Raw genomic sequence first — 47,764 nt, 5'->3', positions numbered from 1 at the left:
ATTTTGTTTGCCGTTTCCTAACGGCGACTTTTCTAATATACCACGTTAGAAAAATTATGTCAACAACTTTCTTCAAATCTTTTTCGCTGTTTCCATTTAATCCGTTGCAGCTGTTTTGGCAACGAATATAAATGTATCATGTTTGAGTTTTAAATGCAAGGACATTTTTTTAAAAAATACCTAGAAACTTTTCCTTCCTATATATATTACCTAAGAAACAAATACAAAATAAAATACCCAGCTTACTATGAAAGTAAACTGGATATTCCTTTTATATTTATTTCGTACGCATTTGCGGGAATAACAAGACATCACGAATGGATGGTGCATTGGTCAGTAACATTACTAAACGGTCTATTCCTATTCCTAATCCTCCGGTAGGTGGTAAGCCATATTCTAATGCCTCAATAAAATCTTCATCCATTAAGTGGGCTTCATCGTTTCCTGCATCTCTTTCAGCAACTTGGTCTTCGAAACGTTTGCGTTGTTCCATTGGATCGTTCAATTCACTAAAGGCATTTGCATGTTCACGACCAACAATGAATAGCTCAAAGCGATCTGTGAAACGAGGATCCTCTTTATTTGTTTTTGCTAACGGTGACACTTCTACTGGGTGACCGTAGATAAATGTAGGTTGAATGAGTGTATCTTCTACTTTTTGCTCGAAGAATTCATTTAAAATGTGTCCGAATGTCATATTTTCTGTAATCTTTACATTATGTTCTTTCGCCAACTTACGCGCCTCGTCATCTGACAGTTGCTCACGGAAGTCAACCCCGGTTGCTTCTTTCACCGCATCCGCCATATGGAGTCTCTTCCATTCCGGCTTCAGTTCGATTGTGTAATCTCCATATGTGATTTCGGTAGAGCCGAGCACTTCAAGTGCAATATGAGCAATCATGCTTTCTGTAAGTCGCATAATATCTTCATAGTCTGCATATGCTTCATATAGTTCAATCATCGTAAATTCAGGGTTATGACGGGTAGATACTCCTTCATTACGGAAGACTCGCCCGATTTCATATACTTTCTCCATTCCACCAACGACGAGTCGTTTTAAATGTAACTCGATAGCAATTCGCATGTAAAGTTCAATGTCGAGTGCATTATGATGAGTGATAAATGGACGTGCCGCCGCTCCACCAGGGATACTATGCATCATTGGCGTTTCCACCTCAAGAAATCCTTGGCCATTTAGATATTGTCTCATCGCTTGAATGATTTTACTGCGTAGAATGAAAGTTTCGCGACTTTCAAGATTCGTGATTAAATCTAGGTAACGCTGACGATAACGTTGTTCCACATCTTTTAGCCCATGGTACTTCTCAGGTAGGGGACGTAAAGCTTTCGTCATTAATTGAAGTTCTTCCGCTTGAACAGAAAGTTCTCCGGTATTTGTTTTAAACATTTTACCGGATACCCCAATGATATCTCCAAGATCCAGTGTTTTAAACATTTCATAAACATCATCACCAACCTCGTCTTTACGTACGTAGATTTGGATTTGACCGCTCATATCTTGAATATGCGTGAAGCTCGCTTTCCCTTTGCCGCGTTTTGTCATAATCCGACCTGCGACGACTGCTGGTATAGCTTTTTCCTCTAGCTCTGCTTTAGAAAAAACATCATATTTTTCAATTAAATCCGCTGCTAAATCGGTTCTTTCAAACTTATCACCGAACGGATCAATGCCCCGGTCTTGTAAATCTTTCAACTTATCTCTCCGCACCTGCATTTGTTCTGTAAGTTCTTCTGACACCATCAATCACTCCTGTCTTTGATATATGTAAACAATCAATTATCCTAGAATTTTATTTAAGCGTACCATAACGAAGAAAAACCTACCAGTAAACACCGGCAGAGCCCTTCTTTGAACTAGATCTTCTTTACCGTCTCCAGCTCTTTCTGCGGAAGTTCCGCTAGCTGTTCCCGAACAGTATTACCTGTATCCGGCAAGATAACATCACCTGCAATTTCTGCAAGGGGAACGAGCACAAAGGCACGCTCGGACATGCGCGGATGCGGCAATGTTAAACGGTCTACTGTACTATTTTCTTGATTATAGAGCAAAATGTCAAGGTCTATTGTTCGGGGACCGAAACGGATATCCCGAGTCCGGCCTAGCTTTTCCTCTATTCCTTGTGTCGTATCCAATAACTCAATCGGTTCAAGCAAGGTTTGGATTTCTATTACCATATTTAAAAAATCAGCTTGGTCTAAATAACCGACCGGTTCGGTTTCATAAATCGAGGAACGCTGTTGAATAGCGATTGATTCATGTGCTTCTAGTAAGTTTAAAGCTTCACTCAAATAGAAATCCCGCGGCTCGATATTTGTTCCAAGTGCGATATATACTTTATTCATTATTTTTTCTCCCTATATATTTCTACGGCGACTGAGTGATATTGTCCATCAATCGGAGGATTCGGTTTAATAACCTGGACACGGCAGGCAGATAACAAATGAAAACTTTCGAGTAGACTCTTCGCAATCGTTTCAGCAACTGTTTCAATCAGATTCTTCGGTTCGCCCTCTACAATGCTTTGAACGATATTAAATACTTCTCCGTAATGAACGGAATCCTCCATCGCATCCGTTGTACCGGCCTGCTGCAAATCGAGAAAGAGTTCAAGATCAACCATAAAGCGCTGACCAAGTTTCCGCTCTTCAGGAAATAGACCATGATAACCGTAGAACTGTAATTGCTTCAAAATTATTTTATCCATGATAAGCTCCTTTTCCAAGCATAGCGTCTGTCATCATTGCAAGTTCTGCATTCATTTTGACGTTATGGACCCGCACCATTTGGACACCCTTTACAATTCCGAGGCAAGTTGTTGCCCCTGTGCCAGTATCTCGCTCTGCCGGTGGAACGTCAAGAATATGACCAATCATTCGTTTCCGCGATGTTGCGAGTAACAATGGATAAGAAAGTTCTTGGAATCGCTCTAGCTGCTGCATGACGAGTAAATCATCCTCTCTAGACTTGGCAAAACCAATTCCAGGATCAAGGATAATATTTTCTTTGGGGATACCAGCCGCTTTAGCAATGGCAATACTTTCTCTAAGGTCCTCTAGCATATCCTCAATTAGATTGGTGTAATTTTCATCAGTCCGGTTATGCATCAATATAATTGGTACCTGATGTTTCGCTGCAACTTTAGCAATATCAGGATTTTTCTTTGCTCCCCATATGTCGTTAATGATATCCGCTCCAGCTTCAATTGCCGCTTCAGCTGTATCTGCTTTAAACGTATCTACCGAAATTGGCACATCTACTTTCGCTTTAATTGCTTGAATGACTGGAACAATCCGGAAGATCTCTTCTTCACTCGTAACCGGTATGTGCCCAGGACGAGTCGATTCTCCACCGATATCGATAATATCTGCCCCTTCTTCAACCATTCGAACTGCTTGTGCAACAGCCTTTTCCACCGTAGTATAGCTGCCACCGTCCGAGAAGGAATCAGGGGTTACGTTCAAGATTCCCATAATATGGGTTCGCTCCTGTAAATGCAACTGTTTCGTTCTTGTTTTTAAAATCATACCTTCTCCTTCTCCTTCTCCTTCTCCTTCTCCTCATCATCACTTTATTCCTATATCCTATCATATTCCTAAAACACAGGCATCTGTTTATCACGTATTAACGGTCTGTTATACCCCCACTGGATGAAGTTTCACTTTATTAATTCCCCAAAAACAAAAGAATAGCACCCAACGTAGAGAATGCTAGCATATATAGTTATTCACAGTTCCCACCTCATAACCTTCTATACAAAAAAAGGATTAACAGATCCAATCTGTTAATCCTCGTCATCAAACTTCTTATTCTTCATCAAATTGATATAGTGCGGTGGATAAGTAACGTTCCCCATTGTCTGGTAAAATAGCCAAAACCTTCTTACCCTTACCTAACTTATCTGCAACTTTTAGCGCTGCTGCCACTGCTGCCCCGGAGGAAATTCCGCCGAGAATACCATTTGTAATTGCAAGTTTACGGGATACTTCAAACGCCTCGTCATTCTCAATTTGAATGACCCCATCGTATAGCTCTGTGTCGAGTACTTTCGGTACAAAACCTGCACCTATCCCTTGAATCTTATGCGGGGACGGAGATCCGCCGGATAGCACCGGTGAGTCCTTTGGTTCTACAGCGAATAATTGCACTCCTTCAAAGTGAGATTTCAGCACTCTACCTGCACCTGTAATCGTTCCACCGGTTCCAATACCGGAAATGAATGCGTCAAGACCATCTTTCATTTGACGGGTGATCTCTTTTCCTGTTGTTCTTTCATGGATTTCCGGGTTTGCCGGGTTATCGAACTGCTGTGGCATGAAATAGCCGTGCGCTTCCTTCAGTTCATTAGCTTTACCGATTGCGCCTTTCATTCCATCCGCGCCCGGTGTAAGAACGAGTTCAGCACCATATGCGCGCAATAGATTACGACGCTCCTGACTCATCGTGTCTGGCATGACAAGAATAGCTTTATACCCTCTTGCCGCTGCTACCATCGCAAGTCCAATTCCAGTGTTTCCGCTTGTCGGCTCGATAATTGTATCTCCGGGCTTTAAATCCCCCGACTCTTCTGCAGCTTCAACCATTGCTACAGCAATCCGGTCTTTTACCGAGCTTCCTGGGTTCATGAATTCAAGTTTTACATAAACATCTGCTGAATCTTCGCCTGTCAGATTGTTTAACTTCACGATTGGTGTTTCACCGATTAATTTGGTAATATCATTTGCCACACGCATGTGATCACTCCTAATCCCTAGCATTTTTGTATGAATTGTTAATTACAATGTATGTTTAATTTATCGATTTGTCAACCATTTTAACGTATTCACTCATTGAATTAGCTGATTCGTTCCATGTTGTGGGCGGACCATGTATTTAGTTACCGTAGAGCCAATCTATTTCATGTTTTTCCCAAAGTGGGGCGGCTTGAAGCGGAAGATTCCCTTCATGCAGGGCAAGTTCATTTTCTACGTAAGGTTTAATTTCCTCATAGCTGAACTTGATTTTCGGAAGAGATTGATGTAAATAGATAATACCGACCCCGTTACCTGTTGTAAAAGGGGTACTATAGGAGTGCTCTTCCATCTCATTTGCAATTTCTTCATAACCATCCGGGAAGAACTGGCTGTTCGTATTGATGAAACCAAGATAGCCCCCGCTATTTTTTGTTTCTTCATCTATGGAATATTCCCTTGCCAGCTGGTCAAAATTCGCTCCCTGTTCAAGCTCCCCATGGATTTTTTCCGCTGTTTCCATATCCGATACAAGAATATGGGATAGCTGCATGGCCGGACTGAAATCATATTGATTCTTATACACGTCATAATACTCTTCCACTTCACCTTCCGGAATGGAAATATCTTCTGTCAGTAAAAACTCAAGCTGGTAGCGATAAACAATCTCTTCCCGCCATTTCTCCTCCGCCTTTGCAAGTTCATCTTCTGCAAGCGGTCCTTGCATGGATGTCAGATAAGCAAGTTCTCTTTCAATGACCTTCTCACTGATTTCAATGTGCTTCTCATTGGCCAATTTGGAAACGAGGTGGCGATCAATTAATGATTGCAGCGTCTTTTCCCCATGGGTTTCGCGAAGAGCAGTCATCCATTCTGCATAAGTTATATCTTCTCCGTCAATCGTTGCAACAGGTTCATTGCTTCTAATGGCCGTTTCTTCACCGTCTTCACTCACAATTACATTCTCATTTTGACTCATGAACAGGAGAGTGGCTATGTTTGTAATAAGGAGGACCGTGATAATTCCCCATAATAATTTTCTTGACATACGATTCCCTTTCTCCCTCGTTTATTGTTTCAACTCTTCCAATTCTTCTGTTGTAAAATCATACTTTTCATTACAGAAGTGACAGGTTGCACTTGCTCCACCGTCTTCCTGGATCATGGCATCAATTTCCTCGTTGCCAAGACCGCTTATCGCATTTGCAATTCTTTCTCTTGAGCAGCGGCAGCGGAATTCAAGGGGCATCTTCTCATGAATTGTAAACTCTTCACCTTCGAACAGTTTTTCCAAGAGTTGTTCTGGTGAGTATCCTTCTTCAATCAACTTGGAAATTGGCGGGAACGCTTGAATCTGTTCCTCTAACCGTTCGATTACCTCTTCATCCGCACCAGGCATGACTTGCACAATGAATCCGCCAGCCGCAAGAATGGTATGATCCGGGTTTACTAACACACCTGCTCCGACCGCTGAAGGAACTTGTTCTGATGTCGCAAAATAATACGTGAAATCTTCACTAATTTCGCCTGAAACAATCGGAACCTCGCCTGTAAAATGGTCTCTCAATCCAAGATCTTTCACAACACTTAAATTACCTGACGTTCCTACAGCTCTAGCAACATCCAACTTACCTTTGTCATTTAATTCAAAGTCTACGTGCGGATTCGTAACATAGCCGCGCACATGACCAGATGCATTCGCATCTACTACAATCGCTCCAAGTGGTCCGCCGCCTTCAATTTTAATTGTATTGGAGTTGTCATCTTTTAGCATCGCTCCCATCATAGCAGCAATCGTCAGGGTTCGACCTAATGCAGCAGAGGCTGTTGCCCAAGTATCCTGTCTTCTCCTTGCCTCCTCCACTGTCGCAGTAGATGTTGCTGCATATGCACGGATTCTCCCGTTATAAGCAGTTGTCTTTATTAAATAATCCTTCATGTTCGTATCTCCTTTAACGAATATCTTTTAACCTGCGATAAATAATGTTCAATCCTTTTAGTGTCAGATGGCGATCTACCACATCAATTGTTCGTGAACCCTTCCCGATTAAACCAGATATCCCGCCGGTAGCAATTACCTGAACATCTTGATTAATATCCTCTTTCACTCTGTCAACTATACCATCTACCAAGGATACATAGCCGTTATATATTCCGGACTGCATCGCTTCAACTGTTGATGTTCCAATAACTTTCTCCGTCCCCTTGATTTCAATCTTCGGCAGTTTGGAAGCTTTACTATACAATGCTTCCATGGAAATATTAACTCCCGGAGAAATGATGCCACCGTGATAAGAGCTATTCTCATCGATGTAGCAAAAAGTGGTCGCCGTTCCAAAATCAATCACAATAACCGGCGCCCCGTAATTTTCTATCGCACTTACCGCGTTGACAATCCGGTCTGCCCCGACCTCCTTAGGATTAGGGTAACTCATGTTAATATATTTAGAAATATCCTGCTTCCCTACCACGACTGCATCAATTCCGAAATAATTCCGGCTCATTTTTTCCAGTGCATACATAATCGGTGGTACAACAGAAGAAATGATAACTCCATGGATATCAGAAAACGTGATTCCTTTATAGTCAAACAAGGAATGAATGAGTACGCCGAATTCATCCTCTGTTTTATGGCGATCTGTTTTAATCCGCCACTCATATAGTAGGTTGTCCCCTTCAAAAACCCCTAAAACGGTATTTGTATTCCCCACATCCAGAACAAATAACATAACAATCAAACCTTCCTATTTTTCTATGTTTAAATATAGCATAGGTAACAGTGAAAAAGAAAATCACAGGTACCCAATAGTAATGTTAAGCGCGCTTCAGCTTTTGAAACAAAAAAGCAGCCATATATATTAGCATGGCTGCTTTTTAATTTGTTATTTATCTTTATAATTATTGTCTTCTTCATCTACTGGAGATATTGGTTCTTCGCCCATGATCGGGTCATTGATATGTCGTTTATTCTTGGAGTCGCCTTTAGCTTCATCTGCATGTTCTTCATGCTTTTTCTCCTCGACTTCTTTTTTCACTTCTTCAAAAGATTTCCCGATCTTTTCTCCATCGTCTTCATCTTCTTTTGAATTGATAGAAACCTTCACATCATCTTCGTCCACGATATCTTCCAGTGGTTCTGGTAAAACACCTTTATGGAAAAGAGATTCAATCTGACGGCGGTCGAGTGTTTCGACATCAAGGAGTGTCTGAGCGATTAACTCCAACTGTCCGCGATGCTCAGTAAGGATCTTCTTCGCACGTTCATAACAGTAATTGATGAAGTTCTGCATTTCCTTATCAATTTCATAAGCGATTTTCTCACTGTATGTTTGGTTATTCTGCAAATCACGACCAAGGAACACATTGCCACCGTCCCCACTGGAGAATTGTAGTGGGCCAATTTCATCACTCATACCATACTCGGTAATCATCTTATGAGCGATGCTTGTTGCACGCTGGAAGTCATTATGTGCTCCCGTACTCACTTCGCCAAAGATGATTTCCTCGGCGACACGTCCACCAAGCAGTCCGGTTATCTTATCAAACAGTTCCGGTTTCGTCATGAAGTAACGGTCTTCTTTAGGAAGCATGACCGCATAACCGCCGGCCTGGCCTCGAGGTACAATCGTTACTTTGTGTACGACATCTGCATCGTCAAGTACCATCCCGATTACGGTGTGCCCACTTTCATGATAGGCAACAATATTTCTTTCTTTATCCGAAATAACGCGGCTCTTCTTCGCAACCCCGGCAATCACCCGGTCGGTTGCTTCATCGACATCCAGTGAAGATATCGCTTTTCGGTTATCCCTTGCAGCAACAAGCGCTGCTTCATTTAACAGGTTCTCAAGGTCCGCACCAGAGAAGCCTGGGGTACGCTGGGCAATTACTTTCAAATCGACTGTATTATCCAATGGTTTATTACGTGCGTGAACTTTAAGCACTGCTTCCCGTCCTTTAACATCCGGACGGTCCACCATGATTTGACGGTCGAAACGGCCTGGGCGCAGCAAAGCAGGGTCAAGAATGTCTGCACGGTTTGTAGCTGCGATAATAATGATACCTTCATTTGCGTTAAAGCCATCCATTTCAACAAGCAACTGGTTCAATGTCTGTTCACGTTCATCATGTCCACCACCGAGACCCGTACCACGTTGGCGTCCTACTGCATCAATCTCGTCAATAAAGATGATACATGGCGCATTTTTCTTCGCGTTTTCAAATAGATCACGTACACGGGATGCACCGACCCCGACAAACATTTCAACGAAGTCCGAACCACTAATAGAGAAGAATGGAGTTCCCGCTTCCCCTGCGACGGCACGGGCAAGTAATGTTTTACCTGTTCCTGGCGGTCCTACTAAAAGAACCCCTTTTGGAATTCGAGCACCGACTGCCGTGAATTTACGTGGATCTTTCAGGAATTCCACAACTTCAACTAATTCCTGTTTCTCTTCATCCGCTCCGGCTACGTCTTTGAAACGCACCTTTTCCTTTTCGCCGGAAACCATCTTAGCCTTACTTTTCCCGAAGTTCATCACACGGCCGCCACCGCCGCCACCTTGTGCTTGACTAAGAATGAATAAGAAAAATAGACCTATTAATAGGAAGGGAACTAAAGTCGTAAGGAATGTAACCCATGGACTTGGCCGTTCTTCTTCCTCTGCAGTTAATATACTTTGATCTCTTGCAATTGTTGTAATTTCAGCAATTACATCTGTGTTATCTGGTACTTGGGCAACAAAAGATTGGCCACCATCATTCAATGTACCGAAGAAACGGACGATTCCGTTTGCCGGCTGCAGTGTCAATTCTTTTATTTCACCATTATTTAAAGCACTTATAAATTGCTCCACATCATATTGTTCACTTTCTTCTCCTGGGCCATTTATGATGCCGAATACGCCGATTATGACGAAGAAAATCAGGACCCAAAAGAACACATTACGAAATATCTGACTCATTGCTTACCTCCTCCCATACCGGGAAAAACTATATTACATAGTACCATATGAAAAAGTCATTACACAACTAATTTAGCTTTATCATCCATTTTTATTTTTCAGGACTATTTTTCCTGATAAATCTCTTCTTTTAACACCCCGATATACGGAAGGTTTCGGTAACGTTGGTCATAATCTAAACCATAACCGACGACGAAAGCATCCGGTACTTCAAATCCAACCAAGTCTGCGGATATCGCAGCAGTGCGCCCTGATGGTTTATTCAGCAGGGTTACAATTTTAATAGAATTCGCTTTCCGGTACTTGAAGAGGTCGACTAAATAACTAAGCGTCAGTCCGCTGTCAATAATGTCCTCAATAATAAGCAGGTCGCGCCCTTCTACTTTTGTATCCAAGTCCTTTACAATTTTGACTTCCCCACTTGACTTCGTTCCGCTTCCATAGCTCGACACATCCATAAAATCGAGTTCCACATGGATATCCATGTGGCGAACGAGGTCCGACATAAAGGGTAGAGCACCTTTTAATACACCAATTGCAAGGGGAAACTTGCCATCGTATTCTGTAGAAAGCTGTGCTCCGATTTCTTTACATTTTGCCCGAATTTCTTCTTCTGTAATTAGAATATCCTTTATATCCTTATGCATACTGTCCTTTAGCATCCTTATCCTCCTACTAGTTGCCTTTATCCAATTGAATATATATAAACTGCTTAGCATTTACTTCTCTTCGTACACCTTTTTTTAATCCAATTAACCAAAGTATATGATCATCGTCATCCACGACGATAGGCCACGTTTCACGTTCATGAAGGGGAACTTTTGCATCGATAAAGATATCTTTCAGCTTCTTTGTTCCTTGGAGCCCTTTCCAGCTCATCCGGTCTCCATTTTTACGCGTTCTCACATGAAGAGGTAAGGTAACCTCTTTCGTGGGAATATAGAGCGAGAAGGGGTGGGCTCTATCACGTGTTGCTGTATATGTAGCTGTAAGTACCGATCCGTTTGGCAAGTATGTTTTGCCGGGAATGGTTAAGGTTAGGTTAAAGGACTGCTGCCCGGGATTATTCGCTTCGAAGTAAAGTGTCAGTCTGTCATATGCCCGATTCAGCTTCAAACCGTGCGGGAAATCTAGGGTTGCGTTTCCAGTGCGGCTTTTAATGAGGGTAAGAAATTGCTCCTCATGTTCATAAGAAAGTTGATTGGGTAATATTTCATACAGATAGTTCAATATTAGATGAAAGGCGCGTCTTTGTAAAGATTGGGAGTACTTTTTAAATAAATTAATTTCAACTGTTACCTGCCGCTTTCCCTTTTCAAAAATTACCGCACGTTGAAGTACTTTTTCCGCCTCTTTTTGCAGGAATTCTTCATCTTCCGCAAGCGTCATACTAAGATGCTGTGCTGTCACCTGGATATTTGTATTGCGTTCCTTTAGCAGCGGAACGACATGGTGGCGGTAATAGTTTCTTGTAAAATCACTTTCCAAATTCGTTGCATCGATCCGCGGCTTGATTTCGTTCTCTGCGCAGTAAGATTCTATCGCTTCTTTTGTAACAGCAAGGAGTGGCCGGATAAGCATTCCCCTCCCAATTGGACGTGTAATCGGAATTCCTTGGAAAGCTTGGGAAGATGCAGTCCGAACAAGTTTCATGATAAGCGTTTCCACCTGGTCATCCCCATGATGACCTAAAGCAAGATAGTCGGCTTCAAGATCTGCCATTTTCTCTTCAAAAAACTGATACCGAATTTTTCTTGCTGCGACTTCCGTACTAAGCCGCTCCTTATCCGCAAATGCCTGCACATCAAAGGAGGCACCATGAAACGGGATGCCCCAGCTTGCGCAAATATTCTTCACATAAATAAAGTCATCCTCCGCATCCTTCCCACGCAGCTGGTGATTAAGAGAAAGGGCATGTATATCCAACTCCCATTCCTTCCTCCACTTCACCAACAAATGCAATAGACCGATGGAATCCGGTCCGCCCGAGACTCCGACAAGTACCCGCGCGCCTTTATGTAAAAGCCGATGTTTTTTAATAAAGGATTGTACTTCTTTTTCCATTTCCTCGCTCCGTCCATAATCGATACTGTTCTTATCTTATCATAGTTACCGCTGCCTCTAAAAGCACAATGAGGTAAGGATGGAAAGGATACTAAATAGGAAAATCCACATGGCCTCCGATAAGCCGATTTTCCCTGTTTTACTTCTGCTCTGATTTTTCCGGGAAAAGATAATTTGTTTTAATTCTCGCTGCATTTCAGCACTTGTTGTATATTTGCCGGTAATTGCCTTCTTTAGCACAGGTGCGTAGGGTTGTAGTGCTTTCACTTTATCGATCTTTTTAAATAAAAGATTTGCTCTCTTCGTTTCTGGCCGCGCGAACCGCTGTGGGTAGAAGATTTCGAGGAAGATGATTGCAACCGAGAATAAATCATAGCTTGGTTCAGCTCGTCGGGAACCAAGACCCCAATATCCTCGGTCGTAAAACTCGGTATACTCTTTAATGGCCCGTCCGATTTGTGTCACCCCACCAACATCAATCCAGCGAATCTTCGGTGGCGCTTGGCTAATCAGGAGATTGTCAGTCTTCAAATCCCCAAACACCCAACCTGCTTTATGGAGCTTTTCCAAATCCTCTAAAAGTTGGACCATAAGCAGACCGAGCCAGCTTGCCCCATTTTTCCTGAAAAATTGCTGCATGCTCTCACCTTGCACATATTCCATAACATAGAATGTATATGTTTGCCTGTTCGGTGCAAGCCAATCGTCCACATCTAATAAAGCAGGCCCAAGAAGATTCCCTCGGACCTGCTTTAATGCTTTTAACACATTGACCTCCAAGGTCATCGATGTTTGTTTTTCACTTATTTTGAGAGCAGCTGTCTGTTTCCCGAATTGACAAAGGTAGACAGTACCAATTGCCCCTTCGCCGATCTTCCGTTTGATCAGGTAACTGTTTCCTTTAAATTTCCCTTGAATCTGAGTCCCTGAAGGTATACTAGTAACCTGTTTCTTCCAAGCCCGGTTCATCGCCATGACGAATACTCCTTAATAAACCCTTTTTACCAAACTGATAGATAGCCTCCCGAAGTGCGGGACCGGTCGGAGTGATTCCACCACTGGTTATCTTCGGGAATACCGATGAGATCGAATCAAGCTTCGGTGTCCAATCGAGCACCTTCTGGATATTTTTCCTTTTCCCTGGGAAGCTGTAGATGGTGAAGCGATTTTTTCCCGCCCGGGCATTGAGACTAATGGAGAGATCAATCAAAGCTTCCTTCACCATCTGGAGCTTATGATGCATGCTCGCGCTTGTATCTAGCAAAATCAATACCTCAAGATCAGTAGTTTCCCCCAACTCCTCGACTACTTCAATAATTTCACCGCGTTTTTCGGGTTCGAGGTCCTCAAGGCGCTGGTCTTTTCCAAGAATTTGTTTTAGCTCCTGATTAACAAAACCTTGCAATGTCTCGTTCATCGCTTGCTTCGTCACCATCTGGACAGTCTGGGATAATGCTTCACTATAAACGAGTTGACTTACTCCGCCCCCTGATAGAGCGATATCTTCTACTTCCTCAAGACCATGACTGTCTTCATTCTCATCATGATCAAGAATTCCAATAACGTTCACAGTAATCCCCTGCTCGAAAGCAAGGGCTGCTGTTGCCGCCGGATCCTCTCCGTAGTTCGAGCACCCATCCGTTAACAATAAAATTTGCCTTAATGTTCCTTTTTTCATTACGTTACCCTCCCGTTTCCTAGTTTTACTAGCATCACCAGAAAACAGATAGGATATACTTAGCCAAGTGCTTTATTTAGGCAAAGTGAAACTTCATTCAGTGGCGGGTTCATCCTCCACCGAATATTAGATGAACCAATCGAGCCGTTACAAGTATGTTCAACTCCCTCATAGAATTATAGAACCTTCTTGAAGTTGGAATTTATCAACCAGTTACACTGCGATAAATCGGAACTGACGCCCATTTCGGCTGGTTCTTTTTAATCTTCGCAACAAGAACGGTCATATCATCATCGATTTCTCCCGATTTTGTGCGAATCACCTCCTCTAGTAAAAGATCCGCGATTTCCTGTGGATCTTCCGTCTTCATTTCTTTTAGTGTCCGCTTCAACCAAAGATCTGTATTTTCCACATGTCTAGGACCATCGAACACCCCGTCACTAATCATAATTAACAGATCCCCAGAAATGAGCTGGTCACTTACAATATCAATATCAACATCGTGGAGAATCCCCATCGGTAAATTACCCGCTTCTATCTTTAATATTTCATCCCCCCGTTTCACAAAGCTTGGTGATGCACTAACCTTAAGGAACTTCACCATCGCATGGTTCAGATCAATAACAGCTAGATCCAACGTGGCAAACATTTCATCAGTTGTGCGCAGGGCAAGTATCGAATTGATCGATTTAATCGCCACTTTTTCCGGAATACCGATTTGTAAGATTTGCTGAAGCAGACGAAGCGTTTCCTCACTCTCCTCATGGGCTCTTCTACCATTTCCCATCCCGTCACTAATCGCCATGGCATACTTTCCTTCACCAAGTTCCATCGTTTTAAAGCTATCACCGGAAATGAAGCCACCACCTTTCGCCGCATTGGCTGCTCCTGTTTCCACAATATATTCTTTCGCTGACCCGAAAGACAAGTAGCTGTACCCATTTGGGAATGGTGAGATTTCTTCATCTTTTACAACGATCATTTCCCCCAAAATATCTGTCAGTACGGGAGCAATGAGTTTCTCCCCTTCCCCATGATAATCATAGAAGGAGACCATTATTTCAATATCGACACTCCCTTTATTCAGCTGATAGATATCCAATTTTTCCAATTCAATACCGAGTCCTTTTAATGCTTCGATAATTTGCAGTTCTTGTTTTTCATGATGTTCCCTTTCTTTTAAAATCTCATTGGCAAAGTCATCCATCACTTCAGAGACACCAAATAGTTGATCGGCCACAATTCGCTTGCTTTCCAAGACCTGTCTCCTGAGGTGATCGTTCGCCATATAGAACGTCATCTCCTCCTTCATGACTTCAAGCGTTTTCTTCGATTTGACACAATGATTCTCAAACTCCTTTCTGATTTTCAAGCTCGGTTCTTGATTTTTCGCATAGGCTTCCTTGACCCCCTCCATAAGCTGATACGTTTTATCGAAATCCTTCTCCCAGCAGCGTTCCTTCATGAAGCAACTCTGGCATGTCCTTTCCGTCACCTGACTAAGAAATTGATCGGTATCCCGTTTCTTTGCCAAGTGACTGGATGGATCACTTTCACCCACGGCGAAACTGCGGGCAAGTGCATCGAACACACCGGAAAACTGTTTCACCCGTTTTGCCGTCACATCACGCACCTTCTGGGAGTATTGCTGCTGTTCCTGTGCATGTTCTTCCGTTCCTGGTATGTAACGAGAGATACTTGAAAACCAGCTTGCCGGTGTAATAAAGAAGAGGAAAATAGCAATAAATGACTCGGTTAGCGAATGGGCTAAGGTAAAACTCTCTCCGTAGATGACGATAAGTAAAGTCCCGACCAATAAACCGGCTGCGACACCAAACTTCCTCCCTTCTTTTAATAAACCTCCTAATAGTCCCGAAAAAGCTAGTAAACTCATCTGAAATAGATTGGCCACATTGGCAAGGGATAAAATTAAACCGACAACGACACCGACAGTAGATCCAATCGCTGCCCCGCCGACATAAGCAAAGACTAAAACAAAGTAACGGGCAAATATTTGCTCTAATGCAGCTCCGTAGATAACCCAGCCAATTGTGCCGGTTAAAATCGAGGCAATTAAAATAATCATACAGACAATCTCTTCATTTCTTAGAGCCGGTTTATATCTTTTTGGTGATAATAAAGGAATGCTCTGCATAAAGATAAGTACAAGCACCGCACCAAGCACACCTTCCACAACAATGAGCAGCCATTCATAAGACGTTATGGGTCCCTGCAGCGAATATAAGAAAATACGCGGCAGCATCGTCGCAAACCCAACTGCAAAAGGAAGTATTAATTTCTCCCTGTTAAGTTGCATGAATATCGCGAGAAGGATTAGAAATACAAGAACAGAAAGCATAATGAACCCAGTGTGTTCAAATGAATAAGTCACCGCTCCTAAAGAAATGGCTAACAGCGCATGTAACGTTTTCTTACGTTGCATCAGCCATACACTTGCAAGAAATGCTAGAGCAAACGGAGAAACTGCTGATAAAATGACTGCCCTCCCCAGTAAAAAGCCTATCATCACTAACAACAGGCCTCGATCGATAAACAATACTTTCGCCTTTGTTTTCCATGGATGCTGTTTCTTCTTCTGGACCTTTTCTTTCCAACCGACATACCCCGCCGGTTCCACCGATTGCATCATTCACCATCACTCCATTCTTTTCTGTTTAGTAAACCATATTCAGAAAACTTTTGTTGTCAAAATTTCAGTGCTCGTCCTAAAAATCGTTCGACGGAAAGAGATAAAGAACCCAAGATTAAGGCACGAACGCCTGTCTGCTTCTAATCTAGTAAACTCGATGGCAGCAGCGAGAAGTCGGTAGAATGGAAGCGGCCAGAAATCTGCAGAAATGATGAATGTTTGACGAATAAGTGGGAAAGAAGGAGCTAGGCGTGTGAGATTCGGGCCGGTATTTGTGAACTTCGATATTTTAGTTGTTAACTTCAGCGAATACTTTTTGAACTTCAGCATCTTCATGATGAACTTCAGCAATACCACTGTGAACTTCAACATTCTTTAAAAAATCATTGACATAACCTTATTCTTGTTGTATTATAAATCTCGTTGACAATTTTGGCGGCGTAGCTCAGCTGGCGAGAGCGTACGGTTCATACCCGTAAGGTCGTGGGTTCAATCCCCTCCGCCGCTATATCCAAAAGTAAAAAAGACCGGTTAGGGACTGACGAATTGGACTGTGGTGCAGGAAGATAAAGGAAACACGGTGAGGCAACGAACCGATGTTGACTTATCGACCGGAAGCACAGGAAATTCGTGCAGTCCCTGGTCTTTTTTACTAGACGATTCAAAAGTAAAAAAGACCGTTTAGGGATTTCCACACAAATCCCTAAACGGTCTTTTTCAATCTCCCAAACAAAGAGCCAATAAAAACACAAAGCAGCAGACCCATCTTCTAGATGAATCTGCTGCTTCTCTATCACAGAGCATTGTAATTTCCTTCGGGCAGCAAACTTATTAACCGCGCTTAGCACCTCGACCTCCACGCTTGGATTCCGTATGCTTCTTAAGTGAGGCTAGACGATCTTCAGAATCCTTAAGGAAACGACTCATTTTCGATTCGAAACTTTCTTGACGCTCTTTTACATTCTTTTGGCGAACCGGACGTTCCTTTGCCTTCTTGATTGATAGGCCGATTTTACCATCCTTCTCGACATTGATTACTTTAACTTCAACAGTATCGCCAACACTTAAGTGATCGTTAATGTCCTTTACATAATTGTCAGCAACCTCACTAATGTGGACCAAGCCTGTTTTACCTTTCTCGAGCTCAACAAACGCTCCAAAATTTGTGATTCCTGTAACCTTACCTTGCAGCTTGCTGCCTACTTCGATTGACATAAAAAAAATGCTCCTCCTTAAAAGTTTGAGTGAAATTCTCTACATATAGTATATGTCTGTTCATGTAAAGTGTCAATATGACGGGTCTTCATTCGGAAGTTTAAAGATCAATTCTCCCTTTTTTGTAAAAAAGTAATTCGTTCTAGCGATATCCAAAACGTATTCTTCATCATTTAATAGTTCAATTTCCTCAAGCAGTTGTTCTTCTTCCTGCTGTAACCCCGCTAACTCGGATTGCAGCTGCTCGTATTCCTCCGTTTTTTCGGCATGTAGTGCCCGTTGGTTCCAATGATAGACTCCCATAAAACCAATAATCAACACGGTCACAAGGGAAGATAGAACAAGACGACGAATTAAGCGCTGCTTCTTGCGTTTCTGTCTTTCTATGTATGCATCATACTGTTGTACATAGCTCGAATCTAATCTCGTTACCCTTTCTCTTTCTGCGGACAATCATCCTACCTCCTTTTAAACGTGGCATACTTTAAGCCCTTTTTTAATATATCTCTTATTGTACTATAAATTGGATATAATTTGTGTAAAAATTTAATAAGATTTTCAGGAATGAGGGGTTTAAGTAGCTTTCCGATTAATAGGAACGGAAATAGGATAACTTTCAATAAAATTGCCAGTATCTTTACTATCATATTTAAAAGAAATAGGATGATGCTAGCACTTAGAAGAAATATCCATTTAATCGGTGTGACAATAAGAATGAAGAATACTTGTTTGAAAAACCTAAAAACCGCACGAAATACCGAAATTAATCGTTCCAGCCCCTGCCGGTAGACAGTTTTCAATAAGGCTTGATAAAATGAGAAACCTAACAGACAAGCTAAAAATATATAAAAGCGAATTTCCCCTGAATTGACAAGAAATAAAAGATAGAAAATAATAAGAGTCTGTAAAAGCCAAAAACCAATTTCAAAAGAATAGCTGATGATTGGTCGCTTTTTCCAATGAACAGAAATACGCCGGAACGTGTCCTGGGCAAGCCCTAAGTAAATTCCACTTAGCACCATAACAGCCATTGTCGTAAATTGCACGGAGAGCGTCATCGGAATAACTTGCTAAGGAATCCCTTAGCTTTCTCCCCGCTTGCTTCATCAATATAGGAAAACTCATAAATTTTTCCTTTTATCGTTACATTGCCAGCATTGACATCAAGGTTTTTCAACTGAAGGTTTTGTCCGCGGATGATGAGATAGCCTTGCACAGTTTCTAGTAGAAATTCTTCATTATCAAAGCTATCGACTTCCTTGACGCCACTTATTTCAAGCGTTTTGCGGTTCACGAGTCTTACCTGATGGTCTAAATCTGTCCGATTATTATTAGATGGATAATTCCCTAATTCATTCATAAAAAAACCTCCTTCTCATTGTAATTTATGAGAGGAGGGACAAGTATAGAACTTATATTTTTTCTTCTTTTATGACGGTATATAATGTTTCTGCTTCGCCCTTTCTTACCGTTTCCCTTGTATCGTTCACTTGGACAGTGACAAGCTTCTGTCCAAATTCGATCGTGAGGGTGTCACCAGGGGCAATCGTCGTCGATGCCTTCGCTTGATTCCCATTCACTGCAATCCTGCCTTGTTCAGCAACTTCTTTTGCAAGTGTCCGACGTTTAATCAACCGGGATACTTTTAAAAATTTATCCAAACGCATTGTTATTCACTCTCCTTTGCTTCTTCCAATCTTTTCCCTTTTTCCTTGGTTCTTTGTTCCACATACGTAAATCTTGAAGTAAACTTCTGGTTCGTGCGATTCAAGGCAACTTCCGCATTAATCTGATAAAACCGCGTCAGGTTAGCAATGACAAATAGAACATCACCAAACTCATCCTCAATATCTTCACGTTTTCCACTTCTAATCGCTTCTTCGACTTCCTTTATCTCTTCTTCAAGCTTGGCCCAAACGTCTTTTACCTCAGCCCAGTCGAAACCGACCTTCGCTGCCTTTTGCTGAATTTTCGCTGCTTTTGCAAGTGCTGGTAGATGCTTCGGAACTCCCTCCAGGACGGAATTCCTTTGTTTACCCTTTTCTTGTTCCTTCAGCGCATCCCAATTCGTAAGCACTTCATCAGCCGAATCAACTTGAACGTCACCGAAAACATGGGGATGACGATGAATCATCTTTTCAGTAGCCGACAGGATGACATCATCAATTGAAAAATATCCCGAATCTGCGCCAATTTGACTATGGAGGACGACGTGCATGAGAAGATCACCGAGTTCCTCCGTAATATTCTCATCATCTTCTTGATCAATCGCATCAATCAGCTCGTATACTTCCTCAATTGTATGAGCTCGCAAAGATTCATGTGTCTGCTTCTGATCCCACGGGCAACCTCCAGGCCCACGCAGTGCAGCGATTACTTCCACAAGACGGGTAAAGCGGTGGGATAGTTGTTCATGATTAATTGGCGGAACATAAACACTTGTCAGGTTATTAACCTCAATAGATCTGTCCAGATCTTCTAACCTGAGCTTCGTAAGCTTTTCTCCAGCCGTCCCAGCCGCTTCCACAATCGTCACTTCATACTCAGGAGGTAAGTCTTCAAGCAAGCTAAGCTTTACTTCTGACGCAATGAAGGAATCATATACTTGGCAAAAGACGAGATGCTGTTCATAATTCAACTGTCTACGCTCGAAGCTCGTCCCATCGACAAATTGAAATCCATCAATCGGATCAATTTCGAGCGAGGTAAATAGTGCATCCAGATAACTTTGTCCACCCAAAATTTCAACAGGGATCTCCTGTTGCTCCAATAGCAGTTGCACCGTTTGCTCGGCAAGCATCGGATGCCCAGGAACGGTATAAATAATAGAACCCTCTTTCGCCTTTTCCAATAAATAGGCACTGATTTTCTCATAAACACCGGAAAAATCTGCCGTCTCCTCATAAACCTTGTCAAAGGAATGAAAATGGACTCCTTCCTGCTTTAAATCAGCAATAACAGGATGGTCCAACGTCCGTGTGTAGACAACTTTTTCAGTATTTACTAGTTTCTTATATACTCCTAACGGAAGCTGATTTAAATCACCAGCTCCAAGGCCAATTACTTCAATTTTGTTCATGGACTCTTCCTCTCCTTATAAATACGCATCCAAACATGCGACCATGGCAACATATTTATTTCCTCGGAAATAAAAGTACGCCCGCGCAATAAAATGAAAAGATAAATACATGCTCCCGTCCCAGCTACAAAACCAACGTAAAGCAGGGAACCGAACCGCGAAGGCTCAGTCGGGACAAATAAATCGATAACAAAAATATATATAAGCATAGCAGAAACAGCAAGTACCAAGGTCGACCAATTGATTTGTCTCATTAACTTTAATGCCGGCAATTTTCGCTTCAACCCTATATAGACAAGTAAGGAAAAGCATGCTAAACCTAGAATCGTAGCAAGTGCTGCTCCAGTTATTCCGAAAATTGGCACAAGCATCCGATTCCCAAACCACTTTATAAAGATTGAAAAGATGATAAAAACAGCTGTCTGCTTTGTCCCGCCGAGTCCTTGTAAGATTGTCGCACAGGTTACTCCGATGGAACTGAGCAAGATCGCAATAACGAGAATCCGTAAATCATTTGTTCCTAGCGTATCCTGATACAATAACATATTTGCTTGAGGCATAATTGCAATTAGACCTGCAGTAGCGCCTACCGCTAAATAAAACCCAATCGCAATACTACTACGGATATGCTGATAAAATGCAGCTTTCTCGTCTTGTAATTTCTGTTGTGAAACAGATGGGATCATCGCTAGCGCAAACGACGAACCAAGTACAGTCCCTAACTGAATAAGCGGCTGGCCCCGATCGAGCACCCCTTTTGCCTCCATAGCCTTAGTCTGCGAGAGTCCATATTCCTGTAAACCGGAAACGAGCGTGAACGCATCAGCAAACTGAAACAGAAGAAGCACCATATGATTGAGCGAAGCAACAAGACCGAACAGGAGCAATGTCTGAATATAATAACGCCAGGGAATAGTTGCTTGCAGCGGTAGAACCGGTTGTTCCGACTTGCGAATAAACATAGTTAACAAAAGAATAGCTGCAAGACCGCCACCAATACTTGCAATTGCCGCCCCTTCCCCAACCCGGTAAAGGTCTGCTCCTGTGAAGCTAACGTAAATCGCAACGGCAATAATTAGTAATACGCGAAAGAGCTGCTCTCCCATTTGCGAATAAGCGGTTGGTTTCATATTCCCATTTCCCTGAAACACTCCGCGGAGCAAAGAAGTAAAAGGGATAAGCAATAAACTCAAAGCCACAAGCTGATAGGCCTGTGTTAAACTAGGATCTCCAATCCAACTTGCTAAACTACCAGCAGAAACAAATAGCAACACGGCTAGTGTTCCTACTACAAGGAGCAGAATAAGAAAGATCGGGAAATAAAAATTAGCAGTCGTCTGGGTGTGACCCTTTTCTTTTGACTCCGCTGTCAATTTCGATATTGCAGATGGGAAACCATATAACGCAAGAATCATCCCCATCCCAAGCAATGGATACACTTGCTGATAAATATAAAATCCGATATCACCTGTAAGATTCTGAAGCGGAATCCGGTATCCGGCACTCAGCACTTTACTGATCAACCCAGCAATTGTTAAAAGCAAAGCTCCCCGCAGCCAACCTTTACCATCACTACTCATTAAAAAACGTCCCTTACAATACATAATTTGAGTCCATTATACCACTTAAAACACAAAAATGAGCCATTCAAGGATACCCCTGAATGACTCATTCCATAATGTTACTCCATTTGCTTTCCTAAAAATACCGCCGCTGTTTCGGTTACTTTCGCTTCTACATCGGTCAGTTTATCACCCTCTGTCGAAAACAGGAATACACAGCCAATCGGGTCGCCATTAGCGATGATTGGACTCAGGCAATAAGAATCAAGTTCCAATTCCTTGCCTTCCAACAGCTCCATCGTTTCTTTATCGGTTTTAAGTAGTTGGGAGCGATTTTCTATTGCTTTCGTGACATCTGAACCAATCATTTTATTTAAATAGTCCTTTTTCGATTCACCGGCAACCGCAATGACGTCATCACGATCACAAATTAACACTGGTATTTTTAATGAATCAAATAGAGACTCTGCATATTCCTGCGCGAAATGTCCCAGTTCGCTAATAGGCGAATATTTCTTTAAAATAACTTCTCCATCCCGATCGACGAAAATTTCAAGCGGGTCTCCCTCTCGAATGCGTAATGTACGCCTTATTTCTTTAGGAATAACAACTCTGCCTAAATCATCGATCCGTCGTACAATTCCTGTCGCTTTCATACCATGCCTGCCTCACTTTCAACTAAAAATTACAATTCTTAAGAAGTTGTAAATATCACCAGTGTTGTTTTAGTATGAGGCAACTTGGGATAAATATACATGATGAGAAAAGTTTAGGATTCGCGGTTTACTTCTGCCAAATTTTTAATCAACTCTTCTGCCACTTTATATCGTTCATGTTCGGTTTCCCTCTTCCATGTGACGACAATTTTAAGCTTCGTGTTTTCTGTTCCGAGTTGGACATTACGACCAAAGCGGTTTGCGAGTTCAAAGAGCTTCGCACCATCGACCATGTGGCTCCGATCTTCTTCCAATAATAATTCTAATTTTTTATTTTTCTCGGTAATAAATTCAACTCGTTCTTTGCGGCCATACAAGCGAAGTTTCGAGACAGTGAATAAATGTTCCACTTCTTCCGGATAGTCACCAAATCGATCAATGAGCTCATCCTGCAAGTCCGTAATATCCGTTTCTGAATCGATCGTCTGGAATAATTTATAAATATCAATCTTCTGCTTGCCATCCGGGATATAGTCTTCCGGAATATAAGCATCAATCTTCAAGGATATCTCTGGATCAAATGGCGTAATATCCTCGATTTCTTTCCCTTGTTTACGGGCATCGATTGCATCTTTCAACATTTTCGAATACAGATCATACCCCACGGAATCGATGAATCCATGCTGCTGGGAACCGAGGAGATTTCCTGCACCGCGAATCGATAAGTCGCGCATCGCAATCTTAAATCCAGAGCCTAGCTCCGTGAATTCCTTGATCGCCTGTAAACGCTTCTCAGCAACTTCGCTTAAGATTTTATCTTTTCGGTAGGTAAAATATGCATAAGCGACTCGGTTCGAACGACCGACACGTCCTCTCAGCTGATAGAGCTGACTTAATCCCATGCGGTCCGCATCATTGACAATAAGTGTGTTCACATTTGGAATATCAACACCCGTTTCAATAATCGTCGTACTCACCAACACATCAAATTCACCTTCAAGAAAGCTTATAATTACATTTTCAAGCTCTGACTCGTTCATCTGTCCATGGGCGACCCCAACACGAGCACCGTCAACGAGCATGCCGACATCCCGGGCAACCTTATCGATATTCTCGACACGGTTATAAAGGAAAAACACTTGCCCCGCGCGAGCCATCTCCCGTTCAATAGCTTCCCGTACGAGAATTGGATTGTATTCCATTACATACGTCTGAATCGGGAAACGATTTTCCGGCGGTGTTTCAATAACAGATAAATCACGCACACCGAGCATCGACATATGAAGGGTACGCGGAATTGGTGTTGCTGTTAGAGTAAGGACATCTACATTCGTTTTAATCTGTTTAATCTTCTCCTTATGCTTCACACCAAAGCGCTGCTCTTCGTCAACAATCAATAAGCCTAAATCAAAATACTCCACGTCTTTTGATAACAATCGGTGAGTACCTACAACAATGTCAACAGTACCTTTCTTCAAGCCTTTCAATGTCTCTGTTTGTTGTTTTCTTGTGCGGAAACGGCTTAATAATCCGATATTAATCGGGTAATCCTGGAACCGTTCACGGACCGTTTCGTAATGCTGTTGGGCTAGGATCGTTGTCGGGACAAGGAAAGCGACTTGCTTTCCGTCCATAATCGCCTTGAATGCAGCCCGAATGGCCACTTCTGTCTTCCCGTATCCAACATCGCCGCAAAGCAACCGATCCATTGGCTGTCGTCTCTCCATATCCTGCTTAATTTCCACAATACAGCGCAGTTGATCTTCCGTTTCTTGATACGGGAAGGCCGCTTCAAACTCCCGCTGCATTTCAGTATCCGGGGAAAAGGCATATCCTTTCCGTGATTCCCGTTCAGCATAAAGTTTAATAAGATCATCTGCAATATCCTCAACTGAAGACTGGACCCGGCGTTTTACCTTTGTCCACTCTGATCCGCCAAGTTTATAAAGCTTCGGTTCCTTTCCTTCCGAACCGACAAATTTCTGTACGAGATCGATCTGATCAATCGGGACGAATAACTTGTCATCCCCAGAGTAACGAATCAGCATATAGTCATTATGCATGCCATTCATTTCTAATGTTTCAATTCCTAAATATTTCCCTACTCCATGATTCGCATGGACGACATAATCCCCGACATTTAATTCCTGATAACTCTTGATGCGCTCCGCATTGGAAATTTTTTGGCTTTTCGGTTTCCGTTTCGTCTGTTTTTTGAAAAGTTCATTTTCCGTAATCACAACTAGTTTATGCATCGGAAGTTCAATCCCGCTCGATAAGCTCCCTGTAACAATGGTCGGCTTCGTTACCGGAAGCTGCAACTCCTTCGCAACGACTGATTCAATTTGATAATCTTCTAAAATTGATTGGATCTTTCCGGCTCGTTCCGCGTTCGGTGCTAGAATTAAGACAGATACGCCACCTTTTTCCCAGCGTTCGAGTTCACCTTTAAATAAAGGCATCTGTCCGTGGAATTCCTGCATTGCCCGAGATGAGAGATTAATAATATTCTCTGGTTGTGTATTCGGGATATGTCGGAGGAAAACAGACATATATATGCGCTGTTGCTTCATCTTCTCCATTACGGTCTGCCAATCAAAGGAAAAATGGGTGTCTTTCACCATTCGGTTCGATTCAAGTAAGCTGCTATACCACTCGGCCTCCTCTGTATCAAGGTTCGTAGCCGTTTCTTGAATTCTTCCCATTTCCTCTAAAATAAGCAGACCGTCACTCGGAAGATAATCTAGTAAACTCTTAGGATCTTCGTAGAAAAATCCAATATACTTATGCATCTCCTGAAAGCGTTCCATGTTCCTGAGTCGGCTAATATCATACTCGACCGTTTCAAGCAGCTCTTCCTTTGCTTCTTTCGATGTTTTATTCTTGAGGCTTTCCGCCAGTGCCTTTTCAATTCGTGCAGCAGCGGCAAGAAGGTCTTCCTGCGTGAGAAGAAGCTCGGTTGCCGGGCCAATTGTAATTTCTTCAGTCCGTTCGAGAGACCGTTGTGTATCCGCATCGAAAAAGCGGATGGAGTCAATTTCCACATCAAATAATTCAATCCGGACTGGATGTTCCTCTGTTAGTGGATAAATATCAATAATTCCACCGCGTTGGCTGAATTCTCCCGGCGCCGTTACCATCTGCGCTCGTTCATAGCCCATCTCGACTAAAAAGGAGAAATAAGCTTCTACATCTATTTCTTCACCCTCTTTAAAATAGAGCTGATATTTCAACCATTCACTAGGATGTGGCAGCATCCGTTTCAGGCCTGCAATCGGGGCAATTAAAATATCCGCCTTCCCGGCAGTCCAGGCCGAAAGTGCTTCCAAACGCTGACTTCTCAATTCGGGGCTAGCTGTCGCAATTTCTGATGCGATCAGCTCGTTCACCGGGTATAGATGTACCCGTTCCTCTCCTACAAGCTCGGCTAAATCGTCATATAGCTGCTCCGCCTGCAACAATTGATGAGTAACTAATAATACCGGTCGCTTCAACGACTCATTAATAGCTGAAACGAGCATACTCCTAGCGGGCCCAGTAAGACCCGCCACGAGCTGCTCCCTCATCCCATTCGATATTCCACTCATAATCGACTGGAAATCTTCTTTTTCCTGTAAAAACTGATATATTTCTTTAATCATTATACCACTCTACCTATTTCAAAATAAATGCAAAAAACGCTTTGGTCCGTACCAAAGCCTGTTCAACCTATTGTATAAAATAATCGAGTTCATGATAATGAGGATGCTCCTGCAATGCAGCCTCACACGTATCACAAATCGCGTAAATCTTTATATCACCATTTGCCTGATATTCCATCATTTCCTGTTTTTCCTTTGCTGTTAATCGATCAATTCCAAGAACCGAGGCATCTAGAACTTGTTCCTCCAGTCTGCCAATCTCTTGGGTGCAATGTCTGCAATGATAGATAATTGCCACGTAAATCGCCTCCTCGGATATCTATACTTAAAGTGTATCCGAAAAAGCCCCGATTATACGCGCCTACTCACACTTACTCGTTATAATCATTCATGACATCAATGAACTTTTTACCTGCCACCCACTCTTCGCAAGCGTCAGCAGATTTCGCGATACTTTCCTTGATCGTGTCCCGTTCTGCTTTAGCAAAATCAGCAAGTACATAATCAACGACAGCAACCGTATTAGCCGGTCTACCTACGCCGAAACGAATGCGGTTAAACTCTTTCGTTCCAAGATGTTCGATTATAGAACGCATCCCATTATGACCACCATGACCACCTTTTGCCCGCAAGCGAATCTTTCCGGTCGGTAAATCAAGATCATCATAAATGACGAGCAAATCTTCCGGTTCAATGCTGAAATACTCCATTAATGGGCGGACAGCATTACCGGACAAGTTCATGAAGGTCTGAGGTTCTAAGAAAATGACCTTTTCCCCAGCGAGGTTCTCCATTGCATATTCACCGTTGAACTTCTTCTTATTCAATTTAAACCCATGACGGGATAACAACTCGTCGACGACCATAAAACCAATATTATGACGTGTCTTCTTGTACTTTCTTCCAGGGTTTCCTAACCCGACAATTAGCTTCATCCTTATTCTTCCTTCTGTAAAATTTTATCACGTATGAACAGTCTGTAATACCCCCTCCTCAAAATATGAGGGAAACCCAAAATATGAAGGTGTGGGGATATACAGTCCGTAAATACCTGATTCTGTTCAACTAACATTCAGGGGCGGGTGGTAAGGAAACCCCCACTGAATGAGTTTCACTTCATCCGGAATTTTCAAAAAATATGCCCTTATATTCTCATAACACTTAACAAGCCCTCCTATAGAAACCAATATGTTCCTGCTAGGAGGGTTGTTCTTTACTATATCATTAAACTGCTTAAATTATTCTTCGTCTGATTCTTTCGCATCAACAAGCTCAGGCTCTGCACCATCGTCAGGAAGCTGTGTTTCTGGCTCCTCTTCAGTTGGAGGTACGATTGTGACAATAACTGCATCCGGCTCATCCACAAACTCATACTTATCAGATGCTGGTAAATCCTGCACGGTGATTACATCTCCAATTTGAAGTTCAGATACATCCACTGTAATCTCATCTGGGAAGTTAGCAGGCTTTGCATTAACAAGCACTTCATACTGTGGCTGCTGCATGACGCCGCCCTCTTTTGCACCAGCTGCTTCTCCTTCGATACGTACCGGTACAGAAACTTCCATTTCCTCGGACATATCAACAACGTAAAAGTCAACATGGATGAGCGAGTCTTTAATTGGATCGATTTGATATTCGTGAAGCATCACATCAACGGAAGTGCCATTTTCAACATCCAATGTGATAATTGCGTTTCTTCCTTCGTCACGAACTGTTTTCAATAATTCAACACTATCAACTGCAACGGTTTTCGAATCTTTATCTTTACCGTAAACAACTGCAGGAACTTGTCCATCTGCACGTAATTGTTTTGTTACTGAATTACTTAAATCGTCCCTCTTTAATGCTTTAAGCTTTATTGCCATCTTCATCATCCTCCAAATAATTTTCTATTGTAAAATAGACAAATTTGATCATGTAATTAAGTATAGATATATACCTTTTTACGTAATGAATGAAACTATTAATCGAATAGAATGCTTACAGACTGCTCTTCGTGAACACGAATGATTGCTTCACCAATTAAAGGAGCGACCGACAAGGCAGTAATTTTATCCAGTTTCTTCTCTTCTGGAAGTGGAATACTGTTCGTAACAACCAACTCTTTGATCGCGGAATTTTCAATTCGGTCAATAGCTGGACCTGATAAAACAGGATGTGTACAACAAGCATACACTTCTGTCGCACCATTTTCAATTAAAGCGTCTGCCGCGAGGGTGATTGTACCACCTGTATCAATGATATCATCAATTAAAATTGCAGTTTTACCTTCCACGTTCCCAATGATATTCATGACCTCTGCAACATTTGGCTTCGGTCTGCGCTTATCAATAATCCCGAGAGGCGTTTTCAGACGGTCAGCAAGTTTTCTTGCTCTTGTTACACCACCATGATCCGGAGAAACGACGATAATGTCTTGTAAATTCTTTTCCTCAAAGTAGTCAGAAAGAATCGGCACACCTTGTAAATGGTCAATTGGAACATTAAAGAATCCTTGAATCTGCGGTGCATGAAGATCTAGTGTGATGACACGCGTTGTACCAGCTGTCTCAAGTAAATCAGCAACAAGCTTCGCTGCAATTGGTTCCCTTGCACGCGCTTTCCGGTCCTGTCTTGCATATCCATAATAAGGCATCACGATATTGATTGATTTTGCTGAAGCACGTTTCAGTGCATCGATCATAATTAATAATTCCATTACATGATCATTAACCGGTGCACAAGTGGATTGCAGAACGTAAACATCACTGCCACGAATGCTTTCCTCGATATTAATTTGAACTTCACCGTCACTGAATCTTGATACGGTACATTTACCCAGCGGGATACCAAGATGTTCTGCGATCTCCTCTGCCAGTGCGGGATTTGAATTTAGTGTAAATAGTTTTAACGAGCCATCCTCATATTTAGATGCCATGGAATTAACCCTCCGTTGTTATTTTTTTCCTTTAAATCGTTCTGCATAATCTTCTTTATTCGTTTGTCTTGCTCTTGCAATTGATAAAGCATTTTTCGGTACATCTTTATTGATTGTTGAACCTGCAGCCACATAGGATCCTTCGCCAATCGTAACCGGCGCAATCAAGTTTGAGTTACAGCCGACAAATGCATTGTCTTCAATTTTTGTAAGGTGCTTTTTCTTCCCGTCATAGTTAACTGTAATCGTTCCGCAACCAATATTTACATGTTCCCCAACATCCGCATCACCCATATAACTTAAATGGGAAACCTTACTATTATTGCCAAGGGAGGTTTTCTTCAATTCGACAAAGTTACCGACCTTCGTATCGTTGCCGATAACAGACTCTGGGCGCACATGAGCAAATGGTCCAACAGCGACGCCTTCACCGATTTTACTATCGTGAACAACGCTTTGCTTGATCACTGTTCCTTTACCAATCGTCGACTGGTGCAGTTCACTGTTCGGACCAATCACAGCATCTGCTTCTATGGTTGTCTTTCCGGTAATCCGTGTTCCTGGATAGATCGTCACATCTTGACCGATAACAGCATCTGCTCCGATATACGTATTGTTCGGGTCAATAAGCGTAACCCCGTTTCGCATATGCAATTCATTGATACGTTGCTTCATAATCCGCTCCGCTTCAGCAAGCGCCACTCGGTCGTTTACCCCAAGTGTTTCCTCAAAGTCCGGTGTGAGATAAGCGGTTACTAATTTATTTTCGGCTTTTAAAATTTCAATAACATCTGGTAAATAATATTCACCCTGGGCGTTATCATTGGAAACTTTCCTAAGTGCCTCAAATAAATCTTGGTTATTAAAGCAGTATGTACCAGTATTTATTTCATTAACGAGTAATTCGGCTTCATTCGCATCTTTATGTTCGACAATGCGTTCCACTTCTTTATCCGCATTCCGAATAACCCTCCCATATCCAGCAGGGTCAGGAGTGTTCGCTGTTAAAATTGTTGCGCTAGCTTTCGTTTCCTCGTGATGTTCTACTAGCTTGCGGAATGTTTCTCCTGTAATCAGCGGGGTATCTCCGCATGCAACAATCGTCGTCCCTTGGGCATCCTTTAATAGATCTTCCGCCTGGAGGACAGCATGGGCTGTTCCTAATTGTTCTTCCTGCACAACATATTCTGTTTGTGCTCCAAGCTCTTCTTGAACTTTTTCCGCACCAAAACCAACAACTGTAATATTTTTATCTAAATTAACGACATTTAACTGGTCAATGACATGCTGTACCATCGGCTTTCCCACCACAGGGTGCAGCACCTTATAAAGCTTTGATTTCATTCTTGTACCTTGCCCTGCAGCAAGAATTACCGCATAGCGATTTGTCATAAAGAAACCTCCATTATTCTATTTGTCCACTTTAAAATATATCGTAAACGTATGAGGATTTCAAGAATTGTTGAATATTGCGCTGGATTTTAAACGCCGAAAAAAGATGGTATTGGAAGGTTTGTGAATTAATGGCAAAAAAAAGAGGCTAACCTGTGTAAGATTAGTCCCCCCTGTCTATCATCAATCATTTTAGGAAGCACCTGCTTCTTCAAATTCGACTTCATTTTCTCCCGATAGTCGGTAAGCTTCCAGTACCGCCTCTTGAATCTTATTTCTCGTATTTGAATTAATTGGATGGGCAATATCTCTAAACTCTCCATCCGGCGTACGTTTAGACGGCATTGCTACGAAAAGTCCATTATTTCCGTCAATCACACGAATATCATGGACAACGAATTCTTGGTCCAAAGTAATTGATGCAATTGCACGCATTCTGCCCTCTGTATTTACGCGGCGCAATCTTACGTCAGTAACTTCCACGATGTGTTTCACCACCTTTTCCCATTTGAACTCTACATGTATAGTTCAACAAAACTCTTAAAATTCCTGCTTTAATTCATAAAAAATTAATTTTCTTACTAAAAGTTTTAAAAGGAAAAGATTACGGTGAAATTATTTGAAATTACCAGGTACAATCTCCATCTGATTTCCCTTTGTATCCACTTCGGAAATCTTAATCAGTGATGTATAGTTGGTTACTTTTCTTTCTTCGTCTTCGTCATCTGCTTCCGCGAATACTCCAATTGCTTTCACTTCCGCATCAAACTCGGCAAGTAAATTCGTAATCCCTGTTATCGTTCCTCCTGCCTTCATGAAATCATCGATGATACATACATTTGAACCTTCTTTCAAACTGCGTTTCGGAAGGACCATCGTTTGAATTCTTCGGGAGGAACCTGAGACATAATTGATACTGACCGAGGAACCCTCCGTCACTTTCGGGTCCCTTCTTGCAATTACGACCGGTACCTGGAGAAAAGATGCTACTGCATAGGCAAGTGGAATCCCCTTCGTTGCTACGGTCACAATTGCATCAAGTTCAATTTCTGAAAATCTGGAAGCAAAAATACGGCCGATTTCTCGGACCGTTTTCGGGTCACCTAAAAGGTCACTCATGTATAGATAGCCACCGGGTAAAATCCGTTCCGGGTCTTTTAGCTTTTCACATAATTCAAGGATGAAAGACTCGTCATAAGCATCAGCATTTTTCGGAATATAACGGACGCCTCCACCAGCTCCTGTCGTCCGGTGAAGTATCCCCAGCCCTTGCTGCTCAAACACGTCATGTATAATATCAAGATCCTCACTTATCGAGGACTTTGTTGTACCGCATAAGTCCACAAAGTAAGGTAATTGTGTATGTGTATGGGGGTTTTCCAAGAAAAATTGTGTTAACACGATTAAACGGTTACTTCTTTTCATTACGACACCTCAAAACCGTATATTTTATCTAAATATACCACTTTCGTACGTGTTTTGGCAATATTTAGCCGAGGAGGCGGACGAGATACACTTCATCACAGAAACCGCGCATTCCATTATAAATCTTCTTCGCCTTCTCTTGATGCTCCACTAAACCATATACGGTCGGTCCCGTACCGCTCATTAAAACACCGGGTGCCCCCAAATTTTTCATCGTATCTTTAATCCGCTTTACTTCCGGATGAAGCGTAATTGTAATTGCTTCCAAAGAGTTGCCAATATACTTACAGATTGCGGATAAATCTCTCGCATGAAGCGCTCGAATAAGGGCTTCATTATTAGGATGCGTTAGCTCCTCCACTTTTACATGTTGGAAAATCGTTCGAGTCGATACACCAATATCCGGTTTTGCCAAAACAACCCAACAGGGCGGCGGAGAGGGAAGCTTTTCCACAATTTCACCGAAACCACGCGCAATTGCCGTCTCACCGTACAGACTAAACGTCGCATCGGACCCGCACTTCGCCGCAATGAGGGCTAAGTCCGCCAGTTCAAGGTCAAGGGACCATAATCGATTGAGTCCTCGAACCACAGCCGCCGCGTCGGTACTACCGCCCCCGAGACCGGCCGAGACAGGAATATGTTTATCAATCTTAATATGGACACCTTTTGTAATACCAAATTTTTCTTTAAAAAGCTTTGCCGCCCGATATGCTAAATTCCGCTCATCATTCGGTACATAACGGCTTTCCATGGAAATTCTAATTCGATCTTCTTCAAGAGATGTAAATTCCAGTCGATCAGCTAAATCAATTGTCGTCATAATCATTTCCACATCATGGTATTCATCAGTTTCCCGTTTGCGCAATACATCAAGCGACAAATTTATTTTTGCTGGTGCCTTCTCTATGATCGTCATGCTCCTTCACCTGCTCCTGAAACGAAAAGTTAAACAAATTGTATCATAATCCCCATAGAGGTGCGACCTTCAAAAGCAGAAGCGCCCGCATATCGACGTACGGCGCCGGAGTGGGACTAACGGAACCTTCGCAAAGGAAAAAAGCAAGCGACTAGCGCTTGCCTTTTTCTAGGTTCTCCTCAGCCATTTCAATAGCACGTTTCACCATATTCCCGGCATCCCGTGCTTTGATGCCACCCCAGCCCTCTTGCTGGACCGTGTCGTAAAACCCTAACTCTTTGGCGATTTCTTCTTTCAGCTGGTCTGACATGATTCCTCTACGCCTTCCCATGAAAAAACAGCTCCTTTTCGTTAGTATCGTTACGACACACTTAGCTTGACCTATCTGCAAAGAATGAACCGCGGAAGGTTACGGAAACGGTGGGAAAATCGAACAAAGGAGCTTGAGCCGGACGTGCTAGCCCTGGATACTTAAGTTATCACAGCATTTTTATTTTATACTTATCTTTTTTAAAAAAATAAAGCAGTGGAGTTGTAATAATCCACTGCTTTATTCGCGTCTCTATCTTTGGTCTAAAAATTTTAGTTCAACTGTCTCTGTTAAAATGTCTGCGTAGCTGTATGACACACGTTCGAATGCATTTTCGTCTTGATCAAGTTCCACGATAAATACAGAAGGATAAGTTTCTGCTAATACCCCGGATCTGACAATCGTTTTTCTTCTGCCTCCATTTGCCTTCAAGCGCAAACGTCTACCTATTTGGCAGTCAAGACCTTGCTTAATTTCGTTCAATGTTTTAGCCAATACACTCCACCTCACTGCTTCTTATTATAGCATAGGCTCGTTCATTAGTCAAATGAAACTAAATATTATAACAGGATTGCATTTTACCTGTCAACAATAAAATTAGGTCTTATTACGTATTATTAGTAATTATTAACTTTTTATGTACGGTTTGCATAAAAATTATCGGATAACGCTTTATTACTGCCCAAGTCTCCAAAAAAACAAGACAAATATCCTGAGCTAGAAAGCAGATAAAGGAGAGGAGAGCAGCGCCCGCATACACACTTTTTTCAATATCGGGTTTAGCATGAGTATTAAAGTCCATTATGTGTAGCGTTTCAGCGGGGATGATTACACATCGTATCGCCGCTGGAGAGCACTGACAGAGCTTATCAGTGATCTACTCCCTGCATTTTATTGTCACTGGAAGTCACGGACAAGCTCTTCGTATTTTTTAGGTTTTAAAATTCAATGATGTTATTGGTTGAGGTGTTTGGCTCGGTAGGTTCTTCTTCTGTGCCGTCAAGGTAAGGCATTCCCGTTCGAAGGAGACCGCGAGTTTCGACGCCACCCATGCCTTTTTCTCCAGTTAATGTGTTGCGGAGAACGTCCGAAACATTGACGCTTTCCATAAAAGGAGTATAAGCAATTTTTGCTGCGATATAAACAGGATCCAATGCGTGAATGTTAATTCGGTATGGTGAGCTTGCGAAATTCGCACCAGCTCGGATAATCGACTCAAAATGGGATTGGCACGCACCGGCAAAAATAACGAGCTGATCAAGATGGGGATTCACCCTTCTTGCTTCCCGCACCGTTTCGGCAAAATACTTGGAATTTCGGTATGCACGTAAATCCTTTTTTTCGCCTTTGTTTTTTGAATAGGAGTCATGACCGGTAATGATAATTAAATTTGGCTGAATCCTTTCAATCAGTGGGCCAATCGCCTGGGGCATATCCTTTTCAAGTAAGTGGACACCGTGCACATGTAAGCCTACCCGCTGATAAAGACTGATACATTTCCGCAAATAAATCGGGTCACCATCCAAGTGTAGGACCTTAGCAGGAAGCTGGAAATATGAAAAGTTCCGCTCATAACCGCCACTTATCTGATGTGCTTTTTTCTCCCGCATCAACTGGTAATCTTGACGGAATAAACGATAAGAAAATTCTTCTTTCTCTTTCGATTTTTTTTGCCGTATTTCCAAATCCGCACGAGCTACTATCGTTAAATCTTCAATTGGCGCATCAGCTTGCAGACGCATTTCCGTACCACGCAAGAGTACTTGCTCTTTTTCTAATTCGGACACACGAAAAACTATATCATGGTTATAGGATTTCCGTGTTACAATATCACCAATTTTTATATCCATATATCCACCTCATCGCCCAGCATTCCTTTTATAGGCTATGAAAGATGTTTATAATCTGTGCTTTTAAATCCGTGCTTCACTGTTTTAAAACTTGCCTTAAAAAAGCTAATTTTTTCTTTGTATAATCAGTGGTGTAGGTGGAATAGGTATCCATAAAAACATGGCTTAATCTTACTTTATTTTTATCAATTAGATACAGCTCATTTGTTACACCAAGACGATTTAATTTTGCCGCCAAATCCTTTGCTTGATCAGGGAATGTACCTGTATTCCCATCTGCAATAAACACAGGTGGAAAATGTTCCGTCGCGTGGTCAATTACATTTCCTTGTTCAGCATATTCATCCGTACCATTAAGCAAATGTTCCTTTTGGAAATAATTTCTGCTGAATTGATAGAAAATCCAATTAGAAGAAGCAACTGGGGATTTTGTTTTCCCCATTCTTTCTAAATCAAGTGCCGCAGAATCTAAAACAGCAGCTTTAATAGCATCCCGAGAGATAACAGGAGTAATTCCTATTTTCTCTGCATACGCCTGATTCGTTTGCACGTTCAAAAACTGTCCGACAATCTGCCCTCCAGCACTGCTACCCGCAAAAATAACTGCTGACATATCTACCCCATATTTATTCCCCTGTTCTTGCATAAATTCGACAGCCTGAGACAATTGTTGTAAAGGCACTGGATAGGTATATCCTGGAGATAGAGCATAATTGATTGAGACGACATTATATCCTGCATCAAGCAACTGCTCATAGTAAGCATTATCCTCCAGCTTTTTATCACCTATCGTCCAACCACCGCCATGCACAAAAAAATACGTTGGTCTTTCTATATTCGGATCGTTGTTTACAATATACACATCTAAATAGCTATTTGGATAATCCTTGCCATACTCAATATCACTTATCTTTAAATGACCATGTTCCAACGTTTTCTTTTCCGGGGGAAGTGCATCATAACTATTGCCATATCCCTTGTACGATTGAACGACACTCATTAATGGAGCGGGCGTTATAAAGTTTACAATCACAACAAATGAAACCAAACTTGAAATGACAATTCCTACTGATTTTAGCAACCGACGTGTAATTCTCCACCTATTCGACCCAGTATTTTTATCACGTTCAAATAACTTTCCGCTGATAATAAAGCAATAAAATCCAATTCCAATTACAAGCATTTGAGCCACTACAAAAGCTGGATACCAATCCGTAATAAGCCAAGTCACTTCAAACAAAATAGCAAACCCACTGGAAGCAAGCGTAACAGTTCGAATAATTCCTCCATTCCTTTTAAGATAAAGGCTGGAGATAACAAGAAAAATAAGCAAGCATAAAATCAGTACACCTATCATTCTGCCAGCATTCACATAATAACTTTCCATCCACACTAGGAGTATGAATAGTCCCCCCGCTATACTCCATACATAACGATATAAACGGCGGCTTTTATTCCCCATTAGCATTTACATCACCCAACACATTTTTAGGATTTTTTATACACTTTCTTTAATCAGGCTTCCACTTATTTTCTAAATCAAACGTATACGACAAAGAGAAGGCCACAATTACGATTATACAAAACAATTCCCCTTAAGATTAAAATCTTAAGAGGAAATTGATACTTATATCTTCATCTTAATTGAGCAACATATTTATGATATATTCTTCTTTTAAATCAGGAGAAGCTTCGCGCTACAATAGTATGAAATGAATGCGCTTTAGCTTTTGACTTTTCCGTCCGTGCCCCGTCACCATGTTTGAAAGAAGGGGGAATGACAGCCGATTAAAGTGAAATTAAAAACTACTTTTTCAATAAAACATAGGGCTGAAATTACCGCATTTCTTAACATGAATACAAAAGAATCGGAGAATGGTATATGGAAAATATTGTTTTGGTTAGTATCGCAGTTATCATTGTCGTTGGTATTTTCTCACAATGGCTAGCTTGGAGGATTCAATGGCCATCCATTGTCATCATGTCAATTGCCGGTTTATTGCTGGGACCTGTATTTGGCCTGTTTAATCCACAAGAAGCTTTGGGAAACCTGTACAGTCCATTGATCTCGCTCTCGGTCGCGATCATTTTATTTGAAGGCAGCTCGAGTCTTGATATTCGAGAAATCAAAGGCGTATCCAAATCCGTCTTTCGGATTGTTACGATAGGTGCATTCATCGCTTGGATCGGTGGAGCAATTGCTGCGCATTTTATAGCCGGCCTGAGCCTAGAAATTTCATTTATTATCGGTGGTCTATTTATCGTAACAGGACCTACCGTTATTCTTCCTTTGCTAAGAAACGCAAAGTTAAAACCGCGAACGGCAGCAGTACTTAAATGGGAAGGTATTATTGTAGATCCCTTTGGTCCGCTGCTTGCACTATTTGCTTATGAAATAATCAAAGTATTAACGAATGATAGCCTGCACGCAAATTATATATTTAATTTCCTTTTAAGTGCAGTTATTGCTATTATTCTCGGTTATGTAATCGGTATGCTTGTCAGTTTTATGATTAACAAAGGATTATTTCCGGAATATTTAAAGTCCCCTATTATCATTTCCTTTGTACTGCTTTGCTTTACCTTGGCAGAAGTTGTGATGCATGAAACAGGTATGCTCGCAGTAACCGTAATGGGATTAACGATAGGTCGTACGAAACACTATATATCATCGATTGGGCAAGACGTGAGCCAATTTGTGGAAAATGTTTCTGTTTTATTAACGTCAACCATTTTTATTTTACTAACCGCTTCCTTGACACGTGAAACCATTGCCGAAATGTTTACATGGCCAATTATCGGGTTCGTTCTTGTAATGCTATTTATCGTGCGTCCTTTATCCATTTGGCTTTCTACTGCCGGTACAGAGCTTTCCAATGCTGAAAAAATTCTGATTGGCTGGATAGCGCCACGAGGAATTGTCGCACTATCTGTTTCCGGATATTTTGCGACCATTCTCTTGAATGATGGGGAAGGTGCTGCAATGCTTACAGCCCTAACCTTTGCACTTGTATTTATTACGGTTTGCGCACATGGTTTTTCCCTCAGACCAATCGCTAAGGCTCTTGGGCTCGCTAACGACGCTGCACCCGGTATCCTTTTAGTTGGGGCCAATAGTTTTTCAATTGCACTCGCGGATTATTTACAGAAGATAAATATACCTGTGTTAATTAGTGATTCTTCGGCCACACTGCTTCAACCTGCCGTGAAAAAGAAAATTCCTGTCTACCACGGTCAAATTCTTGCAGAACACAGCGAATACGAGGTAGACCTGACACCATATGAAACCATCCTTTGCTTAACTGGAGATGCTGCATTTAATGTGCTAGTCAGCCAATCCTATGCACCAAAATTCGGACATAATCACACCTTTACGCTTACCAGCGAGAGCTATAAGCAGCAGGATTCGAAAAAAATTCCTTTTGCAGGAAAGGCTAACCTTTTATTTCGTGAAGATGCTGTATTCACTGAACTAAATAAGAAAATCAATACGGGATATAAAATACAAGCATTGCCAATGAACCACCAAGATAAAATAGATTTGCTTCCTGAGGACGCTATTCCGCTGTTAATCAGAAAGAAGAATACCATTCAGCTGATTACGCTTAGAAGCAAAATAATGCTTGATGAAGGAGATCAACTCGTCGTTTTACAAAAAGGTAAGTCAGAATAACAGAAAACCACCACTTATTCTTCTTTTATAGAACAAGTGGTGGTCTAGCTTGTTGACTTACTTTATAATTGTGTAGCTAAAAAAATTAATATTTTTTTAATAATCATGTATTACAGTATAGACAACACGATAAATCAAGGAGGTAAAAGTATGGGTCCTCTACTATTATAAGATATCCGGTAGAAAAAAAGTCAACCTCCTGTTCTTATCTGCTTTTAACAAGTAGGCTGACAGCTTCTTTAATTAATTCTCCTTCATCTGTTCCATCTTTTTCTGCTGCTCGAACACATTCAACTAAATTCGAACTCACAATAACACCTAATGTTCTATCTACTGCGGACCGAACAGCTGATAATTGTGTAACAACATCCTTACAATCTTTATTTTCTTCCATCATCTTTAAAATCCCTCGGAGCTGCCCTTCCATCCGCTTTACTCTATTTTTCATTTGATCATTATATTCCATGCTTATTCTCCTTTTTCAAGAAATAGTAAACAACCTTATAATATACCCACGCCCGTATTTTGTCAATATAACTGCAAGGACTCACAATTTCATAACAATTGACACATTACCCTAAGGGGTATATGATATAAGCATAAGTCAAATTTCTTACGCCTTACGATAAATAACATATACCCTACCAGGTAAATTAGTAAAAGAGGAGTGTGCATGATGGGAAAAAAGATAGTAATCATTGGCGGAGTGGCCGGTGGAGCCTCCGTTGCCGCTAGAGTAAGAAGATTGGATGAGCGTGCAGAAATTATCATGTTTGAAAAAGGACCTCATGTATCATTTTCCAACTGTTCCTTACCCTATCATCTGAGTGGAATTGTTGAAGATAGCGAGCAACTCGTTCTAATGAATCCAAACATATTTAAACAACGCTATAACATCGAGGCACGAGTTAATCAAGAAGTTATCAAGATCAATCGAGATAGAAAAACAATCACTGTAAAAGATTTAATGACAGATAAAACCTACGAAGCAGCATACGACAAATTGGTATTATCACCTGGAGCGAAACCGATTAAGCCAAACTTAGAAGGCATCCATAACGACAACGTGTTTACGATCCGTAATGTGGTCGATATCGAGAATGTAAGGAATTTTATCAAACAAAAAGACTTAAAGGACATCGCCGTAATTGGGGGTGGCTTCATTGGTGTAGAAGTTGCTGAAAACCTTAAGCTCGCTGGACACAATGTATCATTAGTCGAGTTTGCCAACCAAGTCATGGCACCGTACGATTACGATATGGCACAAATCCTTCATAAAGAAATGGTGGATAATGGCATTGAACTCATTCTAGACGATGGATTAACAAAAATTGGAGACGGTTATGTCGAAACAAGTTCAGAGAAAAGGATAAAGGCAGATGCGGTCATCTTAGCCATCGGTGTGAGACCGGAAACGACATTAGCGGAAGAATCAAACCTCGAAATTGGGAACACCGGCGCAATCAAAGTTGATCATAACTATTTAACAAATGATAAAAATATTTATGCTGTCGGAGATGCAATTGAAGTGCATCATCGCTTATTACACAAACCGACAAGACTTGCACTGGCAGGACCAGCTCAAAAGCAAGCGAGGGCTGCGGCTGATCATATGTATGGTATTCCGAACAGAAATCAAGGCGTAATCGGTTCATCATCCATCAAGCTTTTTGACTTGAATGCAGCTTCAACTGGACTAAATGCGAAAACCGCTGAACAAGCTGGAATTACTCATGATACCGTTTATGTCATGCCTGGAGATAAGGTAGGTTTGATGCCGGACAGTAATCCGATGCATTTTAAATTAGTCTATGAATACCCGACAGGTAGAATTCTTGGTGCTCAAGCAATCGGGAAGGGAAATGTCGATAAACGGATTGATGTTATTGCAACGATGATCACAATGAATGGTACATTGGAAGACTTAAAAGACCTTGAGCTAACATACTCTCCAATGTTAGGGACAGCTAAAGATGTTGTAAATCATGCTGCACTTGTGGCCCTCAATCAGTTAGAGGGACGCTATCAGGAAGTAAAAGTTTCCGAAGTCCGTGGATTAGTTGAGAACAATGCCTTTATTATCGATGCTAGAGAAAAAGGCGAATTTGAATCAGGTCATCTAAAGAACGCAGTGAATATTCCGCTAAGTGAATTCAGAGAACGACTAACCGAAATTCCTACAGACAAACCGGTGTATATCCACTGTCGCTCAGGTCAACGAAGCTATAATATGGTCATCGCGTTAAATAATCTTGGGTATACAAACATACACAATATTTCCGGTTCCTACTTAGGTATTAATCTTTATGAATACTTTAATGATCTCGTTACTGGAAGAGAAAAAATCGTAACTGCATATAATTTTAACTAATGAGGTATTCACATGAATCAGACAACAATCGTATATACATCAGCGCTATGCCCAGTATGCGGCATGGTTAAAAGCTTTCTCGATACGTTAGAAATACCGTATCAAGAAGTGAATGTGGATATGAACCCGGTCGCCATGCTTCAACTGATCACGAAAACAGGAAGGTTGTCTGTTCCACAAACGAAGATAAATGGGAAGTTGATTTCCGGTTTTAATCCGGAGAAGATGATGCAAGCATTGAATGGTTCATTACTATAGCAAAAGGCTGGGACAAAATAGAGCAGAGCGATGTCCCTGCCTTTTTACTTTTTCATTCAAAAATATGACTTAAATCCAGCTCCAATCCAGGTAAGCTTTGAATAGCAATGTTATCATCTTTTGTAAATATTCCTTGCAGTTTGTACCCAGCATCCGTTAAAAGATGAATAAACTTGCCCATCAATTAATTCGATTCGTTTTCCTTCAGACCATATTAGGTAATCAGCATACGAATACTTTTTATCACTGCTCGGGATAGCCATATTACCATTCCTTTCAACTACTATTAAAGTCTAAGAAAACTAACGATCAATTCTTCCGATCACTTTCATTCAGCGTTAGTGCAATTTTCTTCTGGAGGTCCGCAGTCCAGACACCTCTCGCTTTCCGCAGGCGGCTGGTGAGCCTCCTCGTACGCTTTGCGTACCGCGGGGTCTCACCTATGCCTTTCGACGAACAGGAAGTTCTAATGCCAGCGTTGGTCGCAGGACGTGACCGTTCTTAGCCGGCCTCCTGCAGGAGTCTCGAGGTGTCTGGACTGCTCCGAGGAAAAGCGTGATTTGGATTACTGTTTAATATTCCGGAAGTACAATCCTTATCATAACGGAATAATTTCTTTTTAAAATAATCCTTTAGACTAGTTCAGTTGCCCGGCGGACGGTGACTCCTACGGGAAAAGCACGAGTCCGAAGACCTGAGCGGGAACCGAGGCAGACTAAGAACGCTCTCGTATGTGGCAACGTCTGCATTAGCACGTCCTGTGCGTCGAGGCTTCGGCCGTGCCTTAGGATGCGCATCCGTCCGCCGGGCAATTGAACGGCGATTAGAACGCCATAATTAGTGAACGAACCAGACACTAACGCTGAATGAAAGTAATAGGGTCTCTTTTAGATAAGGATATCCAAAGAAGGCTGGTTATGCAACATGATCTAGAATTCAAACGAAAAACCGGACCGTCGCCATACATATAATCCCTACAAGAACGGTAGCTGATAAACTCTTTGTCCACAAGGCAATAAAAAGCGTTGGGATGATTGCAGCAAGCACTCTCCAATCTATTGCTAATACTGACGCATCTTGAATGATAAAGCTATCAACAATCAAAGCGGTAAAAATACAAACCGGTATAAATGAAAGCCATTTGACGACAACTTTTGGAAGGGCTATATTTCTAATAACGATGAATGGAATAACCCTCGGAATAAAAGTTACAATCGCACAGCCCAATATAATTAAAAGTACGGTTAGATTAATACTCATTTGTCTTTTACCACTCCAATCGTAGCAACAATGACTGTAGTTAAAAGAATCGCGATATAGGAAGGTACGAACAGACAAAATACGATCATCAGTACAACGACATAACCAATTAAAGATAAATAAAAATTCAGTTTACCTACATCGATATGCTCTAACTGCAGTACAAGTAAGGCAAGGAACATAGCGGTTAAAGCAAAGTCCAATCCGAGTACTTCCGGATTGGAAATCCATTTTCCAAAAATCGCACCTGCGACACAGGATAAAATCCAAAAGATATACGCGGTTATATTCAATCCGTTCATCCAGCGATCATTGAACGTTTCTTTTTGGACAATCTTATTCGCAGCGACACCAAATGACTCATCTGTGACAAGGGCACCGATCCCAATATTTTTCAACAGAGAATAGTTTGTGAAATAAGGAGCCAATGTCATACTCAATAGCAAATGCCTTAAATTCACAATGAAAGTTGTAAATACAATAACAGAAAAAGGACTGCCTGCTACAATCAAAGCGCAGATAATAAATTGGGATGCACCAGCATAAACGAGTATAGATAAAAGGGCAACTTCAAGCACACTCAAATTTGATGAAGCACCCACAATTCCTGCAGCAATGCCTATACTGATATAACCAAATAAAGTTGGAATACAATCCTTTACACCTTGAGAAAAAGTAGACAATTTATATCCATCATCCATCTTTTTTGCCAACTCACTCATTATTTCCTCACCCTCTTGTACGCAATACTAAACATATGTATGTTATATTATTCCCTACATGCTATAATAAACATATCAAAGAGTCAAGGAGATTTTGTATGGAATTCATTCAAGAAGTGATTGCAGACAATCTTGCTGAAATAAGAAAAGCAAGGGGATTAAGCTTTGACCAATTAGCCGAATTGACTGGTGTCAGTAAAGCAATGCTAGCTCAAATCGAAAGAGGCAAGTCCAATCCGACCGTCACTACACTTTGGAAAATCGCTAACGGGCTACAAGTATCTTTTTCAAGTTTTCTTAAGGAAAATGAGAAACCTAAAATCGAAAAAATAGACATGTCGAAGCTCAGTCCTGTCCTCGATGACGGAGGTAATTATCTTGTCTATTCCGTCTTTCCATTTCATCCGGAGAAGAAATTTGAAATTTTCACCGTAGAATTGCAGCCTGGTTTCAGTCACCAAGCAGAGAAGCATATTGGTGAAGAGTATATATTAATCCAACGCGGGACACTTACGATTGAGATTCATGATGAGGAATTTGAATTAAAGGCGCATGAAACCATTAAGTTTCCTGCAAATACAGTTCATGTCTATACAAACGCCACGGATGAGCTGGTCAGATTTTACACCGTTATTTTTTATCCGGAATGATCATAAGAATTTGAACCTCTCATGACTAAGTCACGAGTTTCTTGGGAAGAGAGCATACTTAATGAACGGTGGCATACACGATTTATAAGCAGTTTCTCTTATCGATCAAGCTAGCCTCGTGGTTTTTAATCTTCCTTTGTAAGTTATCATCTCATGCTTGACACCAAAAACTGCCAAAAACGTTGTTAAATCAATGTTTTTAGCGGTTTTTTCGATGGCAAAAATAGCGTACTATTTTCCATTGTAAAACTAAGCCGTAATAGAAAATCAAAAAAAGACAGGCCTTTATCCTTAGAGAGGGAAAAAGACTTGTCTTTTTTTATTAAAGAAATGTTCCGTTACCCTTTTGTTTCTTTCAAATTGCGAACCTTCTCAGGTGTTACATCCTGACCTAACGGGTCCATCACTTTCACCCCAGAAAATGTATCAAGTACTTGCCCGCGGATTGCTCGTAAATAATTTTCCCGAAGCACTTTCTGTTCAGCTTTTTCCTCATGAGTTAGCCCAGCTTCACGTTGCTTTTTAGCTAATTCATTAATTCTCGGTAAGATTTCAATTATGTTATTTTCCTCCTTTTCTTCAATTGGAGCTAGTTTTGCTTCAATCTCCGCTCGACGTTCTTCAAGAAACGGTGGTAAATCAAGTTGCTCGCCTAAGCTTTCGACATCACTATCCACCGTAAATCCTGGTTCATCCGTTGCTATTTCAAAAAGAATGCCGTTTGACTCTCGGAAATACAAGCTCTTGAAGTAGAACCGGTCAACAATACCTGACGAATGGAAACCTCTTTGTTTTACCTGTTCACTCCAATACTCTAGTTCTTCGTCATTTCGCACACGGATTGCCAAATGGTGAATACTGCCGCGACCTGGTCTTTCAGCAGGTCCATCCATATATTTCACAACAATTTCTCCAAAAGCTTCTCCTTCAACGGATTGAAAAATTGCTTCACTTTCATTCCGGATTACCTCTGTATAACCGAACATATCTGTAAGTGTATTTGCTAACTTTTCAAGTCGGCGTACAGTCATTTCAATCGGACCCATTCCTTGAATCTGATACTCTTTCGGAACATTTGATTTCTCCCATGTTTCCCAGTGGCCGATTCTTTCACTCGAAGCGAGCAACACGAGACGCAGTCCATCTGGATCTTCAAATTTTAATGCCGGGCGGTTCGCATATGTCCCTATTTCATCATGATATACGTCATATTTTTCAAAGCGTTCCTTCCAATAATGGAGGCTTTCCACTGATGATACTAATAACCCGATTCTTGTGATCGCGTTTGTTCCACGGTACGTATGTCCTGACATCGGAATCTCAAAAAAGGTCAGTTCCGTACCCGGACTACCTGTCTTGTCTCCATAAAATAAATGATACATCGATGGATCATCTTGATTCACCGTTACTTTCACACGGCGTAAACCTAGTACTTGTTTATAAAAGTGATTATTTTGACTGGCGTTCTTTGTAATCATCGAAATATGATGATGACCTGGTATGGTAAACATGTCAATCTCCTCCGTTTTTAAGTTTACTAGTCAACTGATGGCTAAAAAAATTGTTTATGCTTCATCTTCTAATTTTGCTTCGGTATGCTTCTGTAGTTTTGTCATTAATTTATATAATGTCTTCTGCTCTTCTTCTGTCAAACAACCATTCAGCATCGATGTTTGAAAATCAAGCTGATGGTGAAACACTTGCTGCATCTTCTCTTCCCCTTTATAGGTGAGAGAAATCCATTTCGTCTTCCAATCTTGCTTGCGCTGTATATAACCCTCTTGCTCTAGGCGAGTGAGCATGCGCGATATCCCACCTGGTGATACCGTTACCTTTGTGGCAAGATCACTTTGCATGATCGGCTGGTAAGTGGCTACCTGGTTCAACACATCGAATTGAGCAGCTGTAATATCGAATTGTTTTAGAAATTCGTTCGATAACAGGTTACTTTGATGGGTAAATCGCGCAATCCGTAACCAGATTAAAGAACCCAACGTATTCTTTTTCAAATTGCCTCACCCCCTTTCGTCGCTATCACTTTACCACTCAATTGATTGAGATGCAAGGAATTTATTTTGAATTAAATGTATTATTTTACGCGTAATCTACCTTTGGCATTTATAATCAAGTCCCCCCCTTAACCAACCAATTTTTATCCTATATGGAGGAAAAGATGAGGATTTATATAGAGAAAGTGCAAATTATATCACAATACACAACGTCATTAGCAATACTTTTTTTAAAAGTATTGCTAATGACGTTACGTAATGTGATTTAATTAATTCAGGGGGTTATGGAATGAAAGAAAAACGATATACTGTCGGTGAATTAGCAAAGTTATCTGGAGCAACGGTAAGAACCATTCAATACTACGATAGGATCAATTTACTTGTTGCACAGCGAGATAAGAATAAAAAACTAAGATACTATAACAAAAATGATTTAATGAGGCTCCAACAAATTTTATTCTATAAACGAATTGGCATGCCACTTAAAGAAATTAAAAATCACTTAACAAATTTCAATGATTTCTCTGATATGAAAAAGATTTTAAATAAACAGGCTGATATTCTATTCCAGCAAGAAATGGAAATTAAAATGAATTTGATTATTATTGAGGTTGTCAAAAATTCCATTGAGATGAATCCCAATAAGGATATAGAGCCGATAATGAAGCTGATATGCGGCTTAAATAAACAAACTGTATTGGATTATGCAAATGTTGAATACGATGAACGAACTAAAAAGGTATTTCAAAGCAGAGATATTGACTATAGAGAGATTATAGATTTCTACTGGCAGTGGAAACAGCTTATTTTGGAAGCCGCTGCGTTAAAGCTAAACAGTGACCAATATGAAAGTGAAGCGGGATACCAATTGGGAGAAAAATGGGATATATTCATCAAAAACGCTACGGATGACCCTGACATACTGGCGGAATATGAAAGAGGCTCTGAGCTAAGCGACCAATGGCCAGAGGAAGATTTAATTTTATACAATTTTTCCAAAGGTTTCATTGAAGCAGCACATCGCTATTATCTTGAGAGGAAGGATGAAATAAATGATTAAAACAGACAATCTGACAAAAAAGTTCGGTGACAAAACAGCGGTTGATCATTTAAATTTAACGCTTCAGCCAGGAGCAGTTACAGGCTTCCTTGGACCTAATGGATCTGGTAAATCAACAACGATGAAAATGATCATTTCCCTCGTTCAACCTACACATGGAAAAGTAATAATTGACGGAAAAAAATACAGTGATTTTTCAGAACCAGTGAAAAGAATCGGAACATTAATTGACCCATCCGCATTAGATAAAAACTTTACTGCGGAACAACATCTGTCGATTATTGCAACAGCGGCAGGTATTGAAAAAAGTAGAATAGAAGAAATACTGGAATTAACTGGATTGGAAAGTGTAAAAAATAAAAAAGTGAAATCTTATTCGTTAGGGATGAAACAGCGCTTGGGTGTTGCAACTGCATTGATTGGCAATCCCGACACAATTATATTAGATGAGCCCTTTAATGGCCTAGATATAGACGGTATTAAATGGCTGCGTAAGCTTTTCAGACAACTTGCTGACCAAGGTAAAGCCGTTCTTGTTTCCAGCCATTTAATGAGTGAAATACAAGCAGTTGCTGACCGGGTTATCATTATCGGACAGGGAAAGTTGCTAGCAGACATGACAATAGGGGAAATGAATGAAAAAAGTTTAAGTTCCTATGTTTATGTTGAAGCAAATGATATTGTTAA

General features: G+C 41.3%; 47 protein-coding genes, 1 tRNA gene and 1 pseudogene. 7 read left to right on the top strand and 42 right to left on the bottom strand.

The features are described 5' to 3' along the window. Positions 1–277 precede the first annotated feature (277 nt). The 14 genes from lysS to spoIIE all read right to left on the bottom strand — a co-directional run bounded on the left by lysS (position 278) and on the right by spoIIE (position 16,105). Complete coding sequence (lysS, locus tag SPD53_RS13255) at positions 278–1,762, bottom strand: lysine--tRNA ligase (protein WP_156857398.1); 1,485 nt, start codon at positions 1,760–1,762, stop codon at positions 278–280. Between the two features lie 113 nt (positions 1,763–1,875). Continuing rightward, positions 1,876–2,364, bottom strand: coding sequence for a 2-amino-4-hydroxy-6-hydroxymethyldihydropteridine diphosphokinase (folK, locus tag SPD53_RS13250; RefSeq protein ID WP_156857399.1), 489 nt, complete (start codon positions 2,362–2,364; stop codon positions 1,876–1,878). After that, a complete protein-coding gene (gene folB / locus SPD53_RS13245) occupies positions 2,364–2,726 on the bottom strand; it encodes a dihydroneopterin aldolase (protein ID WP_156857400.1) in 363 nt (120 codons plus the stop codon). Before folB ends, folK begins: the two co-directional genes overlap by 1 nt. Beyond that, on the bottom strand, positions 2,719–3,546 hold the full coding sequence (gene folP, locus SPD53_RS13240) for a dihydropteroate synthase (RefSeq protein ID WP_156857401.1): 828 nt from the start codon (positions 3,544–3,546) through the stop codon (positions 2,719–2,721). Before folP ends, folB begins: the two co-directional genes overlap by 8 nt. A 279-nt stretch (positions 3,547–3,825) precedes the next feature. Continuing rightward, entirely contained in the window at positions 3,826–4,752 is a 927-nt protein-coding gene (gene cysK, locus SPD53_RS13235; RefSeq protein ID WP_156857402.1) for a cysteine synthase A, read from the bottom strand. A 139-nt stretch (positions 4,753–4,891) separates the two neighbouring features. Beyond that, the gene (locus SPD53_RS13230; RefSeq protein ID WP_336252833.1) at positions 4,892–5,797 is read right to left on the bottom strand and encodes a peptidylprolyl isomerase; all 906 of its coding nucleotides are present in this window, start codon (positions 5,795–5,797) and stop codon (positions 4,892–4,894) included. Positions 5,798–5,818: 21 nt separating this feature from the next. Beyond that, positions 5,819–6,688 carry an Hsp33 family molecular chaperone HslO gene (gene hslO, locus SPD53_RS13225; RefSeq protein ID WP_156857404.1) on the bottom strand — a complete coding sequence of 290 codons (870 nt, stop codon included), beginning with the start codon at positions 6,686–6,688 and terminating at the stop codon, positions 5,819–5,821. A gap of 13 nt (positions 6,689–6,701) precedes the next feature. Further along, a complete protein-coding gene (locus SPD53_RS13220; RefSeq protein ID WP_156857405.1) occupies positions 6,702–7,478 on the bottom strand; it encodes a type III pantothenate kinase in 777 nt (258 codons plus the stop codon). A 153-nt stretch (positions 7,479–7,631) separates the two neighbouring features. After that, positions 7,632–9,713, bottom strand: a complete 2,082-nt coding sequence (gene ftsH, locus SPD53_RS13215) for an ATP-dependent zinc metalloprotease FtsH (RefSeq protein ID WP_156857406.1) — start codon at positions 9,711–9,713, stop codon at positions 7,632–7,634. A 104-nt stretch (positions 9,714–9,817) separates the two neighbouring features. After that, on the bottom strand, positions 9,818–10,360 hold the full coding sequence (gene hpt / locus SPD53_RS13210; RefSeq protein WP_156857445.1) for a hypoxanthine phosphoribosyltransferase: 543 nt from the start codon (positions 10,358–10,360) through the stop codon (positions 9,818–9,820). A 28-nt stretch (positions 10,361–10,388) separates the two neighbouring features. Next, positions 10,389–11,777, bottom strand: a complete 1,389-nt coding sequence (gene tilS / locus SPD53_RS13205) for a tRNA lysidine(34) synthetase TilS (protein WP_156857407.1) — start codon at positions 11,775–11,777, stop codon at positions 10,389–10,391. A gap of 57 nt (positions 11,778–11,834) precedes the next feature. Then, on the bottom strand, positions 11,835–12,752 hold the full coding sequence (locus tag SPD53_RS13200) for a protein kinase domain-containing protein (RefSeq protein ID WP_156857408.1): 918 nt from the start codon (positions 12,750–12,752) through the stop codon (positions 11,835–11,837). Continuing rightward, a complete protein-coding gene (locus tag SPD53_RS13195) occupies positions 12,715–13,455 on the bottom strand; it encodes a VWA domain-containing protein (protein ID WP_188858596.1) in 741 nt (246 codons plus the stop codon). The genes SPD53_RS13200 and SPD53_RS13195 overlap by 38 nt, the downstream gene beginning before the upstream one ends. A gap of 205 nt (positions 13,456–13,660) precedes the next feature. Further along, positions 13,661–16,105 (bottom strand): stage II sporulation protein E, encoded by a 2,445-nt coding sequence (gene spoIIE / locus SPD53_RS13190; protein ID WP_156857410.1) that lies wholly within the window; start codon positions 16,103–16,105, stop codon positions 13,661–13,663. Positions 16,106–16,539: 434 nt separating this feature from the next. Between spoIIE and SPD53_RS13185 the strand changes: the two genes are divergently transcribed. Beyond that, a tRNA-Met gene (locus SPD53_RS13185) sits at positions 16,540–16,613 on the top strand. 323 nt (positions 16,614–16,936) lie between these two features. Here SPD53_RS13185 and SPD53_RS13180 read toward each other — a convergent pair. From SPD53_RS13180 to SPD53_RS13085, 21 genes are all read right to left on the bottom strand, one after another. Next, positions 16,937–17,320 carry a S1 domain-containing RNA-binding protein gene (locus tag SPD53_RS13180; protein ID WP_156857411.1) on the bottom strand — a complete coding sequence of 128 codons (384 nt, stop codon included), beginning with the start codon at positions 17,318–17,320 and terminating at the stop codon, positions 16,937–16,939. A 72-nt stretch (positions 17,321–17,392) separates the two neighbouring features. After that, positions 17,393–17,773, bottom strand: a complete 381-nt coding sequence (locus SPD53_RS13175; protein WP_336252832.1) for a septum formation initiator family protein — start codon at positions 17,771–17,773, stop codon at positions 17,393–17,395. Between the two features lie 5 nt (positions 17,774–17,778). Next, positions 17,779–18,378: a spore cortex biosynthesis protein YabQ gene (gene yabQ / locus SPD53_RS19870; RefSeq protein WP_336253658.1), complete on the bottom strand. Its 600-nt coding sequence runs from the start codon at positions 18,376–18,378 to the stop codon at positions 17,779–17,781. Next, the gene (gene yabP / locus SPD53_RS13170) at positions 18,375–18,680 is read right to left on the bottom strand and encodes a sporulation protein YabP (protein ID WP_156857414.1); all 306 of its coding nucleotides are present in this window, start codon (positions 18,678–18,680) and stop codon (positions 18,375–18,377) included. The genes yabQ and yabP overlap by 4 nt, the downstream gene beginning before the upstream one ends. 52 nt (positions 18,681–18,732) lie before the next feature. Continuing rightward, positions 18,733–18,987, bottom strand: coding sequence for an RNA-binding S4 domain-containing protein (locus SPD53_RS13165; RefSeq protein ID WP_336252831.1), 255 nt, complete (start codon positions 18,985–18,987; stop codon positions 18,733–18,735). Positions 18,988–18,989: 2 nt separating this feature from the next. Beyond that, entirely contained in the window at positions 18,990–20,399 is a 1,410-nt protein-coding gene (mazG, locus tag SPD53_RS13160; protein WP_336252830.1) for a nucleoside triphosphate pyrophosphohydrolase, read from the bottom strand. Continuing rightward, positions 20,396–21,979, bottom strand: a complete 1,584-nt coding sequence (locus SPD53_RS13155) for a putative polysaccharide biosynthesis protein (protein ID WP_336252829.1) — start codon at positions 21,977–21,979, stop codon at positions 20,396–20,398. Before SPD53_RS13155 ends, mazG begins: the two co-directional genes overlap by 4 nt. 101 nt (positions 21,980–22,080) lie before the next feature. After that, positions 22,081–22,617, bottom strand: coding sequence for a stage V sporulation protein T (gene spoVT / locus SPD53_RS13150; protein ID WP_336252828.1), 537 nt, complete (start codon positions 22,615–22,617; stop codon positions 22,081–22,083). A gap of 113 nt (positions 22,618–22,730) precedes the next feature. Continuing rightward, positions 22,731–26,255, bottom strand: a complete 3,525-nt coding sequence (gene mfd, locus SPD53_RS13145) for a transcription-repair coupling factor (protein WP_336252835.1) — start codon at positions 26,253–26,255, stop codon at positions 22,731–22,733. A 70-nt stretch (positions 26,256–26,325) separates the two neighbouring features. After that, the gene (locus SPD53_RS13140) at positions 26,326–26,556 is read right to left on the bottom strand and encodes an anti-sigma-F factor Fin family protein (RefSeq protein WP_336252827.1); all 231 of its coding nucleotides are present in this window, start codon (positions 26,554–26,556) and stop codon (positions 26,326–26,328) included. Positions 26,557–26,629: 73 nt separating this feature from the next. Further along, positions 26,630–27,193 carry an aminoacyl-tRNA hydrolase gene (gene pth / locus SPD53_RS13135; RefSeq protein WP_336252826.1) on the bottom strand — a complete coding sequence of 188 codons (564 nt, stop codon included), beginning with the start codon at positions 27,191–27,193 and terminating at the stop codon, positions 26,630–26,632. A 303-nt stretch (positions 27,194–27,496) separates the two neighbouring features. Continuing rightward, on the bottom strand, positions 27,497–28,126 hold the full coding sequence (locus SPD53_RS13130) for a 50S ribosomal protein L25/general stress protein Ctc (RefSeq protein ID WP_156857421.1): 630 nt from the start codon (positions 28,124–28,126) through the stop codon (positions 27,497–27,499). Between the two features lie 98 nt (positions 28,127–28,224). After that, a complete protein-coding gene (locus SPD53_RS13125) occupies positions 28,225–29,178 on the bottom strand; it encodes a ribose-phosphate diphosphokinase (RefSeq protein ID WP_156857422.1) in 954 nt (317 codons plus the stop codon). Positions 29,179–29,196: 18 nt separating this feature from the next. Then, entirely contained in the window at positions 29,197–30,570 is a 1,374-nt protein-coding gene (glmU, locus tag SPD53_RS13120; RefSeq protein ID WP_336252825.1) for a bifunctional UDP-N-acetylglucosamine diphosphorylase/glucosamine-1-phosphate N-acetyltransferase GlmU, read from the bottom strand. Between the two features lie 192 nt (positions 30,571–30,762). Next, positions 30,763–31,053, bottom strand: a complete 291-nt coding sequence (spoVG, locus tag SPD53_RS13115) for a septation regulator SpoVG (RefSeq protein WP_156857424.1) — start codon at positions 31,051–31,053, stop codon at positions 30,763–30,765. A gap of 132 nt (positions 31,054–31,185) precedes the next feature. Continuing rightward, positions 31,186–31,995, bottom strand: coding sequence for a pur operon repressor (purR, locus tag SPD53_RS13110; RefSeq protein WP_336252824.1), 810 nt, complete (start codon positions 31,993–31,995; stop codon positions 31,186–31,188). 64 nt (positions 31,996–32,059) lie between these two features. After that, complete coding sequence (gene ispE / locus SPD53_RS13105) at positions 32,060–32,914, bottom strand: 4-(cytidine 5'-diphospho)-2-C-methyl-D-erythritol kinase (protein WP_156857426.1); 855 nt, start codon at positions 32,912–32,914, stop codon at positions 32,060–32,062. A 151-nt stretch (positions 32,915–33,065) separates the two neighbouring features. Further along, entirely contained in the window at positions 33,066–33,245 is a 180-nt protein-coding gene (locus SPD53_RS13100; protein ID WP_156857427.1) for a small, acid-soluble spore protein, alpha/beta type, read from the bottom strand. A 231-nt stretch (positions 33,246–33,476) separates the two neighbouring features. Then, positions 33,477–33,719 carry a biofilm formation stimulator Veg gene (gene veg, locus SPD53_RS13095; RefSeq protein ID WP_156857428.1) on the bottom strand — a complete coding sequence of 81 codons (243 nt, stop codon included), beginning with the start codon at positions 33,717–33,719 and terminating at the stop codon, positions 33,477–33,479. A 443-nt stretch (positions 33,720–34,162) separates the two neighbouring features. After that, positions 34,163–35,074, bottom strand: coding sequence for a sporulation peptidase YabG (gene yabG, locus SPD53_RS13090; RefSeq protein WP_156857429.1), 912 nt, complete (start codon positions 35,072–35,074; stop codon positions 34,163–34,165). A gap of 76 nt (positions 35,075–35,150) precedes the next feature. Then, positions 35,151–36,536 (bottom strand): alpha/beta hydrolase, encoded by a 1,386-nt coding sequence (locus SPD53_RS13085; RefSeq protein WP_336252823.1) that lies wholly within the window; start codon positions 36,534–36,536, stop codon positions 35,151–35,153. Positions 36,537–36,956: 420 nt separating this feature from the next. Here SPD53_RS13085 and SPD53_RS13080 point away from each other — a divergent pair, with 420 nt between their 5' ends. Further along, positions 36,957–38,747, top strand: coding sequence for a cation:proton antiporter (locus SPD53_RS13080; protein ID WP_336252822.1), 1,791 nt, complete (start codon positions 36,957–36,959; stop codon positions 38,745–38,747). Positions 38,748–38,952: 205 nt separating this feature from the next. Here the strand turns inward: SPD53_RS13080 and SPD53_RS13075 are convergent, their stop codons facing one another. Further along, entirely contained in the window at positions 38,953–39,213 is a 261-nt protein-coding gene (locus SPD53_RS13075; RefSeq protein WP_156857432.1) for a metal-sensitive transcriptional regulator, read from the bottom strand. Between the two features lie 210 nt (positions 39,214–39,423). Here SPD53_RS13075 and SPD53_RS13070 point away from each other — a divergent pair, with 210 nt between their 5' ends. Together SPD53_RS13070 and SPD53_RS13065 are read left to right on the top strand one after the other, a co-directional pair. Continuing rightward, positions 39,424–41,118, top strand: a complete 1,695-nt coding sequence (locus SPD53_RS13070) for an FAD-dependent oxidoreductase (protein WP_336252821.1) — start codon at positions 39,424–39,426, stop codon at positions 41,116–41,118. A gap of 12 nt (positions 41,119–41,130) precedes the next feature. Next, the gene (locus tag SPD53_RS13065) at positions 41,131–41,376 is read left to right on the top strand and encodes a glutaredoxin family protein (protein ID WP_156857433.1); all 246 of its coding nucleotides are present in this window, start codon (positions 41,131–41,133) and stop codon (positions 41,374–41,376) included. Positions 41,377–41,428: 52 nt separating this feature from the next. Here SPD53_RS13065 and SPD53_RS13060 read toward each other — a convergent pair whose 3' ends face one another. The 3 genes from SPD53_RS13060 to SPD53_RS13050 form a co-directional block, all read right to left on the bottom strand. Beyond that, positions 41,429–41,557 (bottom strand): hypothetical protein, encoded by a 129-nt coding sequence (locus SPD53_RS13060; RefSeq protein WP_255454408.1) that lies wholly within the window; start codon positions 41,555–41,557, stop codon positions 41,429–41,431. A gap of 755 nt (positions 41,558–42,312) precedes the next feature. After that, positions 42,313–42,636, bottom strand: a complete 324-nt coding sequence (locus SPD53_RS13055) for an AzlD domain-containing protein (RefSeq protein WP_156857434.1) — start codon at positions 42,634–42,636, stop codon at positions 42,313–42,315. Continuing rightward, the gene (locus SPD53_RS13050; RefSeq protein ID WP_156857435.1) at positions 42,633–43,358 is read right to left on the bottom strand and encodes an AzlC family ABC transporter permease; all 726 of its coding nucleotides are present in this window, start codon (positions 43,356–43,358) and stop codon (positions 42,633–42,635) included. Before SPD53_RS13050 ends, SPD53_RS13055 begins: the two co-directional genes overlap by 4 nt. A gap of 98 nt (positions 43,359–43,456) precedes the next feature. On the opposite strand from SPD53_RS13050, the gene SPD53_RS13045 reads away from it, so the two are divergent. After that, positions 43,457–44,008, top strand: coding sequence for a helix-turn-helix domain-containing protein (locus SPD53_RS13045; protein WP_336252820.1), 552 nt, complete (start codon positions 43,457–43,459; stop codon positions 44,006–44,008). Positions 44,009–44,346: 338 nt separating this feature from the next. Here the strand turns inward: SPD53_RS13045 and SPD53_RS13040 are convergent, their stop codons facing one another. The 3 genes and pseudogenes from SPD53_RS13040 to SPD53_RS13030 form a co-directional block, all read right to left on the bottom strand. Then, positions 44,347–44,559 carry a DUF896 domain-containing protein gene (locus tag SPD53_RS13040; protein WP_442946273.1) on the bottom strand — a complete coding sequence of 71 codons (213 nt, stop codon included), beginning with the start codon at positions 44,557–44,559 and terminating at the stop codon, positions 44,347–44,349. 21 nt (positions 44,560–44,580) lie between these two features. Continuing rightward, positions 44,581–45,519 (bottom strand): annotated as a pseudogene (locus tag SPD53_RS13035) (ring-cleaving dioxygenase); the annotation flags it as partial. A 54-nt stretch (positions 45,520–45,573) separates the two neighbouring features. After that, positions 45,574–46,017: a MarR family winged helix-turn-helix transcriptional regulator gene (locus SPD53_RS13030; RefSeq protein ID WP_156857438.1), complete on the bottom strand. Its 444-nt coding sequence runs from the start codon at positions 46,015–46,017 to the stop codon at positions 45,574–45,576. Between the two features lie 289 nt (positions 46,018–46,306). Here SPD53_RS13030 and SPD53_RS13025 point away from each other — a divergent pair, with 289 nt between their 5' ends. Then, positions 46,307–47,077, top strand: coding sequence for a MerR family transcriptional regulator (locus SPD53_RS13025; RefSeq protein ID WP_336252819.1), 771 nt, complete (start codon positions 46,307–46,309; stop codon positions 47,075–47,077). Next, positions 47,070–47,764, top strand: a 695-nt coding sequence (locus SPD53_RS13020) for an ABC transporter ATP-binding protein (RefSeq protein ID WP_336252818.1), incomplete at its 3' end; no start/stop codon positions are given. The genes SPD53_RS13025 and SPD53_RS13020, both read left to right, overlap by 8 nt.

The organism is Oceanobacillus sp. MO10714A (assembly GCF_037072045.1).
Classification (GTDB): Bacteria; Bacillota; Bacilli; order Bacillales; family Amphibacillaceae; genus Oceanobacillus; species Oceanobacillus indicireducens.
The sequence above is the reverse complement of the archived record's forward strand: the minus strand, read 5'-3'. Positions and strand labels throughout refer to the sequence as shown.

What these genes read in the sequence shown, in the direction of transcription:
- lysS (WP_156857398.1), bottom strand. Translation starts at nt 1,762, where the DNA reads ATGGTGTCAGAAGAACTTACAGAACAAATGCAGGTGCGGAGAGATAAG.
- folK (WP_156857399.1), bottom strand. Translation starts at nt 2,364, where the DNA reads ATGAATAAAGTATATATCGCACTTGGAACAAATATCGAGCCGCGGGAT.
- folB (WP_156857400.1), bottom strand. Translation starts at nt 2,726, where the DNA reads ATGGATAAAATAATTTTGAAGCAATTACAGTTCTACGGTTATCATGGT.
- folP (WP_156857401.1), bottom strand. Translation starts at nt 3,546, where the DNA reads ATGATTTTAAAAACAAGAACGAAACAGTTGCATTTACAGGAGCGAACC.
- cysK (WP_156857402.1), bottom strand. Translation starts at nt 4,752, where the DNA reads ATGCGTGTGGCAAATGATATTACCAAATTAATCGGTGAAACACCAATC.
- SPD53_RS13230 (WP_336252833.1), bottom strand. Translation starts at nt 5,797, where the DNA reads ATGTCAAGAAAATTATTATGGGGAATTATCACGGTCCTCCTTATTACA.
- hslO (WP_156857404.1), bottom strand. Translation starts at nt 6,688, where the DNA reads ATGAAGGATTATTTAATAAAGACAACTGCTTATAACGGGAGAATCCGT.
- SPD53_RS13220 (WP_156857405.1), bottom strand. Translation starts at nt 7,478, where the DNA reads ATGTTATTTGTTCTGGATGTGGGGAATACAAATACCGTTTTAGGGGTT.
- ftsH (WP_156857406.1), bottom strand. Translation starts at nt 9,713, where the DNA reads ATGAGTCAGATATTTCGTAATGTGTTCTTTTGGGTCCTGATTTTCTTC.
- hpt (WP_156857445.1), bottom strand. Translation starts at nt 10,360, where the DNA reads ATGCATAAGGATATAAAGGATATTCTAATTACAGAAGAAGAAATTCGG.
- tilS (WP_156857407.1), bottom strand. Translation starts at nt 11,777, where the DNA reads ATGGAAAAAGAAGTACAATCCTTTATTAAAAAACATCGGCTTTTACAT.
- SPD53_RS13200 (WP_156857408.1), bottom strand. Translation starts at nt 12,752, where the DNA reads ATGGCGATGAACCGGGCTTGGAAGAAACAGGTTACTAGTATACCTTCA.
- SPD53_RS13195 (WP_188858596.1), bottom strand. Translation starts at nt 13,455, where the DNA reads ATGAAAAAAGGAACATTAAGGCAAATTTTATTGTTAACGGATGGGTGC.
- spoIIE (WP_156857410.1), bottom strand. Translation starts at nt 16,105, where the DNA reads ATGATGCAATCGGTGGAACCGGCGGGGTATGTCGGTTGGAAAGAAAAG.
- SPD53_RS13180 (WP_156857411.1), bottom strand. Translation starts at nt 17,320, where the DNA reads ATGTCAATCGAAGTAGGCAGCAAGCTGCAAGGTAAGGTTACAGGAATC.
- yabQ (WP_336253658.1), bottom strand. Translation starts at nt 18,378, where the DNA reads ATGACGCTCTCCGTGCAATTTACGACAATGGCTGTTATGGTGCTAAGT.
- yabP (WP_156857414.1), bottom strand. Translation starts at nt 18,680, where the DNA reads ATGAATGAATTAGGGAATTATCCATCTAATAATAATCGGACAGATTTA.
- SPD53_RS13165 (WP_336252831.1), bottom strand. Translation starts at nt 18,987, where the DNA reads ATGCGTTTGGATAAATTTTTAAAAGTATCCCGGTTGATTAAACGTCGG.
- mazG (WP_336252830.1), bottom strand. Translation starts at nt 20,399, where the DNA reads ATGAACAAAATTGAAGTAATTGGCCTTGGAGCTGGTGATTTAAATCAG.
- SPD53_RS13155 (WP_336252829.1), bottom strand. Translation starts at nt 21,979, where the DNA reads ATGAGTAGTGATGGTAAAGGTTGGCTGCGGGGAGCTTTGCTTTTAACA.
- spoVT (WP_336252828.1), bottom strand. Translation starts at nt 22,617, where the DNA reads ATGAAAGCGACAGGAATTGTACGACGGATCGATGATTTAGGCAGAGTT.
- pth (WP_336252826.1), bottom strand. Translation starts at nt 27,193, where the DNA reads ATGAAGCTAATTGTCGGGTTAGGAAACCCTGGAAGAAAGTACAAGAAG.
- SPD53_RS13130 (WP_156857421.1), bottom strand. Translation starts at nt 28,126, where the DNA reads ATGGCAATAAAGCTTAAAGCATTAAAGAGGGACGATTTAAGTAATTCA.
- SPD53_RS13125 (WP_156857422.1), bottom strand. Translation starts at nt 29,178, where the DNA reads ATGGCATCTAAATATGAGGATGGCTCGTTAAAACTATTTACACTAAAT.
- glmU (WP_336252825.1), bottom strand. Translation starts at nt 30,570, where the DNA reads ATGACAAATCGCTATGCGGTAATTCTTGCTGCAGGGCAAGGTACAAGA.
- purR (WP_336252824.1), bottom strand. Translation starts at nt 31,995, where the DNA reads ATGAAAAGAAGTAACCGTTTAATCGTGTTAACACAATTTTTCTTGGAA.
- ispE (WP_156857426.1), bottom strand. Translation starts at nt 32,914, where the DNA reads ATGACGATCATAGAGAAGGCACCAGCAAAAATAAATTTGTCGCTTGAT.
- SPD53_RS13100 (WP_156857427.1), bottom strand. Translation starts at nt 33,245, where the DNA reads ATGGGAAGGCGTAGAGGAATCATGTCAGACCAGCTGAAAGAAGAAATC.
- yabG (WP_156857429.1), bottom strand. Translation starts at nt 35,074, where the DNA reads ATGGATATAAAAATTGGTGATATTGTAACACGGAAATCCTATAACCAT.
- SPD53_RS13085 (WP_336252823.1), bottom strand. Translation starts at nt 36,536, where the DNA reads ATGGGGAATAAAAGCCGCCGTTTATATCGTTATGTATGGAGTATAGCG.
- SPD53_RS13080 (WP_336252822.1), top strand. Translation starts at nt 36,957, where the DNA reads ATGGAAAATATTGTTTTGGTTAGTATCGCAGTTATCATTGTCGTTGGT.
- SPD53_RS13075 (WP_156857432.1), bottom strand. Translation starts at nt 39,213, where the DNA reads ATGGAATATAATGATCAAATGAAAAATAGAGTAAAGCGGATGGAAGGG.
- SPD53_RS13070 (WP_336252821.1), top strand. Translation starts at nt 39,424, where the DNA reads ATGGGAAAAAAGATAGTAATCATTGGCGGAGTGGCCGGTGGAGCCTCC.
- SPD53_RS13065 (WP_156857433.1), top strand. Translation starts at nt 41,131, where the DNA reads ATGAATCAGACAACAATCGTATATACATCAGCGCTATGCCCAGTATGC.
- SPD53_RS13060 (WP_255454408.1), bottom strand. Translation starts at nt 41,557, where the DNA reads ATGGGCAAGTTTATTCATCTTTTAACGGATGCTGGGTACAAACTGCAA.
- SPD53_RS13055 (WP_156857434.1), bottom strand. Translation starts at nt 42,636, where the DNA reads ATGAGTATTAATCTAACCGTACTTTTAATTATATTGGGCTGTGCGATT.
- SPD53_RS13050 (WP_156857435.1), bottom strand. Translation starts at nt 43,358, where the DNA reads ATGAGTGAGTTGGCAAAAAAGATGGATGATGGATATAAATTGTCTACT.
- SPD53_RS13045 (WP_336252820.1), top strand. Translation starts at nt 43,457, where the DNA reads ATGGAATTCATTCAAGAAGTGATTGCAGACAATCTTGCTGAAATAAGA.
- SPD53_RS13025 (WP_336252819.1), top strand. Translation starts at nt 46,307, where the DNA reads ATGAAAGAAAAACGATATACTGTCGGTGAATTAGCAAAGTTATCTGGA.